The 57,671-nt window shown below is 33.5% G+C and carries 55 protein-coding genes, 3 tRNA genes and 1 pseudogene (2 of these 59 running past the window's edge); 25 read left to right on the forward strand and 34 right to left on the reverse strand.

Features of this window, described 5'->3' with window-relative positions; translation table 11 throughout:
- Nucleotides 1-412, forward strand: partial view of a gliding motility-associated peptidyl-prolyl isomerase GldI gene (gene gldI / locus ACWGOQ_RS12460; protein WP_452058480.1) — the 3' portion only. 140 nt of this gene lie to the left of the window's left edge; only the last 412 of its 552 coding nucleotides appear in the window; its start codon lies beyond the left edge, outside the window; it ends in the stop codon at nucleotides 410-412.
- Between the two features lie 16 nt (nucleotides 413-428).
- On the forward strand, nucleotides 429-1,598 hold the full coding sequence (locus ACWGOQ_RS12465) for a peptidylprolyl isomerase (protein WP_452058481.1): 1,170 nt from the start codon (nucleotides 429-431) through the stop codon (nucleotides 1,596-1,598).
- Between the two features lie 71 nt (nucleotides 1,599-1,669).
- Here the strand turns inward: ACWGOQ_RS12465 and ACWGOQ_RS12470 are convergent, their stop codons facing one another.
- Nucleotides 1,670-3,130: an aminoacyl-histidine dipeptidase gene (locus ACWGOQ_RS12470; protein WP_452058482.1), complete on the reverse strand. Its 1,461-nt coding sequence runs from the start codon at nucleotides 3,128-3,130 to the stop codon at nucleotides 1,670-1,672.
- A 185-nt stretch (nucleotides 3,131-3,315) separates the two neighbouring features.
- Here ACWGOQ_RS12470 and ACWGOQ_RS12475 point away from each other — a divergent pair, with 185 nt between their 5' ends.
- The 3 genes from ACWGOQ_RS12475 to ACWGOQ_RS12485 all read left to right on the forward strand — a co-directional run bounded on the left by ACWGOQ_RS12475 (nucleotide 3,316) and on the right by ACWGOQ_RS12485 (nucleotide 8,797).
- Nucleotides 3,316-4,380 carry a DUF3810 domain-containing protein gene (locus ACWGOQ_RS12475; RefSeq protein ID WP_452058483.1) on the forward strand — a complete coding sequence of 355 codons (1,065 nt, stop codon included), beginning with the start codon at nucleotides 3,316-3,318 and terminating at the stop codon, nucleotides 4,378-4,380.
- A 119-nt stretch (nucleotides 4,381-4,499) separates the two neighbouring features.
- Complete coding sequence (locus ACWGOQ_RS12480; protein WP_452058484.1) at nucleotides 4,500-7,487, forward strand: amidohydrolase family protein; 2,988 nt, start codon at nucleotides 4,500-4,502, stop codon at nucleotides 7,485-7,487.
- Nucleotides 7,488-7,504: 17 nt separating this feature from the next.
- Nucleotides 7,505-8,797 carry an amidohydrolase family protein gene (locus ACWGOQ_RS12485; RefSeq protein WP_452058485.1) on the forward strand — a complete coding sequence of 431 codons (1,293 nt, stop codon included), beginning with the start codon at nucleotides 7,505-7,507 and terminating at the stop codon, nucleotides 8,795-8,797.
- A gap of 52 nt (nucleotides 8,798-8,849) precedes the next feature.
- Here the strand turns inward: ACWGOQ_RS12485 and ACWGOQ_RS12490 are convergent, their stop codons facing one another.
- From ACWGOQ_RS12490 to tgt, 10 genes are all read right to left on the reverse strand, one after another.
- The gene (locus ACWGOQ_RS12490) at nucleotides 8,850-9,167 is read right to left on the reverse strand and encodes a hypothetical protein (RefSeq protein ID WP_452058486.1); all 318 of its coding nucleotides are present in this window, start codon (nucleotides 9,165-9,167) and stop codon (nucleotides 8,850-8,852) included.
- 107 nt (nucleotides 9,168-9,274) lie between these two features.
- Complete coding sequence (locus ACWGOQ_RS12495) at nucleotides 9,275-10,396, reverse strand: pyridoxal-phosphate-dependent aminotransferase family protein (RefSeq protein ID WP_452058487.1); 1,122 nt, start codon at nucleotides 10,394-10,396, stop codon at nucleotides 9,275-9,277.
- A 294-nt stretch (nucleotides 10,397-10,690) separates the two neighbouring features.
- Nucleotides 10,691-11,476, reverse strand: a complete 786-nt coding sequence (locus tag ACWGOQ_RS12500; protein ID WP_452058488.1) for a hypothetical protein — start codon at nucleotides 11,474-11,476, stop codon at nucleotides 10,691-10,693.
- 93 nt (nucleotides 11,477-11,569) lie between these two features.
- On the reverse strand, nucleotides 11,570-12,562 hold the full coding sequence (locus tag ACWGOQ_RS12505; RefSeq protein ID WP_452058489.1) for a DKNYY domain-containing protein: 993 nt from the start codon (nucleotides 12,560-12,562) through the stop codon (nucleotides 11,570-11,572).
- 96 nt (nucleotides 12,563-12,658) lie between these two features.
- Nucleotides 12,659-13,843 carry an asparagine synthetase B gene (locus ACWGOQ_RS12510; protein WP_452058738.1) on the reverse strand — a complete coding sequence of 395 codons (1,185 nt, stop codon included), beginning with the start codon at nucleotides 13,841-13,843 and terminating at the stop codon, nucleotides 12,659-12,661.
- A gap of 88 nt (nucleotides 13,844-13,931) precedes the next feature.
- Complete coding sequence (gene dnaB / locus ACWGOQ_RS12515) at nucleotides 13,932-15,479, reverse strand: replicative DNA helicase (protein WP_452058490.1); 1,548 nt, start codon at nucleotides 15,477-15,479, stop codon at nucleotides 13,932-13,934.
- A gap of 168 nt (nucleotides 15,480-15,647) precedes the next feature.
- Nucleotides 15,648-16,601: an acetyl-CoA carboxylase carboxyltransferase subunit alpha gene (locus tag ACWGOQ_RS12520; protein ID WP_452058491.1), complete on the reverse strand. Its 954-nt coding sequence runs from the start codon at nucleotides 16,599-16,601 to the stop codon at nucleotides 15,648-15,650.
- A gap of 71 nt (nucleotides 16,602-16,672) precedes the next feature.
- On the reverse strand, nucleotides 16,673-17,587 hold the full coding sequence (locus ACWGOQ_RS12525; RefSeq protein WP_452058492.1) for a DMT family transporter: 915 nt from the start codon (nucleotides 17,585-17,587) through the stop codon (nucleotides 16,673-16,675).
- Entirely contained in the window at nucleotides 17,574-18,650 is a 1,077-nt protein-coding gene (locus ACWGOQ_RS12530; RefSeq protein WP_452058493.1) for an LptF/LptG family permease, read from the reverse strand. The genes ACWGOQ_RS12525 and ACWGOQ_RS12530 overlap by 14 nt, the downstream gene beginning before the upstream one ends.
- Nucleotide 18,651: 1 nt before the next feature.
- A complete protein-coding gene (tgt, locus tag ACWGOQ_RS12535) occupies nucleotides 18,652-19,782 on the reverse strand; it encodes a tRNA guanosine(34) transglycosylase Tgt (RefSeq protein WP_452058494.1) in 1,131 nt (376 codons plus the stop codon).
- A gap of 177 nt (nucleotides 19,783-19,959) precedes the next feature.
- Here tgt and ACWGOQ_RS12540 point away from each other — a divergent pair, with 177 nt between their 5' ends.
- The 3 genes from ACWGOQ_RS12540 (at nucleotide 19,960) to ACWGOQ_RS12550 (ending at nucleotide 22,579) form a co-directional block, all read left to right on the forward strand.
- On the forward strand, nucleotides 19,960-20,805 hold the full coding sequence (locus tag ACWGOQ_RS12540) for a transketolase (protein WP_452058495.1): 846 nt from the start codon (nucleotides 19,960-19,962) through the stop codon (nucleotides 20,803-20,805).
- Nucleotides 20,806-20,855: 50 nt separating this feature from the next.
- Entirely contained in the window at nucleotides 20,856-21,809 is a 954-nt protein-coding gene (locus tag ACWGOQ_RS12545; RefSeq protein WP_452058496.1) for a transketolase family protein, read from the forward strand.
- A gap of 152 nt (nucleotides 21,810-21,961) precedes the next feature.
- Nucleotides 21,962-22,579 carry a porin family protein gene (locus tag ACWGOQ_RS12550; protein ID WP_452058497.1) on the forward strand — a complete coding sequence of 206 codons (618 nt, stop codon included), beginning with the start codon at nucleotides 21,962-21,964 and terminating at the stop codon, nucleotides 22,577-22,579.
- 53 nt (nucleotides 22,580-22,632) lie between these two features.
- On the opposite strand, the gene ACWGOQ_RS12555 is transcribed toward ACWGOQ_RS12550, so the two are convergent.
- Nucleotides 22,633-23,847: an FKBP-type peptidyl-prolyl cis-trans isomerase gene (locus ACWGOQ_RS12555; RefSeq protein WP_452058498.1), complete on the reverse strand. Its 1,215-nt coding sequence runs from the start codon at nucleotides 23,845-23,847 to the stop codon at nucleotides 22,633-22,635.
- Nucleotides 23,848-23,938: 91 nt separating this feature from the next.
- Between ACWGOQ_RS12555 and hslR the strand changes: the two genes are divergently transcribed.
- From hslR to ACWGOQ_RS12570, 3 genes are read left to right on the forward strand one after another with little or no spacing between them, the layout of a single operon-like run.
- Complete coding sequence (gene hslR, locus ACWGOQ_RS12560; protein WP_452058499.1) at nucleotides 23,939-24,328, forward strand: Hsp15 family ribosome-associated heat shock protein; 390 nt, start codon at nucleotides 23,939-23,941, stop codon at nucleotides 24,326-24,328.
- Nucleotides 24,325-24,906, forward strand: coding sequence for a methyltransferase domain-containing protein (locus ACWGOQ_RS12565; RefSeq protein ID WP_452058500.1), 582 nt, complete (start codon nucleotides 24,325-24,327; stop codon nucleotides 24,904-24,906). The genes hslR and ACWGOQ_RS12565 overlap by 4 nt, the downstream gene beginning before the upstream one ends.
- Nucleotides 24,907-24,923: 17 nt before the next feature.
- Complete coding sequence (locus ACWGOQ_RS12570) at nucleotides 24,924-25,424, forward strand: phosphoribosyltransferase family protein (protein WP_452058501.1); 501 nt, start codon at nucleotides 24,924-24,926, stop codon at nucleotides 25,422-25,424.
- Here the strand turns inward: ACWGOQ_RS12570 and ACWGOQ_RS12575 are convergent.
- Nucleotides 25,416-25,937, reverse strand: a complete 522-nt coding sequence (locus ACWGOQ_RS12575; RefSeq protein WP_452058502.1) for a shikimate kinase — start codon at nucleotides 25,935-25,937, stop codon at nucleotides 25,416-25,418. The two genes, ACWGOQ_RS12570 and ACWGOQ_RS12575, sit on opposite strands and share 9 nt — an antisense overlap.
- Before the next feature lie 134 nt (nucleotides 25,938-26,071).
- On the opposite strand from ACWGOQ_RS12575, the gene ACWGOQ_RS12580 reads away from it, so the two are divergent.
- Nucleotides 26,072-26,144: transfer RNA gene (locus ACWGOQ_RS12580), tRNA-Lys, on the forward strand.
- 157 nt (nucleotides 26,145-26,301) lie between these two features.
- Nucleotides 26,302-26,374 (forward strand) — tRNA-Lys (locus ACWGOQ_RS12585).
- A 330-nt stretch (nucleotides 26,375-26,704) separates the two neighbouring features.
- On the opposite strand, the gene ACWGOQ_RS12590 is transcribed toward ACWGOQ_RS12585, so the two are convergent.
- Nucleotides 26,705-27,268, reverse strand: coding sequence for a type 1 glutamine amidotransferase domain-containing protein (locus ACWGOQ_RS12590; RefSeq protein ID WP_452058503.1), 564 nt, complete (start codon nucleotides 27,266-27,268; stop codon nucleotides 26,705-26,707).
- A gap of 344 nt (nucleotides 27,269-27,612) precedes the next feature.
- Between ACWGOQ_RS12590 and ACWGOQ_RS12595 the strand changes: the two genes are divergently transcribed.
- The 4 genes from ACWGOQ_RS12595 (at nucleotide 27,613) to ACWGOQ_RS12610 (ending at nucleotide 29,616) form a co-directional block, all read left to right on the forward strand.
- Nucleotides 27,613-27,696 (forward strand) — tRNA-Leu (locus ACWGOQ_RS12595).
- 178 nt (nucleotides 27,697-27,874) lie between these two features.
- Nucleotides 27,875-28,759, forward strand: a complete 885-nt coding sequence (locus tag ACWGOQ_RS12600) for a hypothetical protein (RefSeq protein WP_452058504.1) — start codon at nucleotides 27,875-27,877, stop codon at nucleotides 28,757-28,759.
- Nucleotides 28,746-29,165, forward strand: a complete 420-nt coding sequence (locus ACWGOQ_RS12605; protein WP_452058505.1) for a hypothetical protein — start codon at nucleotides 28,746-28,748, stop codon at nucleotides 29,163-29,165. The genes ACWGOQ_RS12600 and ACWGOQ_RS12605 overlap by 14 nt, the downstream gene beginning before the upstream one ends.
- A 31-nt stretch (nucleotides 29,166-29,196) precedes the next feature.
- Nucleotides 29,197-29,616, forward strand: a complete 420-nt coding sequence (locus tag ACWGOQ_RS12610; RefSeq protein WP_452058506.1) for a hypothetical protein — start codon at nucleotides 29,197-29,199, stop codon at nucleotides 29,614-29,616.
- Nucleotides 29,617-30,489: 873 nt separating this feature from the next.
- On the opposite strand, the gene ACWGOQ_RS12615 is transcribed toward ACWGOQ_RS12610, so the two are convergent.
- The 4 genes from ACWGOQ_RS12615 to ACWGOQ_RS12630 all read right to left on the reverse strand — a co-directional run bounded on the left by ACWGOQ_RS12615 (nucleotide 30,490) and on the right by ACWGOQ_RS12630 (nucleotide 35,648).
- Nucleotides 30,490-32,319 (reverse strand): cytochrome-c peroxidase, encoded by a 1,830-nt coding sequence (locus ACWGOQ_RS12615; protein WP_452058507.1) that lies wholly within the window; start codon nucleotides 32,317-32,319, stop codon nucleotides 30,490-30,492.
- 78 nt (nucleotides 32,320-32,397) lie between these two features.
- Entirely contained in the window at nucleotides 32,398-34,008 is a 1,611-nt protein-coding gene (locus ACWGOQ_RS12620) for a PhoX family protein (RefSeq protein ID WP_452058508.1), read from the reverse strand.
- Nucleotides 34,009-34,603: 595 nt separating this feature from the next.
- Nucleotides 34,604-35,128 carry a hypothetical protein gene (locus ACWGOQ_RS12625; RefSeq protein WP_452058509.1) on the reverse strand — a complete coding sequence of 175 codons (525 nt, stop codon included), beginning with the start codon at nucleotides 35,126-35,128 and terminating at the stop codon, nucleotides 34,604-34,606.
- A gap of 292 nt (nucleotides 35,129-35,420) precedes the next feature.
- Nucleotides 35,421-35,648 carry a hypothetical protein gene (locus ACWGOQ_RS12630; RefSeq protein ID WP_452058510.1) on the reverse strand — a complete coding sequence of 76 codons (228 nt, stop codon included), beginning with the start codon at nucleotides 35,646-35,648 and terminating at the stop codon, nucleotides 35,421-35,423.
- 85 nt (nucleotides 35,649-35,733) lie between these two features.
- Between ACWGOQ_RS12630 and ACWGOQ_RS12635 the strand changes: the two genes are divergently transcribed.
- Together ACWGOQ_RS12635 and ACWGOQ_RS12640 are read left to right on the forward strand one after the other, a co-directional pair.
- Nucleotides 35,734-36,522, forward strand: a complete 789-nt coding sequence (locus ACWGOQ_RS12635) for a hypothetical protein (protein ID WP_452058511.1) — start codon at nucleotides 35,734-35,736, stop codon at nucleotides 36,520-36,522.
- 39 nt (nucleotides 36,523-36,561) lie between these two features.
- Entirely contained in the window at nucleotides 36,562-37,041 is a 480-nt protein-coding gene (locus ACWGOQ_RS12640; protein WP_452058512.1) for a hypothetical protein, read from the forward strand.
- 1,077 nt (nucleotides 37,042-38,118) lie between these two features.
- Here the strand turns inward: ACWGOQ_RS12640 and ACWGOQ_RS12645 are convergent.
- The 11 genes from ACWGOQ_RS12645 to ACWGOQ_RS12695 form a co-directional block, all read right to left on the reverse strand.
- Complete coding sequence (locus tag ACWGOQ_RS12645) at nucleotides 38,119-39,033, reverse strand: hypothetical protein (protein WP_452058513.1); 915 nt, start codon at nucleotides 39,031-39,033, stop codon at nucleotides 38,119-38,121.
- Between the two features lie 869 nt (nucleotides 39,034-39,902).
- Nucleotides 39,903-40,865 carry a polyprenyl synthetase family protein gene (locus tag ACWGOQ_RS12650; protein WP_452058514.1) on the reverse strand — a complete coding sequence of 321 codons (963 nt, stop codon included), beginning with the start codon at nucleotides 40,863-40,865 and terminating at the stop codon, nucleotides 39,903-39,905.
- Between the two features lie 4 nt (nucleotides 40,866-40,869).
- Nucleotides 40,870-41,622, reverse strand: a complete 753-nt coding sequence (locus ACWGOQ_RS12655) for a hypothetical protein (protein WP_452058515.1) — start codon at nucleotides 41,620-41,622, stop codon at nucleotides 40,870-40,872.
- Nucleotides 41,623-41,726: 104 nt separating this feature from the next.
- Nucleotides 41,727-43,502, reverse strand: a complete 1,776-nt coding sequence (locus tag ACWGOQ_RS12660; RefSeq protein WP_452058516.1) for an eCIS core domain-containing protein — start codon at nucleotides 43,500-43,502, stop codon at nucleotides 41,727-41,729.
- Nucleotides 43,503-44,044: 542 nt separating this feature from the next.
- On the reverse strand, nucleotides 44,045-44,485 hold the full coding sequence (locus tag ACWGOQ_RS12665) for a hypothetical protein (RefSeq protein WP_452058517.1): 441 nt from the start codon (nucleotides 44,483-44,485) through the stop codon (nucleotides 44,045-44,047).
- Nucleotides 44,486-44,820: 335 nt separating this feature from the next.
- Entirely contained in the window at nucleotides 44,821-45,264 is a 444-nt protein-coding gene (locus ACWGOQ_RS12670) for a hypothetical protein (protein ID WP_452058518.1), read from the reverse strand.
- A gap of 28 nt (nucleotides 45,265-45,292) precedes the next feature.
- A complete protein-coding gene (locus ACWGOQ_RS12675; RefSeq protein ID WP_452058519.1) occupies nucleotides 45,293-45,844 on the reverse strand; it encodes an SH3 domain-containing protein in 552 nt (183 codons plus the stop codon).
- A 93-nt stretch (nucleotides 45,845-45,937) separates the two neighbouring features.
- Nucleotides 45,938-46,747: a hypothetical protein gene (locus tag ACWGOQ_RS12680; protein WP_452058520.1), complete on the reverse strand. Its 810-nt coding sequence runs from the start codon at nucleotides 46,745-46,747 to the stop codon at nucleotides 45,938-45,940.
- Between the two features lie 26 nt (nucleotides 46,748-46,773).
- On the reverse strand, nucleotides 46,774-47,148 hold the full coding sequence (locus tag ACWGOQ_RS12685; protein WP_452058521.1) for a hypothetical protein: 375 nt from the start codon (nucleotides 47,146-47,148) through the stop codon (nucleotides 46,774-46,776).
- A gap of 25 nt (nucleotides 47,149-47,173) precedes the next feature.
- The gene (locus ACWGOQ_RS12690; RefSeq protein ID WP_452058522.1) at nucleotides 47,174-47,473 is read right to left on the reverse strand and encodes a hypothetical protein; all 300 of its coding nucleotides are present in this window, start codon (nucleotides 47,471-47,473) and stop codon (nucleotides 47,174-47,176) included.
- 28 nt (nucleotides 47,474-47,501) lie between these two features.
- A complete protein-coding gene (locus tag ACWGOQ_RS12695; protein WP_452058523.1) occupies nucleotides 47,502-47,654 on the reverse strand; it encodes a hypothetical protein in 153 nt (50 codons plus the stop codon).
- Between the two features lie 769 nt (nucleotides 47,655-48,423).
- Here ACWGOQ_RS12695 and ACWGOQ_RS12700 point away from each other — a divergent pair.
- Nucleotides 48,424-49,113, forward strand: a complete 690-nt coding sequence (locus tag ACWGOQ_RS12700) for a beta/gamma crystallin family protein (RefSeq protein WP_452058524.1) — start codon at nucleotides 48,424-48,426, stop codon at nucleotides 49,111-49,113.
- 99 nt (nucleotides 49,114-49,212) lie between these two features.
- Here the strand turns inward: ACWGOQ_RS12700 and ACWGOQ_RS12705 are convergent, their stop codons facing one another.
- On the reverse strand, nucleotides 49,213-50,463 hold the full coding sequence (locus tag ACWGOQ_RS12705; protein ID WP_452058525.1) for a hypothetical protein: 1,251 nt from the start codon (nucleotides 50,461-50,463) through the stop codon (nucleotides 49,213-49,215).
- A 29-nt stretch (nucleotides 50,464-50,492) separates the two neighbouring features.
- Nucleotides 50,493-50,708 carry a hypothetical protein gene (locus tag ACWGOQ_RS12710; protein WP_452058526.1) on the reverse strand — a complete coding sequence of 72 codons (216 nt, stop codon included), beginning with the start codon at nucleotides 50,706-50,708 and terminating at the stop codon, nucleotides 50,493-50,495.
- A gap of 35 nt (nucleotides 50,709-50,743) precedes the next feature.
- Between ACWGOQ_RS12710 and ACWGOQ_RS12715 the strand changes: the two are divergent.
- The 5 genes and pseudogenes from ACWGOQ_RS12715 to ACWGOQ_RS12735 form a co-directional block, all read left to right on the forward strand.
- Nucleotides 50,744-50,857, forward strand: a pseudogene (locus ACWGOQ_RS12715) (M23 family metallopeptidase); the annotation flags it as partial.
- Nucleotides 50,858-51,347: 490 nt separating this feature from the next.
- Nucleotides 51,348-52,244 (forward strand): MerR family transcriptional regulator, encoded by an 897-nt coding sequence (locus tag ACWGOQ_RS12720; RefSeq protein WP_452058527.1) that lies wholly within the window; start codon nucleotides 51,348-51,350, stop codon nucleotides 52,242-52,244.
- Nucleotides 52,245-52,274: 30 nt separating this feature from the next.
- A complete protein-coding gene (gene crtID / locus ACWGOQ_RS12725) occupies nucleotides 52,275-53,768 on the forward strand; it encodes a bifunctional phytoene desaturase/3,4-desaturase (protein ID WP_452058528.1) in 1,494 nt (497 codons plus the stop codon).
- An 89-nt stretch (nucleotides 53,769-53,857) separates the two neighbouring features.
- On the forward strand, nucleotides 53,858-54,697 hold the full coding sequence (locus tag ACWGOQ_RS12730; RefSeq protein WP_452058529.1) for a phytoene/squalene synthase family protein: 840 nt from the start codon (nucleotides 53,858-53,860) through the stop codon (nucleotides 54,695-54,697).
- Between the two features lie 25 nt (nucleotides 54,698-54,722).
- Nucleotides 54,723-55,172: a sterol desaturase family protein gene (locus ACWGOQ_RS12735; RefSeq protein ID WP_452058530.1), complete on the forward strand. Its 450-nt coding sequence runs from the start codon at nucleotides 54,723-54,725 to the stop codon at nucleotides 55,170-55,172.
- Between the two features lies 1 nt (nucleotide 55,173).
- Here ACWGOQ_RS12735 and ACWGOQ_RS12740 read toward each other — a convergent pair whose 3' ends face one another.
- The 3 genes from ACWGOQ_RS12740 to ACWGOQ_RS12750 form a co-directional block, all read right to left on the reverse strand.
- Nucleotides 55,174-55,734, reverse strand: a complete 561-nt coding sequence (locus ACWGOQ_RS12740; protein WP_452058531.1) for a TlpA family protein disulfide reductase — start codon at nucleotides 55,732-55,734, stop codon at nucleotides 55,174-55,176.
- A 477-nt stretch (nucleotides 55,735-56,211) separates the two neighbouring features.
- A complete protein-coding gene (locus tag ACWGOQ_RS12745; RefSeq protein ID WP_452058532.1) occupies nucleotides 56,212-56,451 on the reverse strand; it encodes a hypothetical protein in 240 nt (79 codons plus the stop codon).
- A 327-nt stretch (nucleotides 56,452-56,778) separates the two neighbouring features.
- Nucleotides 56,779-57,671, reverse strand: the 3' portion of a protein-coding gene (locus ACWGOQ_RS12750) for a hypothetical protein (RefSeq protein ID WP_452058533.1). It continues 523 nt past the right edge of the window; 893 of the gene's 1,416 nt are visible here — the last part of the coding sequence; its start codon lies beyond the right edge, outside the window; it ends in the stop codon at nucleotides 56,779-56,781.

Consider the following 57,671-nt stretch of genomic DNA (forward strand, 5'->3'; position numbering starts at 1 on the left):
GGAGGAAGCGCGTATCCAACAAATTATCAAAAGGGATACACTAAATACTTATATAGCATCGGATGGTGGATTCTGGTATTATTATGAAAAAAAAGATACTGTTGCCACCACAACGGCTAAATTTGGTGATGTTGTTAATTTTAACTACAATATCAAAAAACTGAACGGTGATATTATATACAACGAAAAAGAGTTAGACACTGTAAATTATGCCATTGATCAAGAGGACTTGTTTTTTGGATTAAGAGAAGGATTAAAACTCATGAAAGAAGGAGAAATTATAACATTTTTATTTCCTTCGTATCAAGCTTATGGATATTATGGAGATGATCACAAGATCGGGACAAATATTCCGTTAATGTCTAGAGTAACACTTAATAAAATTACCAAACAATCAACAAAAGAAAATTAAAACTTAACAAAACAAAATGAAGAAATTAAATTTTTTATTCTTGGCTCTTATTGCTATAACCTTTAGTAGTTGTGAAGAAAAATATCCAGAACTAGAAGATGGAGTCTATGCAGAAATTGTCACAAATAAAGGAACTGCTATTGCAAAATTATATCACGAAGCAACACCTATGACCGTGGCAAACTTTGTTTCTTTAGCAGAAGGGACAAATACTATGGTAGATAGTATATACAAAGGAAAAAAATATTATAACGGTATTATATTCCACAGAATAATTAAAGATTTTATGATCCAGACAGGTGACCCTTTGGGAACCGGCACTGGGGACCCTGGTTATAAATTTCCGGATGAGTTTGTTGATTCCTTAACCCACAAATCTAAAGGGATCCTTTCTATGGCTAATTCTGGCCCCGCTACAAATGGTAGCCAATTTTTTATTACACTTAAAGAAACGCCTTGGCTAAATGGAAAACATACTGTGTTTGGCGAAATTGTTTTAGGACAAGATATAGTAGACAGTATTGGAGTTGTAGAAACCAAGAAACCAGGAGATAAACCAGTCTCTGAAATAAAAATGCAAGAGGTTAATATTATCAGAAAAGGGAAAGATGCCAAAGCTTTTGATACTAAAGTTGCTTTTGAAGATAACTTAAAAGTTTTAGAAGAAGAAAAGCTTGAAAAAGAACGTATTCTTAAAGAAAATAGCGCTAAAACCGCTGCTAAATATGCTGAGCTAAAAGAGAAAGCAACAAAACTAGAAAGTGGTTTAGAAATTTATTTTATCAAGGAAAGTGATGGTGAACAACCTAAACAAGGACAAATGGTAGACTTAAATTATCAAGGATATTTTACAGATGGGAGGTTATTTGATACAAATATAGAAGAAATAGCAAAAGAAAACGGTACTTGGGATAATCGTAGAGCGAGCAATCCGAAAGGCTATGCTCCTATATCGATCCCTTATTCTCCAGAAGCCAGAATGATTGCTGGATTTAAAGAAGGAGTACAACAAATGAAAGTAGGAGATAAAGCTGTTATCTTTGTACCGTCGCATCTAGGGTATGGGGAAAGAGGCAGAGCTCCTATACCTCCTAATACAGATATGATTTTTGAACTTGAACTAGTGGGAATCGCTGACAAGTCAGCTCCTCAAGGGCATTCTAAAGATGACGGTCACGGACATTAATTTATATCATTATATAAAAAAGGCATCTCATACAACATGAGATGCCTTTTCTTTTCATCCAAGTCTAAAAATTATTTTGCCGGAATGTTTTCTAAAATTTTCTTCACAAAACTCCAATATTTTTGTGCAGAAGAAATGCTGGCTCTTTCATCCGGAGAGTGCGCTCCCAAAATAGTTGGTCCAAAAGAAATCATATCCATATTAGGATAATGCTGTCCTAAAATACCACACTCTAACCCTGCATGGCAAGCCGCTACATGTGCTTTTTCTCCATTAATCTTTTGGTAGAGTTCGTCCAAAACTTTTAATATTGGAGAATTCATGTTTGGTGCCCAACCTGGATAATCACCATCTGTGGTTACCTCGCAACCTATCAACTCAAAACTAGCTCTTAATTTATTAACCAAATCTAATTTAGTGGACTCCACACTACTTCTGGTCAGACATTCAATCTTAATGTTACCTTCACCAATATTGACTTTGGCAATATTATTCGAAGTCTCGACCAGATCAGGAATCGATAAGCTCATTTTATAAACTCCGTTATGGGCGGCATATAAGGATTTGAGAAGACCTTCCTGCACTCCTAGTTCCATAACTTTATTGGGTAAATCTACAGTTCTTAATTCTACTGTCAAGTTTGGATCTACAACAGACAGCTCCTTCTTATTTGTAAAAATAAGTTCATTTAATTCAAACTCAAATGCTTCAGATTGTATCGAATCTACTACCACGGTTGCAAAACTTTCTCTGGGAATTGCATTACGCAGACTTCCTCCTTTGATTTTATGAACCCTAAGTCCAAAATTTTCGAAACCATCAAACAACAATCTATTCATAATTTTATTAGCATTACCTAATCCTTTATGAATATCCATCCCCGAATGACCACCACTAAGACCAGTAACAGAAATTGTATATGCTGTTTTGCCTTCTGGAACATCCTCTTCTTTATACATTCTTTCGGCAGTAACATCCACACCTCCTGCGCACCCTACTCCAATCTCATCATCTTCTTCTGTATCTAAGTTTAATAGAATTTCTCCCTTAAGCCAGTTGGATTTTAGCCCCATCGCTCCCGTCATACCAGTTTCTTCATCAATCGTAAACAAAGCTTCAATTGCCGGATGAGAAATATCATCAGATTCAAGAATTGCCATAATAGTTGCTACACCTAGTCCATTATCTGCTCCTAAAGTAGTTCCTTTAGCTCTCACCCAATCACCATCAACATACATTTCAATTCCTTGTTTGTCAAAATCAAACGTGGTATTTGTATTTTTTTGATGAACCATATCTAAGTGAGATTGCATCACAACCATTTTTTTATCTTCCATTCCTGATGTAGCAGGTTTTCTTATTAAAACATTGCCTACTTCATCTATCGCTACCGGAAGTCCCAGAGATTCTCCAAAATCTTTCATAAACGCAATAACGCGTTCTTCTTTTTTAGAAGGTCTGGGAACAGCATTAAGATCTGCAAACTTATTCCAAAGCGCTTTAGGTTCCAGGTTTCTTATTTCTGAATTCATATATGTATCATGTTTTTGGCAAATGTACATGATGCAACAAGCATAATCAAGGATTTGCGGATGAACCAAAATGTTTATGTGTCGAATTCCGTTTAGTCTTACAACAATTTTGGTACAAACAAATAAAAACTTACTTCAAATGATATATTAAATGTTGTAGATTTACATCGTATTATATTTATTTCATGCAATCTAAAACTAAATTCTATCTTACCATTTTATTGCCAATACAAATCCTACTTGTTAAAATACTTTCTTTCTTTCCAGAATTGGTTGAGCGATTTTATAGTAATGGCCTTTTCGTTTATACATCCAAGGCGCTACGGTATGCATTTGGATGGCTTCCGTTTTCTTTTGGGGATATTGGTTATTGTATTTTGATCATACTCCTAATACGATTTCTGTATAAAAAAGTATTTCGAAAAAAGATTCTATGGAAAACTGTCTTACTTGACATAGGAGCTACTTTTTCTATTGTTTATGGTTGCTTTCATATTTTATGGGGACTGAATTATTACAGATTGCCAATGCATGAAATATTAGGTATTGATGATGCCTATACCGAAGAGGAACTCTTTTTAGTTTCTAAAAAATTAATTGAAAAAGCGAATCGCATTCATGCTAAGTTAGAACCAAATGATTCGTTACCAATCGTCATGCCGTATAGCAAAGAAGAAATATTTGAAAAAACAATTCCTGCGTATGAGGAACTTCATGAGATTTTACCTTTGGTTCGTTATTATCCGAAAAGTATCAAAAGATCTCTTTTAAGTATTCCACTAACCTATATGGGATTTAGTGGTTATCTTAATCCGATCACCAATGAAGCGCAGATTAATGGTTTAATAATCAATTATAAAGCACCCACGACAAGTTGCCACGAAGAGGCACACCAGTTAGGGTTTGCCAAAGAAAATGAAGCAAATTTTATTGCGGCTCTCACGACTATGAACTATGATGATGTGTATTTTAATTATAGTGGTACTACCTTTGCGCTAAAGTTTTGTTTAAATGATCTGTATCTTAGGGATGAGCAAAAAGCATTGTGTTTAATCGAAAAATTAAGACCTGGTATCCGAAAAAACTATCAAGAAGTTCTTGAATTTTGGATGCGCTATCAAAATCCGCTGGAACCTTTATTTAAATCTACTTATGACAGCTACCTAAAAGCCAACAACCAACCGGATGGTATGGAAACCTATAGCTATGTAGTAGCATTATTAGTAAATTACTACAAGAATAAGTTATAAACGATAGTAAATGTTACTCTATAATTTACTGCCGAGCTGTTAAAAAATTACTAATTTGTAAGGTCTTTCTTTAGCAAAAGTTATCTTTAAAATCAATTCATCTTTTTACACTAACTCTTATGAAAAAACTATTATTATCACTCTCTGTGATATTTATGGGGCATACACTTTCTTCTCAAGAATATTTCCCAAAAAATGATGGCGTAAAGACGTCCAATTCTAATTACACTGTTTTCACGAATGCTACCATTCATACTTCTCCTGGAGTAGAAATCAAAAATGGCACATTGATTATCCAAAAAGGAACAATCAAAGAAATCGGTACTGCTCTTTCTATTCCTAAAAACAGTGTAGTAATTGATTTACAAGGAAAACATATGTATGCTTCTTTTATTGATCCTTTTACAGACTTTGGTATAAAAAAACCGAAAAAAAATGGAAATTCTTTTCGAAGAAATCCTCAATATGATGCCAGTAGAGAAGGCTATTACTGGAACGACCACATCCGCCCTGAAACAAATCCGCTTCATAGCTTTGATTATGACGAAAAGAAGGCAGATGAATATATCAATGCTGGGTTTGGAACTGTAAATACACATATGCCTGATGGAATTATCAGAGGCAGAGGAGTATTAGTTGCGCTAAATAATAATGGTTCGGATGGAGAACGATTATTAAGTGATGCATCTTCACAATTCCTTTCTTTTTCTAAAAGTGAAAAAAGCAAGCAAGCATATCCGACTTCCTTAATGGGAGCTATGGCTCTATTAAGACAAGTATACTTGGACGCTAATTGGTATGCGCAAGGAAATACAACTAACAAAGATCTCTCACTAGAAGCACTAAATAACAATAAAGATCTACCACAAATCTTTGAAGCCGGAAGCAGAGTTAATGGTTTTAGGGCTGATAAAATTGGCGACGAATTTAATATTCAATACATTATTGTCGGAGGTGGTGATGAATATGCAAGGATTGATAAGGTTAAAGCTACTAATGCAAAATATATTATACCCTTAGATTTTCCCGAAGCATACGATTTGTCCGATCCTTATATGGCAAACCTTGTAAGTCTTGGTGATATGCGCCATTGGAATCAAGCGCCTACCAATCCGTCGGTACTAGCAAAAAATGGAATACAATTTTCCTTAACAACTCATAAACTAAAAAAAATAACTGACCTAGAAACAAGAATAGAAAAGGCCATAACATACGGGTTAGATAAAAAAACAGCACTCGCATCGTTGACAACTATACCCGCACAAATTATTGGTAAAAGTGATCTCCTAGGTAGTTTAAAGAAAGGGGCTTATGCCAACTTTTTGATTACCAAAAATGAGCTATTCTCTAAAGACAATGTAATTTATGAAAATTGGGTACAAGGAAACAAAAATGTAATCAATGATATGGATACTATCGATATCAATGGAACCTATGACCTAACGCTTGCAGGAAAGACGTATGATCTATCCATTTCTGGAAAGCCATCCAAACCAAAGGCAGAAATAAAACTAGGAGGGACCAAACTCGGAAACAAAATCTCCTATAAAGGGGATTGGATATCCATTACCTTTACCGATGCAGATACGACCAAAACACAATACATCAGAGTTACTGCTTTAATACAAGACAATCCTAAATTCTGGACCGGAAAAGCAATTCTCCCTAATGGTGCCGAAATGACTTTTACGGCAAAGCAAAAGCCAAAAGAAGATACCAATAAAGACAATAAGAAGTCTGAAGATACAAAAGAAGATCCAAAAGTATTGCCTGTTACCTATCCAAATATAGCTTACGGTAGTAGTACACTTCCGAAGCCAGAAAGTACGCTATTTAAAAATGCTACAGTTTGGACCAATGAATCTGATGGCATTCTCACTGAAACAGATGTATTGATTAAAAATGGGAAAATAGCCGCGATAGGCAAAAACCTATCATCAGGTAATGCCAAGGTTATTGATGCTACGGGAAAACATTTAACCAGCGGCATCATTGATGAACATTCACATATTGCTGCAGCTGCCATCAATGAAGCTGGTCATAATTCTACTGCAGAAGTAACCATAGAAGATGTCGTTTCCCCGGATGACATTAATATATATCGTAATCTTGCTGGTGGTGTGACTTCTATTCAAATTCTTCACGGTTCTGCAAATCCTATTGGAGGTAGATCAGCTATCATTAAATTAAAGTGGGGAGAAAGTGCAGAAAATCTAATTTATGATAACTCGCCTAAGTTTATAAAGTTTGCGCTGGGAGAAAACGTAAAACAAAGTAATTGGGGTGATGCAGAAAGAGTTCGTTTTCCACAAACACGTATGGGTGTAGAACAGCTGTACATAGACTATTTTACCCGAGCTAAAAACTACGAAAAACTGAAGAATAGTGGAAAACCATATCGTAAAGACATAGAAATGGAAACTCTTGTAGAAATCCTCAATGGCAACCGCTTTATCAGTTGTCATTCCTACGTTCAAAGTGAGATTAACATGTTAATGAAAGTCGCCGAGCAATTCAATTTTAGAATAAACACATTTACCCATATCCTGGAAGGATATAAAGTTGCAGATAAAATGGCCGCTCACGGTGCAGGTGGATCCACATTTTCTGATTGGTGGGCTTATAAATATGAAGTAAACGATGCCATACCATACAATGCCTCAATTATGCATAATCAAGGTGTGACCGTTGCGATTAATAGTGATGACGGTGAAATGTCTCGTAGATTAAATCAGGAAGCTGCAAAATCTGTAAAATACGGAGGTGTACGTGAAGAGGATGCTTGGAAGTTTGTAACCTTAAACCCTGCAAAACTTTTACATATCGATGATCGTGTAGGAAGCATAAAAGTAGGCAAAGATGCAGATGTAGTTTTATGGACGGGTCATCCTTTATCTATTTATTCTAAAGCTGAAAAGACATTGATTGAAGGTGCTGTCTATTTTGACTTAGAAAAAGACATAGCCCTGAGAAAAAACATTGTGCAGGAAAAGAATCAACTTTCTACTATGTTGCTTAAAGCTAAAAACAATGGTTTAAAAACGCAGCCACCTAAGAAAAAGGAAAAACAACAATTTCATTGTGAAACTTTAGAAACGATCCACTAAAATTAATGAATCAAAACATGAAAAATATTATATACATATTGTTGTTATCACTATTCTCTTTTGGAAATGTAACAGCACAGCAAACCCCTGCTAAGAAACAATCTGAAGTTACTACAATCAGTGGTGCAACTGCGCATATTGGTAATGGTCAGGTAATAGAAAATTGCACTATAACTTTTGAAAACGGAAAAATAACTTTTGTTGGTGCTGATAGTAATCCTCCTACCGATGGAAACGTTATAGATGCATCTGGCAAACACGTATATCCAGGATTTATAGCACCAAATACAACACTTGGACTTGTAGAAATTGGTGCTGTGAGAGCTACTGATGACGATAGCGAAATTGGCGGTTTTAATCCTCATATACGAAGTATTATCGCCTATAATGCAGAAAGTAAGATTGTAGAGAGCATGAGACCAAATGGGGTTTTAATCGCTCAAACCACACCACGTGGAGGGTGGATTTCCGGAACCTCATCTATCGTGCAATTGGATGCCTGGAATTGGGAAGATGCGGCAATAAAAACTGATGATGGAATACATATAAATTGGCCAAGTCCTTTTACCAGAGGTAGATGGTGGTTGGGTGAGGATCCAGGTTTTAAGCCAAACAAAAAATACCAAGAACAAGTAACTGCAATTAATGATTTTATACATCAGGCAAAAGCGACTGTAAAGTCAGACGCAAGCAACGAGAACTTACCTCACGTAGCTATGCAAAAAATCTTCGATGGTTCGCAAAACCTGTTTATACACGTGAGTGCAGAAAAAGCAATTCTGGATGTGTTAAATTTTGTTCAAGAACAAAGTATCAAAAAAGTAGTGCTGGTACATGCAGATGAAGCATATAAAGTTGCCACTCAGTTACAGCAACGAAATATACCTGTATTGTTAACAAGAACTCATTCAACACCAAATTATGAGGATGACGACTATGATTTGCCTTATAAAAATGCAAAGTTGTTAATGGATGCTGGAGTATTAGTAGGATTAGAAAACAGTGGTCAAATGGAACGCGCGAATGCGCGCAACCTTCCTTTTCAGGCTGGAACCGTTGCGGCACATGGGTTAGACAAAGAGAAAGCACTACAACTAATCACCGGTAATAGTGCCAAAATATTGGGTATCGACGATATGGTAGGTACATTAGAAGTTGGCAAAGACGCTACGCTTTTTATCAGCATAGGTGATGCACTAGATATGCGAACCAATCAATTAGAAAAAGCTTTTATCCAAGGAAGAGATATAAGTCTAGAGAGTCATCAAACCAAACTCTGGAAAAGGTATCGTGAAAAATATAGTAAATAGTTAAGAAAATTTACTAAAAAAAAGAGGCACTTATATTAAGTGCCTCTTTTTTTTAAATTCCCAGTTTTTCCATTTGATATTTGCTCTTATATTTAAGTGCAACAGTTACCCGAACAGATTCATAAATTTCATCTTCTCCTCTCGATCTCCAAACTGCTTTTACGCCTTCTTTTACAAGCCAGGAAAACGATGGTGTATATGTAGGTCTTGGAACTAAATGCATAGCATTGGAAGCCTCTAATGCTTCTACATACATTTCTGCTGCTAAGTCGCCTAAATCATCGGTCACATCATATTCTGAAATTGTACTGTTGGGATAAAAGAAGTTTAAAATTTCGGCGACCATCTGATCATTACTTATAGAACTCATGAAATAAGGTTTTAAGAGATTAAAAAAAATTATGATACAAAATTTGTAATATTTAACCCCAAGTCCAACCCCGTTTTCAGTGAAATTCTATCCAATTTTAGTGTATATTAATTTTTAAACTCTTTCATATCCTGAAGTGCGCTGATTAGCATATTTACGTGATTTAGTGTGCAGCTTTCTCCCATTATCCCAATTCTCCATATCTTACCAACAAAATTCCCTAAACCTCCACCAACTTCAATATTATATTCATTCAATAATTTTTTTCTAAGTAATCCTTCGTCATTGCCTTCTGGAAGAAAAACAGCATTAAGATTCGGTAATCTATATTGTTCTTCAACTAAATATCGAAATCCTAACTGTTCTAATTTAGTTTTTAGAATCTGGTGAACATCTTGATGTCTTTTCCATCGATTTTCTAAACCTTCTTCTAGAACAATCCTCAGAGATTCTCTCAAAGCATATACCGAAGAAACCGGAGCTGTATGATGATATGCGCGTTTCGCACCGCCCCAGTAGTTTTTAACCAGACTCAAATCCATAAACCAACTTTGTACTTTTGTTTTTCTGTTTTCTAATACTTCTAAAGCGCTGTCCGAAAAACTTACCGGTGATAATCCAGGAGGAGCACTTAAGTTTTTTTGTGTTCCGGTGTATATCGCGTCAATATTCCAATCATCAACTCTCAACTCCATTCCGCAATAAGAAGTCACGGCATCTACCATTAATAATCCTCCAGCATTATGTACTACATCACTTATTTCTTTAATGGGTTGTAATGCTCCTGTAGAAGTTTCTGCATGAACCAATGCTACTAATTTTGGCTTCTTACAAACACCTAATGCCTTTTTAACGTCCTCCGTTGTAATGACGGTTCCCCAATCTTTTTCGATTTTATGAACTCTTGCACCACATCTTTCGGCAATATCGGCCATTCTACCTCCAAAAACTCCATTTATACATATGATTATTTCGTCTCCGGGTTCCAATAAGTTCACCAAACAAGTCTCCATACCTGCACTACCTGGAGCTGAAACTACAAATGTCATATGATTTTTAGTCAAGAACGTTTCTTGTACCATAGCCTTAACCTCATCCATAATTGTCACGAATTCAGGATCCAAGTGACCTATCAATGGTGTGGACATTGCTTTAAGCACTCTGGGATGCGTATCCGACGGTCCAGATCCCATTAGTATCCTATTACTTGTTGTTAGTTCTGTATACATAAAATTAGTTTTTGCGTGTGTCACTATATCGTTTTCGGTAATAAATTTGATAAAGGATATAAATTTAACTAATTCCAGAAATGTGCATCCGTGAAAACACTTCATTCCTTTTAAGAAATCCAATTAAAATTGGTAATTTATCAATTATACTCATTTATTGTACGCTTGAATTATCATATTATAAAAATGAGGTACGAATTTTTATAAAAAACTTTTGTTTTTATAAAATAAGAAGCTCTATCGGTGTCATACCAATAGAGCATTTTCAATATATTCCTAATTATATAGTGTCTTTTACATAGTATCCACTTTTTCTACTTTAGGCTTTTTAAATAAAGAAATATCTAATTTTTCTTTGCTGACGCTAGCATTCTCAAAATTTCTTATGTTTTTGACATCCCCTACAATACCATCCTCATACGATCTCCATTTTAGTGTTTTTGGTAATAATAGGCCATCTACATCGTTCCAATCCGCATACTCAATTAAACTAACCTTTTCACTGTTTTCTTTGCTAAAAAACGTTACTGTATATCCCAAATATTTCATTTTGTAGGATGCTGCATCATAATAAATAAAGTAATTATCTTTTGGTGAATCTCCTATTGCTTCTCCATAGGATATTTTATAACCGGGATATGATATATTAGCTACTTTCAGATCAGCTACCTTTTGATACGAAATTCCTTCATCACCTAATACAAAAGGCATTGCATAAAAATAAAACATCAAATTATGATAAAAACGAGGATTTCCTTTAAAATAAGTAGAGTCTTGCTCAATCCAGGCTTCTTTACCATCAAAACCTAACACAAATTTATCCGTCTCAATACGAGCATATCTACTAGCAAGATCTGTTGTGTGTTTTTCATTGCCTTCTGGATTAGCAAGTTCAAAAACCAATGTATTTTGTAGATCAAAATTTTGTAACCCACCGTGAGCGGTAAATACGGCTGCTAAATCTTCAGGGAGATCTCTGTACCGATCCGGTGTTATTTCTTCTATTGGTTTTTGGTCATCTATTTCTTTTTCTTCTTTTGAGACTTGTTTGCAAGAAAACAAAGTACTTAGTACTAGCATTACTATTATTATTTTTCTCATTACTGAAAGTAAGGTTGTGGTTTAAGTATACTATAGTCGTGTCTTACTGATAACCTTACAAACTAAATAATATTACTTCTTCTTATTAACAACTTTGCCTGCTTCATAGATATGATTTTTATCCGAAAAAGTATATTTGTCATCATTATATTTAAAGGTCTTTACGTCTGCTCCTTCGACCATTTTTCCATGAAAAAATACGTGGTTTACATCTTTTGCATATCCGTATTCCAGGTCTTTAAAAGTGGACGCATCCGCATTTTCTACAAGCAGCCCTTCATAAAAAATACGATCGTCGATTTTGAGAAGTGAATGATCTTCGAAAAAACTAATTTGTTCACTATCTTGAAATGGAAGTGTTATTACTTTGTCTATATTTTCAAAACCTCTATGACTAAGATAAAAATACACGTTTTGATCATCACGAATATGTGAGTCTGTCAAAGAGATGATTTTAGAAGGGTTTGCATTTTCTACTTTTAGTATAGGTTGACCATACCAATAATGATATACTCCATTAACGTCTTTACAAAATTGATCATTGATGATTTCAAAAGATCCATGATCGACTACAGTACATTTTTCATTATTATGATAAATGAAGTTTTTATCTTTTGCAAAATCATAGCCTAATGGTTCATAAGTTTTGGCATCTGCTCCTTCTAAAATTTTAAACCCTTCTTCATCAGAGTCGTGCAGATAATAAAGATCGTCTGTCAATATGTATACGTGATTTTTATCCATAGGAACCAAACCTGCTTTCACCTGAAAAGAAGCTACATCTATTGGTGAATTTATTGCTCTGGATTTAAAATAAGCATGATCAGCATCCTTGGCATAATCTCTTCCTAAAACCTGAAAAGAAGGAAGGTCTACTTCCATTTCATCTTTACCCAAAGAAAACCAATTTCCCATTGGACTGTATACAATTCCTTCATTATCTCTAGTATAATAATAAGAATCTGATAGTTCTTTGTTTACTAATCCTCCGAACGGATTTAAAAAGCGATACACCCCATAAATGAATAAAGATCCGACTATAAGGAAAATGATGGCTACTATCATGATTATCTTTTTTATCATCAGACAAAATTATGAAAAGGAATCTGTTTTTTTCACCCTATAAACCGTGGTTAAGAATTATATTCAAATAGAAATCTCTTAGGTTTTTTGTTTTTTCTTTTTAGCAGCAGGAAAAAGTACGTTATTGAGGATCAAACGATATCCTGGTGAATTTGGATGCAATTCTAATTCTGTTTTTGGATCCCCAACTCTATGCTGATAATCTTCTGGATCGTGACCTCCATAAAAGGTAAAGAACCCTTTACCTTTAATACCGTGTATATATCTGGCCTCATTATTAGTCTTATTTTCTCCTAAAACCAATACATTGGATTTTATTTCATCCGGATCGTATGCTGTAGTTTGTCCCATAAATCCTTTTACCAAAGCGGTATGGCTTTGACAAAGCATTGTTGGAATCGGATCCCATTTTGCAGAAAAATCCATTAGTGTAAAATAATCCGTAGTTTTAGGAATACGACGTTTTCGGGTCATATCAATAGAAGAAAACTCATATACATTAGGACTACGCTCTAATATAAAATCCTTAAATGCGAACGTTTTATTATAATTAATTTTGGATTGATATCCAGGTTCACTGGGATCACCATCAAACATGGGTTCACATATATCTACTCCTTCTGCTGCCAAAGCTATCTCAAAACTATCAGTAGCACTGCACATTGCAAACATAAATCCTCCGCCTACTACATAATCTCTTATTTTCAGTGCTACGGCTAATTTTTCTTCAGAAACTTTTTGATATCCAAGATCATTTGCTAATTTCTCAGCTTGTGCCTTTTCTTTGATATACCAAGGAGTAGCTCTATAGGTATTATAAAATTTTCCATATTGTCCTGTAAAATCTTCGTGATGAAGATGAAGCCAATCATACAATATCAAGTTATCTTCTAATACCTCTTTATCATAGACTGTTTCGTAGGGAATCTCTGCAAAGGTTAATACCATCGTCACCGCATCATCCCATGGTTGATTCCCTTTGGGAGAATATACCGCTATTTTAGGTGCTTTTTCCAAAATCACAGCCTCCATGTTTTTCGAAGGACTGCTGATATCTACAAGAATTTCTTCGGTTTTGGCATCACTTAAAACTTCATAAGAAACTCCTCTAATCGTACATTCTTTTCTAATATTTTCTGTATCCGGCAATAAAAAAGAACCTCCTCTATAATTAAGTAGCCATTTCACTTTAAGGTCTTTGCTTAAAGTCCAATAGGTAATCCCATAGGCTTTGAGATGGTTTTGCTGACTATCAGCATCCATCGGAATTAAGACATATGAAGCATAGGATTGAAAAGAAAGGAAAAAAAATAACAAAATAAAAACCTTAAACTTACTCTTCATTTTAATTTTAGAAAGGAACATCGTCATCATCATTAGAATCATTTATGCTACTCCCAAAAGCTTCATTGGCACTTGGAAGATGACTTGTATTAAACGGATCTTCTTCTTCTTTACCATCGTTCATTTTAGAATGAAACTCAAAAGGAGTACTAAAGTCATCTAAGTTATCAAATTTACCTAAGTGACCAATGAATTTTAACCTAATATTTTCTAAACCACCATTACGGTGTTTTGCGACAATAAATTCTCCTTGTCCTTGAGTAGGAGATCTTTCTTCGTCGTCCCATTCATCAATCTTATAATATTCAGGTCTAAATATAAATGCTACGATATCCGCATCTTGCTCAATCGCTCCAGATTCCCTTAAGTCACTCAAGAGTGGCCTTTTGCTTCCTCCACGAGTTTCTACGGCACGTGATAACTGGGATAATGCAATAACCGGAATATTTAACTCTTTTGCTAAAGCCTTAAGGTTCCGAGAAATTGTAGAAATTTCCTGTTCACGATTTCCGTTCTTACCACTTCCACCAGCAGTCATTAACTGCAAGTAATCAATAACGATCATTTTTATACCGTGCTGAGAAGAAAGACGTCTCGCTTTTGCCCTTAAGTCAAAAATGGAAAGAGAAGGAGTATCATCAATAAAAAGTGGAGCTTTTTCTAAATCTTTCACCTTTACATTAAGTTGTTCCCACTCGTGTTTCTCTAACTTACCTGTACGCAACTTCTCTGAAGAAAGACCAGTTTCTGAAGATATTAACCGCGTAATTAACTGTACAGAAGACATCTCTAAGGAAAAGAATGCTACGGGAATATTGGCTCCGACCGCCATATTTCTAGCCATCGATAATGTCAAGGCTGTTTTACCCATACCAGGACGCGCTGCAACAATGATCAAATCACTTGGTTGCCAGCCAGAAGTAAGCTTATCTAATTTATCAAAACCAGAAGGCACACCACTCATCCCTTCTTTGTTGGATATTTCCTGAATTTTTTTCTTTGCTTGTATTACCAGACTCTGAGCTGTTTCTGTAGATCGCTTTATATTTCCTTGAGTAACTTCATACAATCGTGATTCTGCCATATCCAAAAGATCAAAAACATCAGTGGTCTCATCATAAGACTCTTCAATGATTTCATTTGATATTTTGATCAGGCTTCGTTGAATATATTTCTGCAAAATTATTCGGGCATGAAACTCGATATGTGCTGAGGATGCTACTTTTTGCGTTAGTTGAATCAGATAAAATTCCCCGCCAGCCAATTCTAGTTTTGCATCTTTCTTTAACTGACTGGAAACCGTTAATAAGTCTATTGGTTCTGAATTTTCGAAGAGTTTATAGATTGCTTCAAAAATATATTTATGAGACTCCCGGTAAAATACATCAGGATTTAGGATATCAATAATTTCGTCAACTCCTTTTTTATCAATCATCATTGCCCCAAGCACAACCTCTTCTAAATCAGTTGCTTGAGGAGGTATTTTTCCTTTTTCCAGCGAAATTACGTTCCCCCGAACATAATTAGATTGCTGTGCTTTCTGTACTTTTTCCATAACCACGAATGTAAAAAAATTGTGAAGAGATCGCCCTTATACAAAGGTAATCAATGTTCACTAGTCTTCAACAAATGAACTGTTGATAACTTAATTATATTGTTAATAAGCATAAAAAAATCCGAAGTCAAAAACTTCAGATTTTTGTGCCAAGTGATTCTTTGGGGGTTAGCCTTTGAAAACTCCCATGTTTGCATATTTATCCATACGCTTTTCTACCAATTCTTCTGGTGATAAGTTTTTTATCTCTTCGAACGATGACAAAATTTTGTCTCGTACGGCTTCAAATGTTTTTTCTCGATTGCTATGTGCTCCTCCTAAAGGTTCTCTTACGATCTCATCAACAACCTTCAGTTTTACACTATCTTTTGCAGTAAGTTTTAATGCTTCTGCCGCAATTTCTTTTTGGTCCCAACTTCTCCAAAGTATAGAAGAGCAATTCTCTGGAGAGATTACAGAATACCAAGCATTCTCTAACATTAACACTTTATCTCCTACTCCTATACCTAATGCACCTCCACTGGCACCTTCTCCTATAATTATTACAATAATTGGTACTTTCAGACGAGTCATTTCCATAATATTTCGGGCAATTGCTTCTCCTTGACCTCTTTCTTCTGCCTCTAAACCAGGATAAGCTCCTGGAGTATCTATAAAACTAACCACAGGGATATTAAACTTTTCTGCACTCTTCATCAATCGAAGTGCTTTTCTGTATCCTTCTGGGTTTGCCATCCCGAAATTACGGTACTGTCTTGTTTTTGTATTATATCCTTTTTGTTGACCTATAAACATAAAACTTTGATTACCAACTTTACCAAGACCACCAATCATCGCTTTATCATCTTTTACATTGCGATCCCCATGTAATTCTAAGAAAGAATCTCCACAGATTGCATTTATGTAATCCAACGTATATGGTCTAGATGGATGTCTTGATAATTGTACTCGTTGCCAAGCAGTCAGGTTTTTGTAAATTTCTTTTTTAGTCTCGTTCAACTTTTTTTCAATTTGCTTACAAGTATCCGTAACATCTACATCACTCTCTGCTCCAATAGCACAAGCTTTTTCAAATTGTTCTTCGAGTTCTTTTATAGGGAGTTCAAATTCTAAATATTCCATATCAAGAATATATTTTGTTTTTTTAACTAGGGTTAGCAGACAAATATAAAACAATACTTGTTAAACTAGTATTAAGACCTTTGCCTTTTTATTTTTTTAATATTTTTTAAAATACCATTTAACACCACTGTACTAATTATAATGAGGGCTCCGTAATAAAATCCTGGATTCATTTTTTCTGAATCTCCAAAAATCAAAAACGCTAATACAATTCCATAAACTGGTTCTAAATTAATGGTCAACATTACCGTGTAGGGGCTTAAATATTTCATCACCTGTACAGAACCAATAAATGCATATGCTGTACATACAGATGCCAAAATAATAAGATACACCCAATCAGAAGTTGATAATTGAAAGAAAGAAATGGAAAATCCCCCATTGTCATTTCCAAAAAAAGAAACAACAATCAAATAAACCGTAATAAAACCAACACCACTCACTAATTCGTAATATGAAATCATTGATGGTGTATACTGCTGGGCAATCTTGCCATTTATTAAAGAAAAAACAGCGGATAAAAAAGCAGAACATATAGCATATATAATACCTGAAAGATAATCTCCTTCGACATTAAAAATAATATAAAGCCCACCTATAACCATCAGACCCAGTATCACTTCATACCAAATCAATTTCCTTTTATAAAAAATAGGCTCTAAAATAGACGTAAAAAAAGCTCCGGTGGAAAGGACCGCCAAAGTAATAGAAACATTAGACGCTTTTATTGCTGCAAAAAACGTAATCCAATGCATTGCTATGATTGCACCTGCAATGCATAAAGTAACAAGTAGTTTTCTCGAAATATTCAATGAAATTTTTCGAATACGAATGTAAAAGTAAATAAATACAGAAGCCATTAGCATGCGATACCAAACAAGTGGCAGGGCGTCTATAGATATCAATTCTCCAAGTATTGCTGTAAATCCCCAAACAAATACTATAAAATGAAAATGTAGATAATTCTGAAGTTTAACGTTTGGCATTATACAATAGATAAATGGCTAAAATCCCAAAAGAAACATTTGGAAACCAAACTGCTACCAAGGGTGGAAAATCGGATTGATTGGCCATCGTACCTAACACCTTATCAAAAAAGATAAAAACGAAAGCTAGCGAGATACCTACGGCGAGATTTACCCCCATTCCACCTCTTCGTTTCATTGATGAAACTGCCACACCTATTACAGTGAGAATGAATGCGGAAACAGGTATACTCCATCTTTTATAAGCCACTACTTTATAACGGTTTATATCAGAAGATCCTCTTTTGCTTTCTTTTTCGATAAATTTACTTAACTCCGTATAATTAAGTGTCTCTGCTACATATGTCACTGGCGTAAACTCATCGATATTAAAAGGTAGTACCGTATCTTTTTTTCTGGCTTTCTCTATGATATCCTCATCCTCTAAAATAGTTCGTTTTACAAAATCCCTAAGTTCGTATATACTATCTTTCTCAATAAAAGTTATTGTTCTTGCAGAAATTTTGGTCACTAGCTTATTTCCATCAAAATACTCCAAAGTAAAATTGGTAGCTTTCTTTTGAAGTGGTTTAAAATCATTGGCATATAGAAAGATACTATCGTTTAATTGTCGATATACATTTCTAGTTTCCTGTACTTTTTTACCTTTTTTTAGATATGTATATTTAAACTCATTAAATCCTTGACTTGCCTTTGGTGCTAAAAACAATCCCATTGCTAATGCTCCTAAACAAATTAAAACAGCACCAATCATATAGGGTCTTAAAAATCTCCAGAATGAGACTCCAGAACTTAAAAATGCAATGATCTCTGTTTTATTGGCCAACTTGGATGTAAACCAAATCACCGAAAGAAAAACAAACAATGGAAATAATAGATTTGCAAAATATATGGTAAAATCCAGATAGTAAGATACCACTGCTCCAAAGGGTGCTTTATGCTCTAAAATATTGTCTATTTTTTCTGAAAGGTCTACGATAATACCGATAGGAATAAATAAAAGGATCATTGTAAAAAATGTCCCCAAATATCGTTTAAGTATATACCAGTCTAATATTTTCAAACTATAATCTTTTATCCATTTGTTTCACCATCTTATTTTTCCAGGAATAAAAATCTCCGGCTAAGATATGTTTTCTTGCTTCTCGAACCAACCATAAATAAAAACCCAAATTATGAATGGTAGCAATTTGTCTTCCTAGCATTTCATTAACAGAAAAAAGGTGTTTCAAGTATGCTTTTGAATATTCCGTATCTACATATGTCATTGCCATTTCATCGATTGGAGAAAAGTCATCTTCCCACTTTTTATTCTTTATATTTATAGTACCATGTGCTGTAAATAACATTCCGTTTCTTCCGTTACGAGTCGGCATAACGCAATCAAACATATCAATCCCAAGTGCTATATTTTCTAATATATTAATTGGGGTTCCTACACCCATCAAGTATCTTGGTTTATCTTCTGGTAGTATTTCAGTTACCACTTCTGTCATTGCATACATTTCATCTGCTGGTTCTCCTACAGACAATCCTCCAATTGCATTACCCTGTGCTCCTGCCTTAGCAATATACTCTGCTGACTGTTTTCTTAAGTCTTTGTAGGTGCTTCCTTGCACGATCGGAAAAAAAGTCTGATCATACCCATATTTAACTGGAATTTTTTCGAGATGTTGCATACATCTATCTAGCCACCTGTGAGTCATATGCATACTTCTTTTAGCATATCGATAATCACAAGGATACGGAGTACATTCATCGAAAGCCATTATAATATCCGCGCCAATTGTGCGCTGTATTTCCATTACGTTTTCTGGAGTGAAAAAATGGTATGAACCATCTATATGAGATTTAAACTTAACTCCTTCTTCTTTAATTTTACGATTCGCAGATAACGAATACACTTGATAACCACCACTGTCGGTAAGAATATTTCGATCCCAATTCATAAATTTATGTAATCCTCCTGCTTTCTCTAAAATAGGTGTTTGTGGTCTGAGATAAAGATGATACGTATTTCCTAAAATAATATCTGGGTTGATATCATTTTTTAACTCTCTTTGATGCACCCCTTTAACGGTTGCTACAGTGCCAACAGGCATAAAAATAGGAGTTTCAATAACTCCATGATCGGTTGTTATTTTTCCTGCCCTGGCTTTACTTAGAGGGTCTGTAGATAATAGGTCGAATTGCATAGTTTTTATTTCGTAGAGCGCAAAGATAACTAACTAAAACTACTTTAATAATGTGAAGTTTCTGAAAACTTTTCGTTATTAACAACCGTATCTTAATTAAAAGCTGTTCAGACATTTTGCCACGGTAATCAAAACCTTTATTTTTGCGCCTTAATCATTAAGCCAATTAGCATAGCAATGCCAAAAACACAACAATTAGAAGATTTTGTGACTCAGGTGCGTAGAGACATTCTACGACAAGTTCACAAAGTAAACTCAGGACATCCGGGTGGTTCTCTGGGCTGTACAGAATTTTTTGTCGCTCTTTATCAAGAAATTCTAGAAAGAAAAGACGATTTTGACATGAACGGTAAAGAGGAAGATTTATTTTTCTTGTCGAACGGTCATATTTCACCGGTTTACTATAGTGTATTAGCGAGGAGCGGATATTTTCCGGTAGAAGAGTTAAACACATTTAGATTAATCAACAGTAGACTTCAGGGACATCCTACAACACACGAAGGCCTCCCTGGGATTAGAATAGCTTCGGGATCTCTTGGACAAGGGATGTCTGTGGCTATAGGAGCTGCGCAAGCAAAAAAACTAAACAATGACGATCATCTTGTCTATAGTCTTCACGGAGACGGTGAACTACAGGAAGGTCAGGTTTGGGAAGCTGCTATGTATGCTGCAGGAAAGAAAGTAGATAATCTTATATCTACGATAGACCTTAATGGACAACAAATTGACGGGGCTACCGATGATGTATTACCGTTGGGTAGCTTAAGAGCAAAATTTGAGGCTTTTGGATGGGATGTTATGGAAATCAAAAAAGGAAATGACATTACTGCTGTTATAGAAGGCTTAAAGGAGGCGAAAACAAGAACAGGAAAAGGAAAACCAGTTTGTATTTTGATGCATACGGTTATGGGCAACGGTGTGGATTTTATGATGCATACTCATGCCTGGCATGGTAAAGCTCCAAATGATGAGCAATTAGAAATAGGGTTAACACAAAATCCTGAAACTCTGGGAGACTATTAAGGTATACAGAGAGATTTCTGTTTTACGGAAATTACTTAAAAAAAACATACATGAAAAAATATATAGACACAGGAAAAAAAGACACACGTTCTGGTTTTGGAGCAGGTCTTGAAGTACTTGGAAAAACAAACGAGAATGTTGTAGCACTTTGTGCTGATCTTATTGGTTCTCTAAAAATGGATGCGTTTATAGCTAACCATCCAGATCGCTTTTTTCAGATTGGTATTGCTGAAGCCAATATGATGGGGATCGCTGCAGGACTAACTATTGGTGGTAAAATTCCATTTACAGGAACTTTTGCCAACTTTTCGACAGGTCGTGTGTACGACCAGATTCGCCAATCCATTGCGTATAGTGGTAAAAATGTAAAAATTTGTGCTTCACACGCAGGTCTGACATTAGGAGAAGACGGTGCAACCCATCAGATCTTAGAGGATATTGGATTAATGAAAATGTTACCAGGTATGGTAGTCATTAATCCATGTGATTATAATCAAACCAAAGCAGCCACCATCGCTATCGCTGAATACGAAGGTCCGGTATACTTACGTTTCGGCCGACCAAAAGTAGCTAATTTCACACCAGAAGATCAAAAATTTGAAATCGGAAAAGCTATTCATTTACAGGAAGGAACTGATGTTACTATTGTAGCTACAGGACATTTGGTATGGGAAGCTTTGTTAGCTGCAGAAGCTCTGAAAGAAAAAAGTATTAGTGTGGAAGTTATAAATATTCATACAATTAAACCCTTTGATGAAGAGGCTATCATAAATTCTGTTAAAAAAACAGGCTGCATTGTTACCGCAGAAGAACACAACTACTTAGGAGGACTTGGAGAGAGCGTTTCTAGAGTACTAGCTCAAAACCACCCTGCTCCGCAAGAGTTTATTGCTACTCAGGATACCTTTGGAGAAAGTGGAACTCCTGAGCAACTAATGGAAAAATATGGCTTAAATGCCGATGCTATAACCAATGCTGTAGAAAAGGTGATCAAGAGAAAATAAATATCGATTAAACGTATTATTAAAGCCTTCTGTTCAGCACAGAAGGCTTTTTTCATGATACTTTTAGAATAATCTGATTCCATCTTCGTTATCATACAAACACTGACCACCAAATTATTTAATTATTTATTCATCTTTTAAAACTCATTTAAATGAAAAATGTATTAGTGTTTTTAATCCTTTTTACTTCTTATGGAATGACAGCGCAGGAAAAAGGGGTAAACTTTGGTGTAAAAGCTGGTCTAAACTATGGTGATAATGGTAAAATAGAGTTTAGCGATGTCTCTAATGCTGGAGGCAATTTACTCTCAGAAAATGCAGATGACAGGATAGGTTATCATATTGGCATCTTTTTAAGAGGAGATATCACAGATCGTTTTTATCTAAAACCAGAACTTCAGTATACTCAGAATAGCAGCTCCTATTCTTTTGATAACAGAAAGCTTAATTACGATATCAAAAAACTGGATCTTCCTATTTTAGCAGGAGTGTACCTGTTGGGACCTTTACATGTTTTTGGTGGTCCGGCTTTACAATATATTGTTGAAAATGACTTAGAAGATGTTCAATTAAGTGAAGTGAAAAATGAATTTACCGTCGGTGTTCAATTTGGGGTTGGACTGCAGATAAGACGCCTTAATATCGACCTAAGATACGAAAGAGGCATCACTAAAAACCAAGCTCAAACTATTGATGAGAATACTGGCCAAACTATCAGAGTAGACTCCAGATCCAATCAGTTCATCCTAAGTTTAGCTTTAGATTTGTAAGAAGATTAAAAAAACTCTGGATTTCTCCAGAGTTTTTTTAATCTTCTTATGCTTTAATCATCTCTAGAAGCTGTATTATCTGTGTCCAGATAATTCGGAATTCCATCCCCGTCCGTATCATCATTAGTAGGATCTCCGTCTCCGATATCATTAGTAGGATCGCCATCTCCATCTCTATCAACATTGAGATCTGTATCTGGCTCTAAATCTTCATCTATTGTTAGTGTTCCATCCCCATCATCATCAGGATCTAAATAATTCGGAAAGCCATTAGAATCAGTATCATCATCTTCATCAAAAACTAATCGATCACCATCTAAGTCTTCTAGATAAGAAGGAACACCATCATTATCATGATCTGCTTCCACACTACCATACAATTGAATGCTAAAAATTAATGGTGAATAAACAGGAATACCATTTTGAGGTTGAGAAAAATATCCCAATCCTGACGGTATAAAAACTGTGAAATTACCAAAGCCGGTACCATAATTTACAGTACCATCTTCGTTCTCTGTAAAACCAGATGCACCTCTAAACTCTACAGTTGCTTCTCTAAAGCCTTCTATAACCTGAACTAAATCAAACCACACTGGGGTTACAGCACTATCAAATACCCTTCTATCAGGATTATTATTATCAACCGGATCATTCTCATCAATAATACCATCTCCATCAGAGTCTACTTTCCCAGAATCCGTTCCGGGTATACCATCGTCATCAGCATCACTGTCATCTGCAATACCATCTCCATCGCCATCTGTTCTAACTACTTCGTCAATTACATCTGCTTCTCCATCACCATCTGCATCGACATCAGCTTCATCCGGAATACCATCTCCATCTTGATCTTCGTTATCATAAAACAGCTCACCTCTATATGTGACATAGGTAGAATCTGCAAAAGTAGGTTGACGTTCACCCTGTGTCCCGCTATTTTGATTTAGAATATACAATGTATAATCTACATCATTTCGAGTAATATTTTTGGTTTCGAGAAGTCCTGAGTCCCAAATAGAAGTTTGCCCACTATTATCACCTGCAATCGTATCAAAATGTATTGTTTGATAATCTGGATTTGCATCATTATCCACCAAAGTAAAAAAGTGCGTTTTCAAATAATCCTGAATTAAAGGATCTTCGTTAGCTTGTTGCTCTGCTTCATCTCTGGGCGGAACAGCAGTTATGCCATCATCATCATCATTATTACAGGCGTATAAGGCTGTCATAATAATACCTGTAGCAAAAATATATCTTCTTACATTCATCTCATTGCTTTTTTAAAGGCGCAAGATACAATTTTCTTGTACTTTTGCTTCACTATTATAATAGATAAAACGCATTTTTTAATCATTTTTTATGCGAATTGATAAATATTTATGGTGTATCAGATATTTCAAGACACGTAGTATTGCTACTAAAGCTTGTAAAGAAGGTAAGGTAAGGGTAAACGGTGATCTTATTAAACCATCGCGAGAAATTTACCCTACTGATAAAATTACCGTTCGTAAAAACCAGATTAACTATGAACTTATTGTACTGGATACACCAAAGAATCGACTGGGCGCTAAGCTCGTCGATATATATCGTAAAGACGTTACACCTGCAGAAGCGTTGCAAAAATTAGATCTTTTAAAACACTCCAAAGAATATTATAGAAAAAGAGGTACGGGAAGACCTACCAAAAAAGACAGAAGAGATATTGATGATTGGTTTGAAGGACCAGCAGATAATGACAGTGAAGAATGAAATTAAACTCACATTTCTGGAGTGAAAAATACAAGTCACAACAAACAGGTTGGGACATTGGGTATGCTTCACCTCCGATTGTTTCATATTTTGATCAACTTCATAACAAAGACATTAAAATTCTGATCCCGGGATGCGGTAATGCTTATGAAGCTATACAGTTATACGAGAAGGGGTTTAAAAATATCTTTATATTGGATTTTGTAAAAGATACGTTGGAAAATTTTGAAAAAAGGCATCCTGATTTTCCAAAAAACCAAATACTTTTTGAAGACTTTTTTAGCTTAGAAGATCAATTTGACATTATTGTAGAACAAACATTTTTCTGCGCTTTATCACCCAACCAGAGAAAGGATTATGTCAATAAAATGAAAGAATTGTTAAACACTAATGGCAAGCTAATAGGGTTGTTTTTTGACAATGAGTTCAAAAAAAAAGGACCACCTTTTGGAGGTAATAAAAAAGAATATCTAGCATTATTTTCTAATTCTTTTAAAATTAAAACACTAGAAAAATGTTATAATTCAATTCACCCACGTATGGATAACGAACTCTTTTTTATCTTTGAGGTCAATTAAAATAATCAAACAGCCTTATGCAGACTACCGATAATATCATATTAACTCACGAACAAATCCAGCATAAGATTAAGCGAATAGCCTATCAAATCTATGAAAGCAATGTAAATGAAAAAGAAATAGTGATTGCAGGTATTTCGAAAAACGGGTTTATTTTTGCTCAAAGATTAAAAACTATTTTAGAAGACATCTCAGATATTACGATTACGCTTTGTGAAGTAACCATGGATAAAACGGCACCTCATAATACAGTAGAAACATCGATTCCAACATCTGCATATACAAACAAATCGCTTGTTTTAGCAGATGACGTATTAAACTCAGGAACGGCTTTGGTTTATGGAGTAAAGCACTTTCTGGATGTTCCTCTAATACGATTTAAAACTGCTGTTCTTGTTAATCGAAATCACAAAAAATATCCTATTAAAGCTGATTTTAAAGGTATTTCGCTATCAACCTCTTTACATGAACATGTCAATGTTATTTTTAGTAAGAATGACATTGCTGTATTAGAATAAGACCTGTTGTATTTCTGTTGCTACTTCATCAACTGTTTTAGTATCTGTAGAAATAATATATTGAGCTTGATTATAATAAAATGAACGTTCGAAAAGGTGTTTTCTAATAAAATCCTTTAGGCTGTACTCTGTATCTAGATGTGATAAGAGAGGTCTCTTGTCCTTTTCAACAAATAATCTATTGACCAATTCTTGTAAAGATGTTTTCAAATAAATACTTTTAGTATGCGAGTTACCCTTAATCAGCTCTAGGTTTCCGGCAAAACAAGGCGTCCCACCTCCTAAAGAAATTATAGTATTACTAAAAGTTTCCAGTACCTCTTTCAGATATTTATTTTCTTTTTTTCTAAAATATATCTCCCCTTTTTCTTCAAAAATTTGACTGATAGATTTTTTTTCTTGGGCTTCAATATAATCATCCAGATCAAGGCACTCCATTTTTAATTTAGAAGCTAACCCTTTGCCAATAGAGGACTTACCGCAACCCATATACCCTAATAAAATAATATTCATACACTAAAATTTAAACTATTTATGCCAGAAAAAACGGTCATTTTAAATAAAACGCAAATTTATATTAAATTCTTCTTGAAAAATAAATTAATGATAGTATATTTGCACCCGCATTCAAGGAAAAAGGAATGTATGACCGGGTAGCTCAGTTGGTAGAGCATCTCCCTTTTAAGGAGAGGGTCCTGGGTTCGAGCCCCAGCCCGGTCACATAAAATAAAAATCGATTATTTTTTTGAATTAAAGTAACAAAGAATTTATTCTAATAAAAATAGCTATCGATTTTTAATGAGAAATAAATAATGATAATAGATTAATTATTATTTGTTTAAAAGGTTCTTTAATTTTTTTGATAAAACAAACTAATGACCGGGTAGCTCAGTTGGTAGAGCATCTCCCTTTTAAGGAGAGGGTCCTGGGTTCGAGCCCCAGCCCGGTCACATAGTAGAACATCATCTATGACCAAAACCTTGCTAATCTTATAATTGGCAAGGTTTTTTATTTTAAGAAAATTTATGTAATTTAAAAGGCATCCGTTTGTCTGATTACTATCAGCTTCAGCAAATAAACATAGTAAAAATACCTAGAAAAAAAGTCTAGAGTTCATCTCAAAAATTGCTGCTTTATAAAATATAGTGTGTATCTCTAATTGTAATTTCGCTTAAAGTGAAACTAATCCACAACCATTAAAAAAACAGATATCATTAGCAATTCATAAAAAAACCGATAGTTTTCACTACCGGTTTGTAAATATTTATTTGTCTGTTTTTTTAAGCGTTCACTACTTGTTCCTCATGTTTTCCTTCACTTATTTCCTCAATCATTTTATCAATAAAAACAGGTAAATCATCTGGATTTCTACTTGTTGTTAACCCCTCGTCCACAACTACTTCTTCATCCACCCAATTTGCTCCTGCGTTGATTAAGTCGTCTTTGATACTTTTATATGATGTAATTTTTCGGTTTTCTACAACTCCTGCACTAATTAATAACCACGGTGCATGGCAAATCGCTGATACTGGTTTACTTTGAGCAAAAAAGTCTTTAATGAATAACAATGAAGCCTCATCAGTACGCAGACTATCCGGGTTTGCTACGCCGCCTGGAAGTACCAAACTGCTATAGTCTGATGCTTTTACTTCTGACACTTTTCTATCTACTTTAATACTCTCTCCCCAGTTATCTCCATCCCAACTTTTAATACTTCCCATATCTTTTGATATAATATGTACGGTAGCACCTTCGTTTTTCAATGCTTTTAATGGCTCAAATAATTCTGACTTTTCGAATCCGTTTGTGGCTAAAATGGCTATTTTTTTGTTCTCTAACTTCATAATCTTTTCTATTTTAAATTAATGTTTTACTTTGTTGATGACAATGTACGAGAAGTATGTATTTGATCTATTACAATATTTTTACTAATTCTTACAATACTATAACCTTTGATAGCAAAAGCTAAGTAAGGCTAGCATACGAGAGGCAAAGGATGATAAATACTAACGTGTCTTACAATAGAGTTCAAACTTCTCACGACTATTTCATCACCTTAATTTTACAAGAACAATAAATAAAGTGTTTATTTTTTTCTTTTTAAAAATGGGTTACTCTATATTTGCATCCGAATAAATTCTAAAGAAAAACAGTACATTTTTTATTGTTTATTTAAAAGTATATTTCTACCCGGATGCTGGAATTGGTAGACAGGCATGGTTGAGGGCCATGTGTCCTTTAGGGCGTGTGGGTTCGACTCCCATTCCGGGTACTACTTAATCTGTTACACCCTATTATTATCGAGCTAAAAAAACCAGCCGATAGAATAGTGGATAGTAAAAACCTATTCAACAGGTATTAAACTTTAATTTCTTTAAAACATCCACTGGTTAAAAGTTCAACTCTGATTAGATCAAATACTCATATTGACTAATAAGTATTAAAACCTTATGTACTACCCTCAACAATTTAAAGATATACTATTTTCTGATGATGATGTAGCTAAAAAGCAAGATGAATTAAACGATGTTGCTCGAAATAGTTACCCTACTCGGATTCATCCAAATAGTCAACAAACTTTTGAACTATTAAAGAAAAAAGTGAAGGAAAAAATAAAGGATTTAGAATCCAAACTATCTAACGCCAAAGGTTCCGAAAAAAAAGATTTACAAGCCAGAATAAAAGAATTAAAAAACGCTCAAAAAGAATTTAAACTAATAGAACAATCTAATACGACATATTCTTTTAAAATTAGACCCCAACCGGAATTTGCTTATAAAGGTAATAATAACAGTACTGTTTTTTATGATGGTTCACTTGGAACTTTAATTAATGAACTAAAACATGCTTTTCAATATGAATCTGGAAAGTTTGAATTTATAGAGGTAAATAATTATGGTAATATTAGATATGATACAGGACTAACCTATGACGTTTTTGATGAACTTGAAACTTATAAAAGACAATATGCTTTTGATGGGGTTTTAAAACTGCGTATTTCACTATCAGAACAAGATATAATAGCTGGGATTAACAAAGTAGCTACAGGTAATAAAAATTTTGGTACAGTAGAAATAAATAGGATGAAAGACATTAAGGTTGCCATTATAACTAAAGTATCTGATAGTTATGCTCTTGACGGATTATATGAAAGAATATCAAAGAAGGAGCTAGATATTAATAGTCTTTCAAAAGATGTCTTTAATGCAAATAAAGAAAATCGATTCAAAGATATTTTAAATATTAGTTTAGGTTCGACAGATAAGAAAAAACCGTATCTTGAGTACATCAAAGTTTTTATAAAAAAACAACCAATCATCTATGCAAAATATTAGTTTTATATTTTTTTTATTTTTCTTATTAAATAGTTGTTCAGCACAGAGAAAAATAATAGATAAAATTTATTTATACTCATATACTGACGAACCAACTGTACTTGACAATAGTATTCATTTTGAAACCGACAGCACTTTACTTATCTCAGGAGGAAAAGGACAATATGCATATAGCTCATACCCTAACTATAAGGTAATTAATGATTCCACATATTGTATTTATTACCCAAATTCTAAACCTAAAAAGCCTACAAAAGAAGAGTTGAAGGACACACTAAAAATTAAAATATACATGACAGATGTATACAACGATACGATATATTGGAAAAATGATAAAGAATTCATCTTTCGAAAAAGACTTTTTAAGTTATATGAATATAAAGGTGTATCGCTAGAAGATCAATAAGAATTGCACATACCAGCAAAACCTATTATATATGCGAAATATTAATCTAATAGTGATTTTATTTTTTGTAATTCAAGGATGCTCAGCGCAAAAAAATGTAATAGGCAAAGGGTATGTTTACAATCATGACAAAGTAAGTTCTTTATATGATAACACTATTTTTTTCAAGAGTGATTCAACGTTAATAATCTATGGTGGTCAACTAGCATATAAATATTCCAGCTATCCGAATTACAAAAAAGTTAATGATTCTATCTACGTAATCTACTACCCTAACTCGACTAGAAGAAAACCGACCAAAGAAGAACTAAAAGATACTATAAAAACAAAAGTATATATGGCTGATGTTTTTAACGATACCATTTATTGGAAAAATGACAAAGAGCTTATCTTTAGAGAAAGACTTTTTAAGTTATATGAATATAAAGGTGTATCGCTAGAAGATCAATAAGAATTGCACATACCAGCAAAACCTATTATATATGGGAAATATTAGTTTAATAGCGATTTTTATTTTAGTATTTCAAGGATCCTCAGCACAGAAAAGTATAGTGGGAAAAGTTTATAATTATCACGACCAAAGTAAAATTAATGGCTCCATTTATAATAACACATTGCATTTCGAGAATGATACAACTCTAACTATATATGGGGTAAATTAGCATATAAATATGCCACCTATCCGAATTACAAAAAAGTCAATGATTCTACATAGGTAATCTACTATCCTAACTCGACTAGAAGAAAACGACCGATGAAGAAATAAAAGATACTATAAAAACAAAAGTATATACGGCTCATGTTTTTAACGATACCATTTATTTGAAAAATGACAAAGAGCTTATCTTTATAGAAAGACTTTTCGAGTTATATGAAAATAAAGATACATCATTAGAAGATCAATAAATAGGATATGTAAATGGTATAGTAATGATTCTTAGTTTATGCTATTGTTTATATTTATTCTTTCTCACATAATCAATAAACCATAATTCCAAAACCCAGACAGGAATTATTATTATCAAGTGTCAAAATTCAAATTCATATTCCATCGTTTTATTGAACTATTATTTAAATCTGATTTTGTTTCAGGTACGAATCCATTAGAATATTCCTGGAGCGTATTTTTAATCTTATTCCTCTATAAAAGAAATAAAAAAACAGGAGTAATTTTTTTGTTTTATATTCAGATCAAATCCAAAAATACTTCATAAATTCCTAGTCAAAAATACTAAATGGTTTCTGTATTACAATCCTTGAAATTTCATCATAAGTAAAAATCAAATTTTTAAGATAAATAGAGTGTTATTTTTGAAAATATCTTCTAATTTCCTTTTTCAAACTTTTTGTCATTCAAGGTTTTTATAAATGAAATTAAGGCTTCTGATTCATTATCGGTTAACTTCAATGAATCGGAGGGAAGTGTTTGATAAGGAACATCCAACCCCATTCCTTGTCCACCGCCAACATTGTAAAATTTAATAACCTCTTCCAAGCTATTGTATACACCATTGTGCATGTAGGGAGCTGTCAATTCTGAATTACGAACAGTCGATGTCTTAAAAAAGTTTCTTTTTTCCTCTACCTTATACGGATAATATTGACCTGGATCGTCATCCAATATTGGATGCTCAAAACTTGCATTTTTAGGAACTCCTAGATTTTCAAATTCAGTTTCCATATATTTTGGAGGCACTGTGCCGTTAAATGCTGGTGGAAAATGACAGGTTGCGCAGGCTGCTTTTCCCATAAATAAGTTAAAACCTAAGATTTCTTTATCTGTCAATGTATTTTCATCACCCTGCATATTTCTATCAAACTTAGAATCAAAAGGTGCCAAACTTCTTATATAGGTACCTATTGCATGGCGTGCATTACGATTTGAAAAATTTCCATTATAGAGGGAGTCAAATTGCTGCACATATTTCGGATTTGTTTGAATACGTTGCTCTATTGTATTTAGATCCAAATGAAATTCATTTTGGTCATTGACAACTTTTACAATTTGGTCTTCCAAACTGGCTGCGCGACCATCGTAAAAGAAAGTACGCTGAAAAACAGCATAGGATAAAGTTGGTGTATTTCGTAATAATTCAATATTATTGATACCCCTAGCTTTTTTAAGTCCATCAGTAAAGGCTTTGTCTTTATGGTGGCATGTGGCACAACTAATGTTGCCTGTACTTGAGAGCGATTCATCGTTGAAGAGCATCCTTCCTAAAGAAACTCGCTCGTCAGTAATTTCAGGCGAGCGTGGAGTTGAAAACTGCGCCATATTGAAAAAATCTTTATCAAAAAGATTGGTAGATAATGGATTGAGCGAACGGGAAGTATTCAAAGCTATATTCCAATCCTTTGAAGTTGAATTAATAAGCTCTAATTGTCTATTAGTGTGGTTCTTAATAAATGCATACCGATCAAAAGTGTCAAAATCCCCCGATCTTAATGTCGATATAGTACTATCTATTTCTTTTGTCCAGGACTGATATAATTCTTTTGATGCAAAGGCTTTTTTATAAATATTTAGAATCTCCTGTATGGTTTCATAATTATAAATAGCTTCATTTAATGAGTTTGCTAGCATCGGTGAATCAAAACCTGTAATACCTTTAGTAGCAATATTTACAATGGCATCACGCAACATCTTCAAATGGTGCCTGTCACGTTGTTTTAGAAGGATATGATTCCTTCTAATATACGGAATACGGACTTGCAGATACTGTGCAACTCTGAATAGCTTTTTATTATCAAGGGCTTCCTCAGCATACAGTAACTCTTCAAGAACCTGGTAACTTTTGGGTTTTGATTTTTTGATATCTTGATAATCCTCCATTTCAATTTTAAGCAAATTTGGGGCATTCATGGATAGATAGTTCTCATAATCATATGCAATCAACATTGGCTCTGCCCGTTTATACCATTTTCTGCTTTTTATAAAATTAGCCTTATTTTCTTCCAGTGATTTGAGGGTATCTATCTTCTGTATGTAAACTGCGGCACTATCTAAAGTTTTAAAATAGTGATTTCTAATGGCGTTGTTAAACAAAGATTCACTATTAGAAAAAGTGGTCGGCGCAAATAACTCCTCTTCTTTTTTACAAGAAACAGCAACAAGTAAGATCATAGTTAGTAAAAAACAGTACATCGATTTCATAGCAGAATAAATAGTTTTAATAAACAAAAAGCTCCCTACCGAATTGGGAACTTTTTGTTCAAGGATAGTATGTAACTCTTATCTTGGTAATCCAGTAATCTTAAACAAGAATGAACCTTCAAGTCGAGCAGAAGACTCGTCTATAGCGGTAGGATCGTAAAATTTTGCACCATCTGCTCGTACAGCAGATTCAGGCTGACTACTATAGTTCCATCCATGTACCTGTGCCCCTCCAACGAAAGTAGGTTCTGTAGCACCTATAATATCAGTAACATCAATCAAACCAGTAATCTCCCAATACCTATCGGTACTTCCTATACCCATTGCGGTTGCAGCCGTTTGGTTACATTCCATTACTTCAGCTACAGCTCCGGTATTCAAGTCCAACTGCCATAGTTTAGCGAACCCTGAAATATCAGCATTTAGATCTGCATAACCATTAGGATCTTCCTGAATGTAAGCATAGTTTTCGGTCACTAAGATGTTATCAGGAGAATGCATACCATCAGCTTTTCCACCTTCTAGGTCTCCATCCATTACTACTTCCAACGTAGCAGGTCCAGTAGGGTTATCTGGATTAAGTACCAGTTTATAAACTCGTCCAAAAGTAGTACCTCTGTTTGCTAAATCAGGATTGTCAGCTCTATATCTACCAGTAGCATTAAAATATACCTCTTTGTTGGCTTGTGCAGAACCTCTTCTCCAGTCGATATCCTCTATTCTCTGAAAACCGATGGCCAAAGAATCAATTCCTTCTTGGTTCAGTTCATCTAGAGTTCTCTCAGTTACCTCGACCCACTCGACATCATATACATTACCTTCGGCCATACCCATTTCAAAAAGTTGTCCACCAGCACCAGGAGCAGTCTCTACAGGATTTGTACCTTTTAGCATATATAAACTTCCTCCGTTTAAATCGCCCCTGGAGCCCACATACATTGCGAAATGAGCTTCTGGATAATCATTACTGCTATCATCATCACCCATAAAAACTACGGTTTGTGACGGATATGCATTTTTACCGATAACAACTGCGTTTTCGGTTGACCATTCACCAAGTGCAGGTAATCTTTCAGCTTCAACCCTATCTTCTGGAGAACGGAAAGGGTTCACGCGGTAAACTCCTTTAGCATTTCCGCCCCACTCACCACCTGAAAGGAATAGCGGACCAAAACCATGTTCTTCGGGAGTAATGGAAGAACCTGAACATTGTGCAGTAAAGGCAGTAGCAGTGGCATTAACAATATAATCACCTTGTAAAGGCTGTAAGTCTGAATTCATCATAATTCTAGCGATAGAATAATCAGATTCCAAGTTGTTGATAAGTGCGTACATACCGTCACCGGCAGGATAAAGGGCAGCTCCATCCATGAAAGAACCGTAAACGAAGGTTGAATCTGAAGGAAGTATATCTGCCGATGTTAATATCATTTCCAGATTGGCAGAGGAAGCAAAACTACCTTTAAGCTCAAAAACATCATTAGAAACAACGGAGCTTTCCAAAGGTATAGATTCTTCAAGTGTTAAATCCATGCCATCTACACCGTCTTGACCATCTGTCCCATCTTGACCGTCTACTCCATCTTGCCCTGCTGGGCCTTCTAGACCTTGGTCCCCCTCACAGCTGTATAATCCGATACTAACTACGGAAATAATTAAAATCCCTAATATTGACTTTCTCAATTTCATAATTTGTGTAATTTAAAAATTCATTAATATTTTGGTTACAAAACTACCTTTTGAATTTTTTGAATACATTAACTAATCATGTTCAATACTTTATAAAAATTAAAAAAATGTTAACTTCTTAAAGAAAATGTTATTAATAAGATTTGATCTAAATAATAAGGTTTTCCATTTAACCACCAATGCTAATACCATAATAGTTATGTATAAAAATCACATGCAAATGATTGCAAAACAGGTGTTTGTATAAATCCCTTTGAAACAAACTCTTAAATAGTGATTGACATGCATAGTATCATCCATCAAATCCAAGCAATGGTTCAAAGTAAAGCTATACTTTTCTTCAATATGTAACAATCCATTTCTAAATAGTCTCAACTCTTAAAATCAAGCGCTTAACCATTTTACTAAGGGTCTTTATGAAAAAAGTACAATCTTTGCAAGAGCATCCATTTGTAGAATTTATTAGCTCTAAGAAAGTAAAGGTTTCTCGTTTTATTGATCTTAAAGTATTTGGATACCTTTAAGCGCGAGTGATATCAGAAATGAGTATAGCATTATTTATTTTTAGGCTCGAGTAAGGCTTGTTTACAAAAGATCAATTACTACAAGCTGCTAGTATAAATTTGAGATTGCCATGTTCAAAAGATTCTAACATAGCTTTATGTTTTTTTCGTTTGCTCTTACCTAAAAATTGAAAATCCTTATTAGGAGTAGAATATAAGAGTTGTAAGTCTCTTTTAGATCTAGAAAAATTAAGATGCCATACCAGTTTTTCTAATTTCACACGTACTTGAATAACCGAGTCCGAAGGAAAACCACTACACTTACCATAAAGATAGGTTCCTTCATAATCGTCATTTATTTTTTCTATTGATTCTATAAAGAGCTCTTTGTAATCAATATCAATATTTCTAAAGGTATATCCTTCTTTATAATTCCCTCTTTTTTCACTCTTGAATACATTGCTATCATCGTCCCAAATAAAATATATTGTTTTTTTGCATTCTATTTGTGATGCTAATTTTTTGATTTCTTTATTAGATTTACAGCCTAATAGACTAAGTAAAACTATTATTAACGCTGAACACAACTTAATACTTAATAAATTCTTTTTAAACATATTTTTACAACAGCTTAAATGTATGATCCCGTTTTTTAATGGCAACAAATATAGCCCTTCATTCGATAGATTGTTAAATTTTTAGAATAAATACTGATTTGGATTCATAGGATAATTATTTACAGTGCTTTTGTAGATGATGTTAAAATCAAGTAGCCCTATTTTAGGCTTATTCAGGTTTGTATACAACAATGGAATAGGTTTACTAGTACGCAATGTATAATTAGTTATCGTTTTATTGAACTATTATTGTGTTTATTCTGAATCAGTTATTGCTTTCTTTATCTCTTACTCATACCGCTACGAAGTTGCAAACTTCGCAGAGCTGGGTTTCTGGTACTTCTTCTAAAAAATCAATTTTTTTTAATGCTACAAATAATTCAATAACCTTTTCCCTTTTTTGACCAGTAATTTTGTGAATTTCACTAACCATAATATTTGGACTTTCTATCAATTCTGTTCCATTGTTTGAAAAAAACATTACCTGGTCGTAGAATACTTTTAGTAAATTTTTGCTCATCCTTTAAATATTTCAAGAAGTAATGTTAACCTTCAGTAAGAAGATAGCACTAATAAACATTACAACATTTAATATTTATTGAATCATGAAAAACACTAAAGAATTTAAGGACGAAAATTTTGAAATTTTAACTTTAGGAAAAGTCAATCACGCTAAAGAGACCAGACCAACAACTACCAAAAATTTAGTTTGCTTGGATTATAAACCAGAGAAGATTGACACAGATTTATTTCTGACAAAACCTGGAAGTATAACTATGTTCTTCTTTGAAAAGAATAGCTCGTTTAAAAAAGAAATAGTCAATGCTATACGTCACCCTGAAGAGGATTCATCAAAGGAGTTAAAGGAAAGATTGATGTCCAAGTTTTCTGACAGAAGTCCTATTTCTATAGAAGAAGCTATAGATGAATGTTTAAATGCACCTTCCTTCGCACAGATTAATTACGGTTGTAAAGAGCTTGCTAATAATCTTTTCGTAAACAAAGAAATTGACTTAGCTGTACTACCTTTTCCATATAACGGAGGCCATATTGAAGCAAGCAATTTTCAAATGATTGAATTTTTAAACGATAAAGAGGATATTTACGATGCTATACTTGTAAAACATGACCCCATTCTTACTCCTATTGAAAAAGAAGTCTTAGAATTGGTTCCCAGCAATATGCTAGAAACCAATATTGGATCAACATCGGTATGTTGGGCTATCACAGCAGTAGCAGTCTATTTTACAGTGATTGCTGCTACTTCGTTATGTCCAGGTCAAGTTGAAAACGAATTAGAACTTGACAATCTTATCAATTTTTCTGATCCATTACTTTCAGCTAAAAGGTTACTAAATGCAAGAAGAGAACTTTTAAGTCAAAACCAAGTTTAAGTTATGTGGTCAATATATTTTTTCTCAATCTGGTTTTTATTGACAATCTTAGCACATACTAAGTTTGGAAAACTCAATAGGATAAGGAATTATGACATTTTAAACTTGATTCCGCAATGGTCATTTTTCGCTCCAATACCCGCCACGGAAGATATAATAATTTTATATCGTTGTCTCGATGATAAAAACAATATATCGAATTGGAAGGAAATCGGAACTTTTAGCAATAGAACAAAAATAGACTTCATTTGGAATCCTAAAAAACGTTTCAGAAAATCTATATTGGATATTGCAGTGTTGCTATCTCGTACCATCAAAAATAATAATGATGCAAGTAGGTTAAAATTCACTGTTCCCTATTTATTAATTCTGAATTATATTAGTTGCAATTTATTTTCAGATGTTTTAATGTCGAAGGTTCAATTCCTTATTGTAACAAATGACCCTTTAAAGCAGAAAGGTTCTCAATCCAATGTTTTACTAATTTCTGAAATACACAGACTCTATGGAAGCAAATAAGATAATTTCGTACATATCCATTATGGTATATTGTGGATATTTAATCAGTACAATAGAGCTCCTCTGTCAAAGAAAAATGTTTACATCAAAAGGGATTTTGTCCTGGGAATTCCTTCAGACGTATAATCCAAAGTATAGAATACGCTTGAATTTATCCAATATTATAAAGATATATCAAAAAAAGAATTTCGTGCACTCTCTTTTTCTTGTTAACCTTTGCAGTCTAGGTATATTAGTTTTTGGGGAAATTTTTAATATTCAAATGCTGTTTTTCCAAGCATTGTTAATATTTTCAATACTAATAACTTTTCACGTTTTACCATTTGGATTGGATGGATCAGATCAGGCTTTCGCATTGATAATAATAACAGTGTTTATAGTCTCGTTATCCGATGAACTGCTAGTAAAGAATGTTGGATTATGGTTTCTTACCCTGCAATGCTGTTTGGTGTATTTTATTTCTGGATTCAACAAAATAATAAAAAAGGGGTGGCGTTCTGGTGTATATCTAAAAGGGATTTTTCATACGAGGATATACGGGAACAAAATATTGATGAATAAGCTAAATATTAGCAACAGAGGTTTTCAAATTCTTTCTCTAACCGTAATTGTATTTGAATGTTTATTCCCATTAGTATTAATCTTACCCAAAGAATTTGTACTTGTATTTATAACGATGGGATTCTTATTTCATCTAGGAACAGCTATAATAATGGGCTTGAATTCATTTTGGTTTTCTTTTGTTTGTTTTTATCCAGCTGTAATTTTTTGTACTCAATCGGACTGGCCTTTCTGAACCATTCTAAAATTAGAATGCTATTCTAATTATAGCTCCCCTAATAAGAAAATTATTAGTAGGCAATTATAAAAATTGAATTTCCATTGGGCTGCCAATATTTCAAAACAAATTTAACAAATGAAGCCTAGTTCACTGCTAGGCTTCATTTGTTATCGTTTTATTGAACTATTATTGTGTTTATTCTGAATCAGTTATTACTTTCTTTATCTCTTACTCATACCGCTACGAAGTTGCAAACTTCGCAGAGCTGGAGTAAAGGATCAAATATTTCAAAGAACTTAAAGGTAAGGACCTTCAATATAATAATCAAATTCTATTTCGTCTGTTTCACTTCCACCTGTAATTTTAACTTTCATATTTCCAAATTCTATTCCTCGATAATTGTAAATCCCGTCGTTAATAATATTTTCGTTAATTACAATTAAATCATTAACCCAAATTTGAATAGTTACGTTATTTGTATTATCGAAGTATTCTTCATGCCATTTGATATCCAAATTACTATAAGATTGAGAAACCTGGTGAGATCTATTCGGAGGTGAAAAGATACCTTTATCAATACCGAATCCTGTTAGATTCATATTTGATATGGTATTATTTGCAGATACTCCCATTTTTAAATGTTCGAATGAGAACTCAAATGAAGGAACTTCTAATAGCCTATAATTGATATAAATTTCTTCAGGTGTTATTGTCACTCTACCTTTGAAAGGAATATTTCTGATGAAAGCTATATCTTTATTTTCATCACGAACAATTATAAATACTGAATTATTAAAATTTTGTCTTGATATTTGAACTTGGTCTGCGCTTGGTTCAGCGAATTCTATTATTACTGTTGCCAAAGTATTAGAATAATCATAGTCAAAACTAAAGCTGGTAGAACATCTGTTACGGATCTTTTTAATATCTTCATTTAACCACGTACCACCTCGATCATTTTGTCCCTTTATATTTCTGCCATTATCCGTTATAGTGCCGCCACCATCTACTAACATCCAATTTAGAGGGAGTCCTTTTTTTCGTTTCTTACATTTATAGTTAATGGGTACAGGCAAAAGTTTAGAGCTCTCGTGTGACAAGAAATCCAGTTCATAAACTTCGTGCGAATTTACATCTTCGTTTTCATTCGAACATCGAATAAATAAAATTGAAAGAAGAATAGTGATTAATAAAATTCTGGTTATTTTCATAATTAATGTTTTTTAAATAAAGTATTTATATTACGTCCTTTGATCATTTTTTAATCTGTAACTCCTGTAGTCCAAAGCGTCAAGTATAACATCACTTTTGTTATATTAATCTACCATAAAAACTTACTGAGAGATGTTATCTTATTGTTGATTTGTGAAAAAAATTCTTACCCAATGGTAATCAATATATAGTATTAAGACTTTTATGTTTAAAAATAACATCCTTGTCAGTTAGTTTATTATTAATTTTTATATCGAACTCATCTTGAGTTGAATTTTTAACATTTAAATTAGTTTTAGTGTAATACATATCAAAAATAACTAACAATGTTGTTGTCTGAAGACGGGAATATATATTCGTAAGGTTTCAATTTATATCTGCAAGTACAGACCAGAATAATGAAATAATATCCTTGATTTCTATCAAACCTATAAGATGTACTTTTATTTGTGGAGATTGTATTAAGCATTTTCTAAGATATACTATAATAGTATCCGGTAATACATTTTGAAGTTGCTGAATAATTCTTAATAGTTGTTTAAACGCTGGTCAGGTACTCAGAAAAAAAACACATTTTATTATCTTAAAATCAAACAAATCAAGGATTTTTTTATCAAAAAATTTTTAATATTAAATAAAATTAATGAATCGTTTTATTGAACTATTATTGTGTTTATTCTGAATCAGTTATTGCTTTCTTTATCTCTTACTCATACCGCTACGAAGTTGCAAACTTCGCAGAGCTGGGCTTTTATTACTATTCTTCTTATAATCAGCTATAATTTAATTGAATTGCATTCAGTTTTTTTCTTATTGCACCTAACGGTCTGGCTAAATGCAGTAGCCGACGAATGGAGGCTATTGACATTTAGTCTTTGTTCGCTTCCGTTTTGGATTTGTCTAGTTGGTCTTCTATATCACCAAACATTCCCGTAATATAAGCTTCGAGTACTTGTTTACCTTCTTCATTGGGACAAACTTTTAATTCATTTAAAGCGGCTTCTCTTTCTTTTAGTGCCAACCAAATCATAAATTGTTTAGTATCAATATCCGTTAGAACTTTGGTAATTTCTTTAGCGTTCTCTTTAATGCGATTGGTTTCAACCAAGTCTCGAAGAAACTCTTTTTTGGGATGTTGAAATGCTATGCCATAAAGAAGCGGAAGGGAAACCTTTCCTTGCTCTAAATCAGTAAGAGAATCTGAGTCCCATAAAGATTCCATATCATTGAATATCTGTATAGCAAGGCCTAAATGATGCCCAAATAATCCACATGCTTGTACCCACTCCGAGTTGTCAGTTCCTACTTGAGCACCAGTTGCACACGCTAAAGAATATGCTGTTGCGGTTTTCATTTCTATAGTTGTCCAATAGGCTTCAAAATCTTTTGTCTCTCCCTTTAAATCTCTATCCTGTCCTGCTGATAAGTGTAAAAATGCACTTAAAAAAGATTGATGTATTCTATGAAATACTGGTAAGGGATAATTCGCTTGTCTTAAAATCTCAAATGTTAAAAATTGAGTAGCCGTAGCATAATTGAAAGCTCTTGCGTTGCCTACAATTTCCCAAAGTCTTCCCGCTCTGTCTCTATCTTGCAGGTCGTCTAAAATCCTCATACTTATTGAGATAGCTAATAATGCTGAAGTTAAAGGTACAGCGTCCTTAGCGTTACCTCCAACAGAACGACAAGCCGCAAGTGGTAAAGCAACTTCTGTGGATAACGGTTCTCGCAACATGGTATCTAAAATTAATTTGAAATCTGTCCAATAAGACGGTACACTTTCCAACAGAATATTTTTGACTTCAGGGTAAAGAGACTTCAACCAATCCATAATTTTAATTTTTCGATTTTAATACAGCCATTATTTTCTCTTGAAAATATTTTTCAACAGAATTAAGGGTAAATAACTGATGCAGGGCTTCCAAATCTTTTTGATTGTTGGAATAAACGTCTAAAATATAATCTTCTATTTTGCTTGGATAATCCTTAAAAAGTTGATGAAGCAACATTTGCTGCTGATACATTTCTGTCTTTTGTCGATTTTTTTCAATTTCTAATTCATATTCCTTTCGAAACAAAGAATCTTTGATGTGCTTGGGGTCAATTCCTGCCGATAAACCCGTTTCAAGAGGAGGCTGTATGTTATCATCTGGCACATCTGAAAAATTGAAATTGTAGTCTATCTCTGAATGAATCTGATTCAAGGTTTTCAGCCATTGTTGGGTGAGTCGTTCTCTTTCCGTTTCGAATTGAGGACTTCTTTCCCAGTTACTTTGTTTTTTAGCATAATATAAATGATGCTGAAAAGCCATTTGCTGCTTAATTTCAAGAGACAACTTAGGATGAAACAATGCCTTTGCAGCATATTGTTCTAACAATTCCATTCTTTTCTCTCGTGGATGAAAATCATAGGAACTTAAATTGTTGCAAATTTCCAATAATACAATAGCATGGTGATTAGTTTCTTCATTTTCCCATATTGCTAATAGTGAATCAGACACTTCTTCAAATGCTGCAATGTTCTTTTTCTCTCCTGCTGATCGGATTTGATTAATCGCTTCTTCTATTGAGTGAGTTTGATTTTTCATGTTAGAATTTGAATTTTTATGTGATGCAATGTCTCCGCAGTTTTGAAGAACTAAAAAAAATATTACAGTTGTTAACTTATACAAAACTTTTTGATTTAAGTAGTCTAATAACCTGATGAGGAGTCATTCAATTCTTTCGAGAATGGACCAGCTCCAGCTTTTGAAATTGAAGCTTTGCCAGTTGAGTCTACTACTTCACTATGGTTTGCTGTAGTAAGTGTTTTTGCGGAACCACTCCCCACCTTAAATTGCCAAGGAATTGGCCAAAGAAAAGTTCCGGCCGTATAAGGTGTTCTAGTATGAGGTCCAGTAGAAACAGTATCTGTTGAGTTATCTTTGGAGCCTTTGCTAGCATTCCCTGTTCCAACTGAAAGCCATGTGCCTACCGGATGAACCTGCCCATTATCTCCTGAAAAATATCCAGTTCCAATTCCTGCACAACTTCCTTCTCTCATATTTGTGTAATGAAACGATACATCCTTTGGAGTATAGTATGTATCGCCTTTAAATCCTACTGAAGCACTACCTTGCTGATGCCAAATTCCTGTTCCAGGTGTCCGTTCCATATAAGCTCCACTTGGCTCTACAACATCAAATGCCTTTGTATCCACAACAGTCCCTGCATGTGTGCCCCCAACCACTTTTAACTCTAGTTCAACTCTTCCTGCTCTATCGCCTGCAGTAAAGGTTCCCTTTCCATTATTGCTACTATTATTTACGACTGCACCCAATCCACTTTTCTTTGTCCATTCCAATCCTACACCAGAAGGTAGTGGGCCAGTAGCAGTAGTCGTAAAATTCAAGTCAATTTCTTCTCCAACGCCATACTGAGTCGTACTTCTCCCTGTAAAATTATCTTTGGGTGTCAATGTTCCTGTAACAGTAGGGACAGCGGTGCTGGAAGGCGGGGTCGCTGGAGTAGTGGTAGTTGTAGGTGGGGCCTGACTCGGAGAGCAACCATTTCCACATCCCCCACACACACGTTGTACTTTTGACCTGTTGGTGGTTTCTTTTACTTCTCCTACCATTTCTTGGCTTTGTATCATTTCCTGTTTTTGAAGGATTTCAGAAGCTGGGTTTTGTTGTTGAAAAGAAGCAATCTCTTTTTTGAAAAGCATTGAATTGCTTGATGTAGTTTCATCGTTTTCTAAAAGCGTTTGTAATGCATAATTCGCAGGTTCAGTCTTCCTTTTTGTCTGTACCGCAGCCCCCTGTTGTACCACGTGGGTCAATTCATGTGCTAAAAGCTTATTGCCATTTTTGGAGCTTGGGTTATAATTCCCTTTATTGAAATAAATATTACTTCCATTTGTAAATGCTTGTGCTCCCAAACTTTGATTCATCTGGACAGCATTATTGCCTGTATGAACTTTTACTCCTGTAAAATCAGCACCAAAGCTTTGCTCCATATTTTGTCGAGTTCCCTTATCTAAGGGCTGACCACTTCCTTTAGAATTTTGGAGTTGCGTTTCAACACTTGGGTCTACTTCATCTATTCCTTTGCCTTGAATAAGTTTATTGTTTATTCTGTCGTCACTTTCAAAAATGGGTTTCTTACTTATCGTCATTTCTTCAGCTTCCATCTTTTGAAGATTTTCCTCTTGTTCGCAATCATCACATTTGTTTTGAATATCGGGTGATGAATTAGATATATCCAGTTTTTGAACAACCTTTTCAGCCATTGCATCAGCTTCTTGTTCATACTTATCCCCAGGCTCACCAATTGTAAGTTTGGTCTGAATATAAGATGGAGTAAGAAAAGGTGGTTCAGCTTCTTTGGAATTTGAAAAAAAAGTTCCCGCTCCACTTTTATTAAAAAATGGTTTAGAAGTTTGTGCATTTGTATGCGTTGTATTTTTGGTTTTTGATGTTGTTTTCATAATTGTAGCGTTTTTATTTTTTCTTTTAATGGAAGCGAACGTCTACGGCTATGAGTAGTTGCGTGGTTTAGCCTTAACTTTGCAAGTACACACCAAAGTGAAAATCCGCGAGGATTTTCAGAAATAAGCGAGAACAAGCAATTACTTATAGTTATTATTATCAAGTGCCAAAATTCATATTCATATTCCATCGTTTATTTGAACTTTTAGATATTGATGTATCCTTTCCCACTACAGCTATAACATCTGGAAGCGTCTTGCTCGCTTGGACGAGCTGGAATAGTTTTGCCTGTAAAATCTCTTTTTAAGCATCCACTCCCATTACAGCGCATACATTTTTGTTTATTTAGAGCCATCGTTTATTTGAACAAAATACCCCATACTCAGAGTTAAACTGAGTATGGGGTTTAATTATAATTTTTTACGTTGCTTCTAAATTACTAAAAAACTAAAAGAAATGGGGTTTATTTCCCCGATTAATTTATGACATCTAGGATAATATCGCTTTATTGAACTTTAGTTATTTATTGTCCCCAGTGTTTTTATCCATCATAGTTGTCCAATTTCCAACTTTTTTTAGGTCTTATTTCTTTCCAATCCCAATACTTGTCATATAATTTGTCGTGAAGAAAATCTAAATCTGCAGCAATCTCATCTGTTTTGTCAACGAAACAAATCTCAGTCCATTTACCAAAACTTTCATCAGGCTCTGAAGTTCCGTCAATTATATTGAATAAATCAAACAGAACACCAGCAGAGTTATCAGCCAAAATTTTCCTCAATGCACTTTTCAAATTAGGGTCATTTTTCAATTTTTCTAATGAGCGAGTTTCTTCTTCGGTAAAACCACAATTTGGTGGATATGTCATAAAATCCATTTCACCACCTTTATCTAATTTACTTGAAATATAGTCTGCATTTCCCTCAATTTTTTGATTAGCAGATAGTAAAAAGGTTCTAATATTATGTTTTGATAGTTTCATTTTTTTAGCATTGAGCACAACGGTCTCCTTTACTTTACAGCCGTATTATATAGTTATTTAAACTTTTTATTTATCAAATTACTTACGTATTCCTAACCCCATCTACTGTAGGAACTACATAAAAATTACTCTCTGAACTATCATTTAATTCATTTGCTATTTTTTCAGGACCATATTTCTCTAGATCATTTAAGATAAGTTATGAAACCTTTCGAAATACTTCATCCTGAAGATCCTCAATTTTTTCTTCAATCTTCTTTATCGTTTTATTGAACTTTTAAATTACTATTGCGTACTGAAAGCATCTTCCCACTTTCCGGATAAAAACTAAAAAATTATAAATCAAACTTTTTCTTAACTAGAGCGAGTTTTTCATGAGTTTCACTACTTTCCAAGATTCCTCTTTCTACTAAAGCTTCTTCGTAAGCAAGTTTAGTAATAAAATCCAAATTTTCATCCATTATTTCATTTATAAGAAATTTATCAGATAAATATTGCACATCATTTTTAGCTTGACTATATCTTATAGTCAAATTTCGGATTTCTTGATTCGCTTTTCTTTGTGTATCATAATCATCAATAATCTTTCGAGCTTTATTTTGACCTTTCTTTAGAATTTTACTTAGATAAATTCCAAGTAAAATACACACTCCTAAAAATATAAAAAGAACAAGTGCTCTATTTTCTTCAAATTTATCACCCAAATCAAATCCTACGAATAGCAAAGGACCCAGAGTAAAAAAAAGAATTGGAATTAAACATCCTGGCTCTTTAAGCATGCTGAAAATATTTTAATTTAGTATCGTTTTATTGAATAAACAACAAGTTTTCTTCTAGTTTTCTTTGACCATCACCAAACAAATCTGTGTAGTAATACTTTGCTATCACCCAGCCAACTTTATTTTTGAATTTCACTTTCCACCACTCGTTAGGATAATTATTTTTTTTGTAATTATCCTCAAATCCACTAACCATAAGATTTACAATTTCATTGAGTCTAATTTCTTTTATAATTGTTGAATTTTCATCTGGATTTTGTCTCAATTTTATATTGGTCAGAACTTTATATAAGTTTCGATTGTGATTCTCTTCTTCCATTTCCTCCTTATATTTTTTAAGGACAGCTTCTCTGTTAAGGTTATTTTGAAGATTTTCTACTAGTTCAGAACACAAGACATATTGTTCGCTTATGTTCTCGATTGTCTTATTCATTCCAGAAATTTGACCCTCATAGTTAATGCTTATAGATTCGGCTCGAATTAAATCTGTTTTTAGATTTTGGTTATTTACAAACAAGTAAATCAAACTGATAACAGTTAAAACAAATATTCCTAACAATATGGTTCTTGTTTGTTTCATCGTTTTATTGAACTTTTATTTACTTATTTTCTTTCTTCGCTTTTAGAGCTTATCTAAATATTAAACAATGACTTTTCTTGTTGGCTGTAGATTTTAGTTGAAAGTGAATTTCTCTCCTTTTATATCAAATGTTGTTTTTATTCCTCCTATTGCCATTTTCATAGCTAAATCAAAGGGTTCTTCCATTTCTTGCTTTTTAAATGTGATATAGACTTCTGCATTTCCATAAAAAACTAATTTTAAGGCAATAAATCCATCTCTATCAGGTCGTAAAAACTCATAAGTAAAAACTTCTTTGTTTTCTCCTTTTATAATTCCTTTCAAATTCTCTTCAACCTCGAATTGTTTTTTAATTAAACTAACCAAAGTTTGAGTGAAATCATCTTGATAAATTACAAATTCAATAAGTATTTTTATTTCTCCAATAAACCTTTCATTAAATTCTTTAAAGTATAAACCATAAGCTATATGTTCGAAACAATCATTTAATCTTTTAATGTTTGGGTTGCCAAAGGAAATAATCTTTCTTTTTTTTGTAATAGTTCGTATTGAAGCATATTTATGGTTTCTTAATATCTGATTAGTTAAGAAGTTTTGATGCTTTCTTTTCATAGCTCTAGTCGCTTTAGAGTAATGTTGTAATTGTCCTGCAAAATTATTTTTTATCAAACCAGATAATGAAAACATTAAAAACTCATCATCATCGGATTTCCTAGAATTATGAATTTCGCACGAAGGAACTGTTATAAGGTTCTTTCTAAAATCAATATTTTTTGAATCCTTTTTTTCAGGGAAAAGACAAGCTGGTGGTACATGTTCAACAGTTATAGCATAACTATCACACATATAACATTTTTTCTTTTTTTTATCTGTCATATCCTCTATTCCTAATTTACTGCTCACATCCAGTTGTATCGTTTATTTAAACTTTATATCCATTTAAAAGCTTTCAAAAGTGATATCAACCCTATAAAAATAATAGCACCTGTTAACCACCGTTGCTGCCTAGTACTTTCTTTGCTGGAAATAATTTGGTAGGTTAGCGTTAGGTCTTGTTTTTCGGTCAGTAAATTTCTTTCCTGAGTTTCGAGTATACTCAATTTATCTTTATTTATTTCTATAAGAAATCTACATTGATTATCAAACGTGCTCTTAGCGTTATCATCAAGAAATGATTTTAAATTACTCTGATATAAATTCACCGATTCTAAATATTCCTCACGTGATTGACTTATTGAAGCTCCTAATTCCTTAAGTTGTTTATTGAAAGCCTCTAAGTGGTCTATATAATTATTATATGTCATTACTATTTTATCGTTTATTTAGACTTTAGTTATCATAGGTAAATACTTTACCTCTATAATTAATATTGACCTGACTATTTGGTTCGGCATTTAGTATTGATGATACCATCGCTTTAAATGATTCTATCCTTGTTATCATACCAAATGATATCACTAAGAATAACTCATCTTTCGTTTCCGCTTTTTTCCCGTTGACATTATCATTTCCTTCAATAACATTTTCAATCGTTTCATCCAACATTAAAAAATGTTCCTCCTTTAATTTTGCAACTACTTCTTTATCCAATTTTGCTAAATACTGATGTTTTATTTTTTCTGATTCCATAATAGTAGTATCGTTATTTGAACTTTAATTATTTAGTTTTCTTGATTCCAATTCTGATGGCATCTTCAATGACCAATTTCAAATAGTATTCATCTTTGTGATCTAACTTAACCGATAGTTTGTCTTTGATATTTTCATTAAAAATCTTTTTAGCGGCATCTTTAATATTTGTATTTGTCATTTTTTTATGTTTTTCATACTTTTAATAAACAACCCCATACCCGAAGAAACCTTCAGAAATGGGGTGGTTTATAATTGTTTGTTGCTTCTAAATTAACAAAATAAATTCAAAAGACTATTTTTTCCCTCAAATTTTCACATGTCTTTTATGATAATAGTTTAACTCACCTATTTCTGAGACGGTTTACTAATATGTGTATATCCAAATGACATACTAGTTCATTTAAGTGTTATTTGATAAACTTAGGAAATGAACCGCTTTATTGAACTCGGTAGACTTCTAGTTAGAATAAAGGTAGAATTTCTGAGATCCCGCCGGATAGGTGGGATTAATTCAACTAACGGATTTGAGTGCTTCTTTCAGACTTCTCAAATTCGAGTTTCACTTAAACCACCTGTTTAAAAAAACACATCTAGTAAGCTAAATAAAATGTTTTCCAAACCAATCACTCCGACTGATAGTAACTACTCCAAGTATTCTTTTCAGATTCATCGTATATCTGTTCTTCCTTTTTTAGTAATGATACCAAAACATCTTGTCTCCTTATTGAAGCACGTATGTATCGATTTATAGTATCCATAATTCAGTCATAAAACGCAACTACTTCAAAAAAAAATAAAAATCAAGGGTAACATGTAGCACTAAACATACTCCTCTTTCCAAATAAGCAATTGTTTCTGGGTCTGATCAACCATTATAATTTTTTGTGAAGCAAAACGCGGAAACTGAAAAGCGTAAGAGTAAGTAAAAACTATTTAAATTTTAAAAAATGAAAAATGAAAAAAACGAATTAGAATTAAAATTTCTTTTTAGGGAAGAGTTTTTTACATTAAAAGAGTTAGAAGCTAATGAAGTGTTCTCTAAACTAGAGGCTCCTATTATGTTGAATGGAACTGGTTTACCGAATGAGAAAATTGTATACGTTTTTGAAGATAATATTGTATTAAAAGCATGGGCTACTAATACCAAAACAGAAGAGATAATAAAAAAAGTTTTAGACACATTGCCAAGTGTGCAATTACAGGAGCATGATGATCATAAATGGGCGAAACAAAAAATCACACAAAAGTCAGAGCGTATAATAAGAGACCTTGAAGCCTTATCAAAACGAACAGAATTACCTTTATTATCTAGAGAATTACAAAAGTTAGCAACAATAGATGCTCCTCTTATTGAAGGTCCAGTTTTTGACCCTGCTTTCTTATTTTCTCATAGCAATGCCAGGGGTCATCTTTTACCTTTGTGGAGTAATCTTTGGTTGCCTAATTTTAATTGGCTTGGATGGAACGATTCCATCAGTTCAGTATTTGTCGTAAGTGGATTATTGCTTCTATGCGAACACAGTTGGTGGAGCGGACGTTCAGTATGGCTATTTCCTAGACCAGATTTAGAAATACATAATCTAGAGGCATTTGGTTTAAATGATAATGTTTCTTCTGCTCTTCATTTACATTTATAGTATAGCTTGTTTCTTTTATTTAAAAAATGTTCTTATATATTTTCTGAACCAAAATATATAAGAACATTTATAGTTCAGGAAAATGACGATATAATTAAACTAAATCGTTTCACTCTCAGTTCGTACTTCCCAAGTATTTTCGTTCTTTCTTCTCTTGGTTATTTTCTTAACCAACATTTTCTTGTTGTATTTATACTTGCCTTGTTCCGTGGTCAACTTCTCGAAGATATCGCAATCAAACCGTTCTTTGATAGTTTCAGAATTTGTTCTAAATCGTAACCAATTACTCCAGAATCGCTCATAAATATCCTCCGGATAAAATGCTACTCCATCTACATCCTGTATTGCTTCAGGTACACCTCCTTGTAAACCATCATAAACCAATACCTGAAATTCTGCATCCTGTATCCGTCGAGCGGAACGTATATCCAACTTACTCTGTATCGTCATCATATGCGCTCCCAGATCAATGGTTCGAACATTCTGCGTTTTATAATTCGTACGATTCTCGACCAATCCATTATTAGATACATACAAGTCTGTACCCGTTACCTGTAGTTCGTAGGCTATGTTATTATTAAAATCTCTAGGAATCGTATCTGCTTGTAAATGGGATTCATCGATAAAGGAAGATTCGATAAACTTCTGTTCTACATAATCCATAATAACCGAATCTTGTCTACACTTAATATCTAGATTCAACCAGTTCTTTAGCTTGTTTAAAAACGATCCAAAAGTCATATCCGGTAATACATCGGATAAAGTAAAAGTATTTGGGAATTCATTTAAAACTCCATCATCTCGCCAAATAGTAAAGAAATTGAACTTGGATATATCTCCAGTAACTTCACCTGCTATCGTGTTACGTACTTTCAGTGCTATCAGTATATCTCCTAACTCACTGGCATCCTTTACGCTCAAGTTCCTTTTATTGTCAAACTTTCGTAAATCACTACTAAAAAGAATTGCATCATTAAAAGAGACGTTATAACTCAGTACTTCTAAATGTTCTGGTAAATTTAAAAACACACGGAAATCATATCCAAAAAGAAAATTAATATTTACGCGTAACGAATACACCGATTCCTCCAACCCATCAATGACCGCTGTACTTTCTGGAGTTGTAAAATGATGTAATGGTGGAAATAATGAATTTAACTGTTCTATCTCCTTTTGCGTATCCCATATAAGCTTTCTGCTATTAGGATCACTAATAAAATCTCCTCCAAAAGATAACCCTACAAATTTAAATCCGACACGTAGGATTTCTACTATATAAGGATACGGAGATAGTACATGATAATTAGCAGGAACACTCTCACCTTCATCGTTCTGGGTAAAATTATTCACTTTATAGGCAATACCATCATACTAATTAATCACGCCTCTAAAAAATTCATAATTAGTTTAAAAGACTTTTTGAACCTCTGTGTTTCAGTGGCCACAAAAGAAGAAGTTTTATTATTCACTTTCACTAGCGTATCTGCTATCTTCAGGAATACATTTCTGGATTGAAATAAGCTCGATAAAAAAGTAACTTCATCGTTTGTATATATCCATCCCGTATCAATCGAGTAGCTTTCAACCGTATCCACTTCTAATGTTTTTTCTTCGATAAGTTACAAAAGGTGAAATTATAGGTTACACGGGAAACACTGGTCAATCTACCGGACCACACTTTCATTATGAAGTGAGACTTGATGGTAAAAAATTGAACCCGTTAGATTTTATAAAATCCGAATAAATCATCATAAAGAGAAACTCCGAGGCATCCGTCCGAAAACAATTTTTTAAAGTTCCAAAACAAGCTTAATGATAATACAATTCAAATCCCGCTGAAAAAAAATTAGATTGGTTCAACTAGCTATCCGGAACATATTATATACTATTGTTTATCTATCACAGCGGATTGCTACTAAAACAGAGCCAGGCAAGTATAGTTGTATTCTTGCCTGTTACTTTTTCATAAAAATCACCATGTTTTTTCTCAGAAACTAATTTCGAATCTGTCAAATTTAAAGACTTCTAAAAACAAATAGAATAGCTATCTAATGAATTATCAGAAGTTATATTTTTTAGTATCAAACCATAGTATTAGCACAATAAACGTTCTGTATTGACTTAAAAAAAATAATTCATCCCTCTTTTTAACAATAAACTGTAATATTTTAACAAGTACTACAAACAGAATACCCGCTTTTTCTTTAAATTTGTTTAACTATTATTTGTAAAGAGTGAACAATATTAAACAAAATTTCAGTATCAAAGACCTTGAAAATCTTTGCGGTGTAAAAGCACATACGATTAGGATATGGGAGAAGCGCTATAATTTATTATCTCCGGACAGAACTGAAACGAATATACGAACATATAGTCTTAAAAGTCTTCAAAAGCTACTGAATGTTACTTATCTAGTAAATAGTGGATATAAAATTTCCAGGGTTTCAAAACTCAATAATGAAGAAATTGACGAGTATGTAAGACGAATTGTATCTGATAACAGCACGAAAAACCAAGCGATTAATTCTCTTAAAATATCTATGCTTAATTATGATTTACAATTATTTTTAGGCACCTATGAGCAATTGTCAGAGAAAAGAACATTTAGACAAATATTTACAGATATTTTTATCCCACTATTAACAGAAATAGGATTATTGTGGCAAACCAATACAATTAGTCCTTCTCACGAACATTTTATTACCAATTTAATCAAACAAAAATTATTGATTAATATAGAGAAGCTTCAATATTCTAAATCTACAAAAACGGATAAAGCTTTTATACTCTATTTACCAGAAAATGAAATTCATGAATTAGGGCTATTATATATTAATTATGAAATCCTACTTAAAGGATACAAGGCGATTTACCTCGGTCCCAGTATTCCGTTAGATAGTCTTCCAAATATGCTTTCTTTTCACGAAAACACGGTTTTTGTATCTTATTTTACTGTTAGACCAGAGAAAGATAAAATAAGTGAGTATGTACAAAAATTTAATGAGGTAATTTGTACTAAAAGAGAAAGTGAATTTTGGATGTTCGGTAAGCAAACGATGCATATTTCTGGAAATAGTGCGCCCAATCACCGTTATTTTTCTTCCATAACCGATTTTATTAAAGAACTATAGTAAACTAACCTAACCCCTAAACAAACTTCCATGTCTCCAAAAGTACTAATTATAGGTTCCGGCTTTTCATCCCTTTCTGCTTCCTGTTATCTTGCTCAACTAGGATATGACGTAACTATATACGAAAAAAATGATACTGTTGGAGGACGTGCAAGACAGCTAAAAAAAGATGGTTTCACTTTTGATATAGGGCCTTCTTGGTACTGGATGCCAGATGTTTTTGAGAAGTTTTTTAACGATTTTAATAAAAGTCCTTCTGAGTTTTATTCATTAGAGAAATTAAATCCTGCGTATAAAGTGTTTTTTGAAAATAAGGAAAGTATAACGATTGAAGATACTTTAGAAAAAATATACGCTGCCTTTGAAAAAGAAGAAAAAGGAAGTTCTTCAAAATTGAAAAGTTTTATTACCGATGCCAAGAATAATTATGATGTAGCGATTAAAGAATTGGTATACAGACCGGGTATTTCTCCAATCGAACTTGTTACAAAGGAGACTATTAAAAAACTTAGACAATTTTTTAGTACTATTTCTAAAGAAGTACGAAAAGAATTCAAAAATCAAAAATTAATACAAATACTTGAATTCCCTGTGTTATTTCTTGGTGCTAAACCTAGTGACACACCCGCTTTTTATAGTTTTATGAATTATGCTGATTTTGGATTAGGAACCTGGCATCCCAAAGGAGGAATGTATCAGGTAATTCTTGGAATGAAAAAATTGGCAGAATCGTTAGGAGTCGTAATACACACAAATTCTCCAGTAGATAAAATTTTAGTTGAGAACGGGGTTGCCACTGGAATTGTAGTTAATTCTTCTACCATAACATCCGATATTGTACTTTGTGGAGCGGATTATCACCATGGAGAAACTTTATTAGAACCTCGATACAGACAATATTCTGAAAAATACTGGGAGCGTAAAACGTTTGCTCCTTCTTCATTATTATTTTATGTTGGATTTGATAAAAAACTAAAAAATATACAGCATCACAATTTGTTTTTCGATACAGATTTTGATGCCCACGCAAAAGATATTTATGACGACCCGAAGTGGCCAGATGAACCACTTTTTTATGCAAATTTCACATCCGTCACTGATCCAGATTCGGCACCAGATGGTAAAGAAAATGGTTTTTTTCTAATCCCTTTAGCGCCTGGAATTGAAGATACACCAACTCTTCGGGAAACCTATTTTAATAAAATTATAACTCGTTTCGAAGATTTGACTGAACAGGATGTTCAAAATAACATTATCTTTAAAGAATCCTTTTGTGTTAAAGATTTCATTAAAGAGTACAATTCATATAAAGGAAATGCTTACGGAATGGCAAATACATTATTACAAACCGCATTTCTTAGACCTAAATTAAAAAGTAAAAAAGTGCAGGATTTGTTTTTTACTGGTCAATTAACGGTTCCAGGACCGGGAGTACCGCCATCTCTCATTTCCGGAAAACTAGTGGCAGGATTAATAGAAAAACAATTTAATTTATCAAGAAAACCAAAAGTAGAGGTTGTATAGTTTTAGAATATTCTGTATAATTTCATTTATAGACCCTTAGATTTGTTTATGATTCAATTCATAAATTAAATAAAATTAAAACCATACTAATGAAAGCTTTATTTGATTCCGTTTCTTATAGTTGCAGTAAACTTGTAACTAATTCCTACAGCACTTCATTTTCTCTAGCATCGAAAATGTTAGCAGACTCTATTCGTCAGGACATTTATAATATTTATGGATTTGTAAGATTTGCAGATGAAATTGTGGATAGCTTCCATGAATATGATAAAGAAACTTTATTTAATGATTTTGAAACTGAAATGTATAAGGCTATCGAACAAAAAATTAGTCTAAATCCTATTCTGAATTCATTTCAGAAAACAGTACATCAATATCATATAGAACCAGCATTGTATGAGGCTTTTATGAAAAGTATGCGATTAGACTTACATAAGACAAATTATTTAACCAAAACCGAATACGAAGAGTATATCTATGGTTCTGCAGATGTTGTAGGTCTTATGTGCCTCAAGGTATTCGTGAAAGGCGATCATGAAAAATATAATGAACTTAAAGAAAGTGCGAAGCACTTAGGTTCAGCTTTTCAAAAAGTTAATTTTTTACGGGATCTCAAAGCAGACTTCGAAGATTTGAGCAGAACTTATTTTCCTAATACAGATTTAGCAAAATTGGATGAGGCCTCAAAACTCAGAATTATAGAGGAAATTGAGAAAGATTTTGACAAAGGTTTTGAGGGTATTATGAAATTACCGGTAGAAGCAAAATTTGGAGTATATACCGCGTATATTTATTATAAGAAATTACTTAATAAATTAAAGGCAACCCCTTCTTTAGAAATAAAAAACACAAGAATTAGAGTTCCTAATTATCAAAAAATTGGCTTATTGGCTAAATCGTACTTTGATTATAGATTACATTTAATTTAGTAGCTCTTATAAAAATATATCGAAGATGAATATTCTGATCTGGATATCAATATTTATAGCGACATTCTGCTTTATGGAATTTATGGCTTGGTTTACTCATAAATATGTGATGCATGGATTTTTATGGTCACTTCATAAGGATCATCATCATAAAGATCATAACAGTTGGTGGGAACGTAATGACTTATTCTTTGTATTTTATGCGGTTGTTAGCATGTCTTGCATTATGTTACACGATCCTATCTCTTTTTGGATGGGAGAACCAATTGGTTTTGGAATACTGGCATACGGCATAGCATATTTTTTTGTACACGATATATTTATCCATCAACGTTTTAAATTATTTAGAAATGCTAATCATTGGTATGCAAGAGGTGTTCGTAGAGCCCACAAAATACACCATAAACACTTAGGGAAAAATAAAGGAGAATGTTTTGGTATGTTATTTGTTCCTTTCAAGTATTTTAAAAAATAATTTATTCTAAAAGTAACTGGTCTATAGTAGACCTCACTTTATCAGTATTCCAGTCTGCTGCTCCCACTTTATGAATTACAATATTTCCATTTTTATCAATTAGGTATGTTCCAGGTATAGGTTTATGAACAAAAGGTTCAGGATGTTCTGATAATGATCGGTAAATTGGATAACTATAGTTTTTATCACTCATAAATTTATTCAGTTCCGGATCATTGTCCTCGGTAAGAAAAACGAAAACCATTTTATTTTTATAATCATCATATAGTTCTTGCAATGATGGCATTTCTGCAATACAAGGAGGGCACCAGGTAGCCCAATAATTAAGTAAAACTACCTGACCTTTTGCAGTACTGAGATTCATGGACTCCGTATTCACACCATGAAGCTTCCAATCGTACGAGGCTACCTGAGCACGTTCTTCCATATTAACTATATCAGGACTAAAAGAAAATATTCTTGTTAAGAAAATTTGTATCATCCCTCTAGTATTCGGAATAAAGAAGAGTATGAGAATAATTACAAAAACTAAGTTGGATATATTCTTTTTATTGAATTTCATAAATGATAGCTATATTTTGTTATAAATATTATCCTTACAAAAGTATATAAATATCGGTTCTTTTCTTTACTATCAAAGATGTAATAATAAACGGTAATAACAAATAAAAAAAGGATGACTTTACTACAGTCATCCTCTTTAGATAATTACTTACTCCTTGCAGTTATAACGAGTCGACACTTGTCAAGTTTTCAACTACATCATATTAAATAACAGAAGGTCTTATCTTATTTTCTACACTAAGCAAAACCAATATTTCGAAACATATATTCAGAATTATAGTTAAATATCATTTACTTTGAAATTAGAACTATTGAAAAAGCAAAAGTGCATCGCTTAATGTATTTACAGATATCATCTGTAATGTTATCTCTTAATCATAATTTTCTTCGCTATTTTGTCTCCATTGTCTAATAGCACTTCAAGTATGTACAGTCCCTCTGAAAATACAAAAACACCCATTTCTGATCTATTTAATTACGCTTTATCGGTTATTTGTAATACTTTCTTACCATTAATGTTATAAAAACGTACTCTGCTCATTTTACCTCCATTAATAACGGGAAGTCTGGAGTTCATCTTAAATCCTAATCTTAGTTCTCCATTACCTTGACCTTGTATCTCCATATTTTTATCAAAAGTTCCCAATTCATCGCCAATTTCTGTTACAAAACCTGCTCCGGTAAAATTGAATGCTACACTATTATGAAAATCCAAATGGCTGGAATGATTTACAAATCCAAGATTAATATTCTACGATATTATTGTTCAATTTAAGGTATAAAATAATTTTTTAAACAACTGCATGATCAACTCAACTATATATTTTGAATGGCTCACTAACAAAAGTTTTCGAAATAAAAAACATAAACTCAGCTCTTCAACGGTGTAAGCAAAATTAATAAAGCGCAATCAGAGATTGCGCTTTAAACTAACAAAAAAACAACAATGAACTCTCATGTGACGCTCCCTTTGATATATGGAAGCAACGTTAAGTTCACCTTATCTTCAGTGAAAACTGTTTCTTTTTCATTTTATTTAGAACTAGTTATTTCTTGTTACTTGTATAGCGTTTGAAAGGTCAAAATCTCCAGTTACATTATTGGCATTCATACCCATTTCCAGACCAGAAACCGTTCCATCATATCTTGCATACCAGATTAGGCAGATACCTGGACCCGCAGCATCAAAATCTACTCCTTCTACTGCTGTTAGCGTTGGTGGTAATCCCAAAATATTACCTTGATCATCTGTAATTATCCAAGTACTATTTGCTCCAAAGGCATTGGTGTCATCCAATGTAATACCCGATACCATATCGGCGGTACCATCTACATCAAATTCAAAAGGACCTCCTGAAATAGTCCCTGCATTTACGACTTGATTACGAACTACTGTTATCGAATTGGAAAGATCAAAATCTCCGGTTACATCATTGGCATTCATTCCCATCTCAAGACCTGATACAGAACCTTCATAACGTGCATACCAGATTAGACAAGTTCCAGCACCAGCATCATCAAAATTAACTCCTTCTACAGCCATAAGGGTTGGTGGTAATCCAAGAATAACACCCTGATCATCGGTAACAATCCAAGTACTGTTGGATCCAAAGGCATTGGTAGTGTCTAGTGTAATTCCCGAGACCATATCTGCGTCACCATCCACATCAAATTCAAAAGGGCCTCCTGAAATAGTTCCTGCATTTGCAACTTGATTTCGAACTACTGTTATTGAATTGGAAAGGTCAAAATCACCGGTTACATCATTAGCATTCATTCCCATTTCCAGACCTGATACAGTACCTTCGTACCGTGCATACCAAATTAGACAGGTTCCAGTACCGGCATCATCAAAATTAACTCCTTCTACAGCCATCAGGGTAGGCGGAAGTCCCAAAATGTTTCCTTGGTCATCTGTTACTACCCAGGTACTTC

It is taken from the genome of Aquimarina ulvae (assembly GCF_053613295.3).

What these genes read in the sequence shown, in the direction of transcription:
- ACWGOQ_RS12645 (WP_452058513.1), bottom strand. Translation starts at nt 39,033, where the DNA reads ATGAAAATAACCAGAATTTTATTAATCACTATTCTTCTTTCAATTTTA.
- ACWGOQ_RS12490 (WP_452058486.1), bottom strand. Translation starts at nt 9,167, where the DNA reads ATGAGTTCTATAAGTAATGATCAGATGGTCGCCGAAATTTTAAACTTC.
- ACWGOQ_RS12690 (WP_452058522.1), bottom strand. Translation starts at nt 47,473, where the DNA reads ATGGAATCAGAAAAAATAAAACATCAGTATTTAGCAAAATTGGATAAA.
- ACWGOQ_RS12565 (WP_452058500.1), top strand. Translation starts at nt 24,325, where the DNA reads ATGAAATTAAACTCACATTTCTGGAGTGAAAAATACAAGTCACAACAA.
- ACWGOQ_RS12540 (WP_452058495.1), top strand. Translation starts at nt 19,960, where the DNA reads ATGCCAAAAACACAACAATTAGAAGATTTTGTGACTCAGGTGCGTAGA.
- ACWGOQ_RS12665 (WP_452058517.1), bottom strand. Translation starts at nt 44,485, where the DNA reads ATGAAACTATCAAAACATAATATTAGAACCTTTTTACTATCTGCTAAT.
- ACWGOQ_RS12615 (WP_452058507.1), bottom strand. Translation starts at nt 32,319, where the DNA reads ATGAAATCGATGTACTGTTTTTTACTAACTATGATCTTACTTGTTGCT.
- ACWGOQ_RS12660 (WP_452058516.1), bottom strand. Translation starts at nt 43,502, where the DNA reads ATGAAAACAACATCAAAAACCAAAAATACAACGCATACAAATGCACAA.
- ACWGOQ_RS12510 (WP_452058738.1), bottom strand. Translation starts at nt 13,843, where the DNA reads ATGGATGCTGATAGTCAGCAAAACCATCTCAAAGCCTATGGGATTACC.
- tgt (WP_452058494.1), bottom strand. Translation starts at nt 19,782, where the DNA reads ATGCAATTCGACCTATTATCTACAGACCCTCTAAGTAAAGCCAGGGCA.
- dnaB (WP_452058490.1), bottom strand. Translation starts at nt 15,479, where the DNA reads ATGGAAAAAGTACAGAAAGCACAGCAATCTAATTATGTTCGGGGGAAC.
- ACWGOQ_RS12520 (WP_452058491.1), bottom strand. Translation starts at nt 16,601, where the DNA reads ATGGAATATTTAGAATTTGAACTCCCTATAAAAGAACTCGAAGAACAA.
- ACWGOQ_RS12730 (WP_452058529.1), top strand. Translation starts at nt 53,858, where the DNA reads ATGAAAGCTTTATTTGATTCCGTTTCTTATAGTTGCAGTAAACTTGTA.
- ACWGOQ_RS12620 (WP_452058508.1), bottom strand. Translation starts at nt 34,008, where the DNA reads ATGAAATTGAGAAAGTCAATATTAGGGATTTTAATTATTTCCGTAGTT.
- ACWGOQ_RS12485 (WP_452058485.1), top strand. Translation starts at nt 7,505, where the DNA reads ATGAAAAATATTATATACATATTGTTGTTATCACTATTCTCTTTTGGA.
- ACWGOQ_RS12605 (WP_452058505.1), top strand. Translation starts at nt 28,746, where the DNA reads ATGCAAAATATTAGTTTTATATTTTTTTTATTTTTCTTATTAAATAGT.
- ACWGOQ_RS12740 (WP_452058531.1), bottom strand. Translation starts at nt 55,734, where the DNA reads ATGAAATTCAATAAAAAGAATATATCCAACTTAGTTTTTGTAATTATT.
- ACWGOQ_RS12735 (WP_452058530.1), top strand. Translation starts at nt 54,723, where the DNA reads ATGAATATTCTGATCTGGATATCAATATTTATAGCGACATTCTGCTTT.
- ACWGOQ_RS12480 (WP_452058484.1), top strand. Translation starts at nt 4,500, where the DNA reads ATGAAAAAACTATTATTATCACTCTCTGTGATATTTATGGGGCATACA.
- ACWGOQ_RS12695 (WP_452058523.1), bottom strand. Translation starts at nt 47,654, where the DNA reads ATGACAAATACAAATATTAAAGATGCCGCTAAAAAGATTTTTAATGAA.
- ACWGOQ_RS12590 (WP_452058503.1), bottom strand. Translation starts at nt 27,268, where the DNA reads ATGAAGTTAGAGAACAAAAAAATAGCCATTTTAGCCACAAACGGATTC.
- ACWGOQ_RS12470 (WP_452058482.1), bottom strand. Translation starts at nt 3,130, where the DNA reads ATGAATTCAGAAATAAGAAACCTGGAACCTAAAGCGCTTTGGAATAAG.
- ACWGOQ_RS12700 (WP_452058524.1), top strand. Translation starts at nt 48,424, where the DNA reads ATGAAAAATGAAAAAAACGAATTAGAATTAAAATTTCTTTTTAGGGAA.
- ACWGOQ_RS12475 (WP_452058483.1), top strand. Translation starts at nt 3,316, where the DNA reads ATGCAATCTAAAACTAAATTCTATCTTACCATTTTATTGCCAATACAA.
- ACWGOQ_RS12500 (WP_452058488.1), bottom strand. Translation starts at nt 11,476, where the DNA reads ATGCTAGTACTAAGTACTTTGTTTTCTTGCAAACAAGTCTCAAAAGAA.
- ACWGOQ_RS12635 (WP_452058511.1), top strand. Translation starts at nt 35,734, where the DNA reads ATGAAAAACACTAAAGAATTTAAGGACGAAAATTTTGAAATTTTAACT.
- ACWGOQ_RS12545 (WP_452058496.1), top strand. Translation starts at nt 20,856, where the DNA reads ATGAAAAAATATATAGACACAGGAAAAAAAGACACACGTTCTGGTTTT.
- ACWGOQ_RS12465 (WP_452058481.1), top strand. Translation starts at nt 429, where the DNA reads ATGAAGAAATTAAATTTTTTATTCTTGGCTCTTATTGCTATAACCTTT.
- ACWGOQ_RS12505 (WP_452058489.1), bottom strand. Translation starts at nt 12,562, where the DNA reads ATGATAGTAGCCATCATTTTCCTTATAGTCGGATCTTTATTCATTTAT.
- ACWGOQ_RS12610 (WP_452058506.1), top strand. Translation starts at nt 29,197, where the DNA reads ATGCGAAATATTAATCTAATAGTGATTTTATTTTTTGTAATTCAAGGA.
- ACWGOQ_RS12630 (WP_452058510.1), bottom strand. Translation starts at nt 35,648, where the DNA reads ATGAGCAAAAATTTACTAAAAGTATTCTACGACCAGGTAATGTTTTTT.
- ACWGOQ_RS12495 (WP_452058487.1), bottom strand. Translation starts at nt 10,396, where the DNA reads ATGTATACAGAACTAACAACAAGTAATAGGATACTAATGGGATCTGGA.
- ACWGOQ_RS12650 (WP_452058514.1), bottom strand. Translation starts at nt 40,865, where the DNA reads ATGGATTGGTTGAAGTCTCTTTACCCTGAAGTCAAAAATATTCTGTTG.
- ACWGOQ_RS12625 (WP_452058509.1), bottom strand. Translation starts at nt 35,128, where the DNA reads ATGTTTAAAAAGAATTTATTAAGTATTAAGTTGTGTTCAGCGTTAATA.
- ACWGOQ_RS12555 (WP_452058498.1), bottom strand. Translation starts at nt 23,847, where the DNA reads ATGAATGTAAGAAGATATATTTTTGCTACAGGTATTATTATGACAGCC.
- ACWGOQ_RS12525 (WP_452058492.1), bottom strand. Translation starts at nt 17,587, where the DNA reads ATGCCAAACGTTAAACTTCAGAATTATCTACATTTTCATTTTATAGTA.
- ACWGOQ_RS12575 (WP_452058502.1), bottom strand. Translation starts at nt 25,937, where the DNA reads ATGAATATTATTTTATTAGGGTATATGGGTTGCGGTAAGTCCTCTATT.
- ACWGOQ_RS12655 (WP_452058515.1), bottom strand. Translation starts at nt 41,622, where the DNA reads ATGAAAAATCAAACTCACTCAATAGAAGAAGCGATTAATCAAATCCGA.
- ACWGOQ_RS12600 (WP_452058504.1), top strand. Translation starts at nt 27,875, where the DNA reads ATGTACTACCCTCAACAATTTAAAGATATACTATTTTCTGATGATGAT.
- ACWGOQ_RS12550 (WP_452058497.1), top strand. Translation starts at nt 21,962, where the DNA reads ATGAAAAATGTATTAGTGTTTTTAATCCTTTTTACTTCTTATGGAATG.
- ACWGOQ_RS12685 (WP_452058521.1), bottom strand. Translation starts at nt 47,148, where the DNA reads ATGACATATAATAATTATATAGACCACTTAGAGGCTTTCAATAAACAA.
- crtID (WP_452058528.1), top strand. Translation starts at nt 52,275, where the DNA reads ATGTCTCCAAAAGTACTAATTATAGGTTCCGGCTTTTCATCCCTTTCT.
- ACWGOQ_RS12675 (WP_452058519.1), bottom strand. Translation starts at nt 45,844, where the DNA reads ATGAAACAAACAAGAACCATATTGTTAGGAATATTTGTTTTAACTGTT.
- ACWGOQ_RS12670 (WP_452058518.1), bottom strand. Translation starts at nt 45,264, where the DNA reads ATGCTTAAAGAGCCAGGATGTTTAATTCCAATTCTTTTTTTTACTCTG.
- hslR (WP_452058499.1), top strand. Translation starts at nt 23,939, where the DNA reads ATGCGAATTGATAAATATTTATGGTGTATCAGATATTTCAAGACACGT.
- ACWGOQ_RS12570 (WP_452058501.1), top strand. Translation starts at nt 24,924, where the DNA reads ATGCAGACTACCGATAATATCATATTAACTCACGAACAAATCCAGCAT.